Origin of the sequence: Ponticaulis profundi (assembly GCF_042659465.1) — a bacterium.
In the GTDB taxonomy this organism is placed as follows: domain Bacteria; phylum Pseudomonadota; class Alphaproteobacteria; order Caulobacterales; family Hyphomonadaceae; genus Ponticaulis; species Ponticaulis profundi.
This window is the reverse complement of the sequence record NZ_JBHSSW010000003.1, coordinates 56,164-112,779: the sequence shown is the minus strand read 5'-3', so window position 1 is coordinate 112,779 and position 56,616 is coordinate 56,164. Positions and strand designations below refer to the sequence as shown.

The following is a 56,616-nucleotide window of genomic DNA, read 5'->3' as shown; positions in this document are numbered from 1 at the left end:
GCTTTGGCGTCCTTCTTTTGTTGTCGGCTTTTTGGCTTGGTCTTGCCCAACACCACATCCACGATTTCGGTGGCCGGGTGGACGAGGAAAAGGTCGCTGTCAGAGGTGGATATCCATACGGGCAAATCACCCTGACCGAACATGGCGATCAGGTCTTGCGCCAGTTCGGTTTCGAAAGCGGCTTCATCTTCAAACGCCATGGCGCGAATATAGGTCTTGGCGAATGGGTGAGGTGGATCTTCGGGATGCGCCAGTCCGAACAAGATGCCGGATCGGTCCGGGCGGGCTTCGTCCGGCATGGCTCCGATAAAGCGCCAGAGGCAGAACCAGGTTCGGCAGACGGGAAAGCGGTCTTCATAAATAGCGCAGCCAGATCCGGTGCAATGCTCGCAGGTCTTGCCTGCAGGCTTTTTAAGTTCCGGTGTGCTGACCTCAAGTACCGTGCAGCAGACCGCGCAGTCACTACAACTTCGCCCCTCAGCCAGCTCGCCAAACAAGGCACGCGGATTATAATCCGGGCGATAATTCATATCGAAAGTGCGCGAGCCCATTTTGTCCCCTCAAGTTCGCGAATGTGTCCCGCGGCCAGTTTAGCGCGAGGTGAACGGTTTCAAAGGGGGCAGTTTTACAAACAAGCGACACAAATCATGTCAATCGCCGATCCGCGCATGGTGAGGACCAGGCAGCAGGCGATAAAGAAAGCTCGCCGGGGCGACCGGCGAGCTTCGTCTTTGAGACGTGCAACTAAAAGCGAAGACGTACGCCGCCATTCACAATGAAGCCGTCATTTCGGGACCAGATATCGGTCGTCCATTGGCCATGTGCAGCACGCATTGGCAGCAAAAGCGGGTCTTCGCGCGTCTGACGAACATTCAGAATGTTCTCCGCATTGATGAACCAGCTCGCCGGGCCAATGGTGATCTCTCCCAGTATGCCAATATCGAGATAAGGCTCACTGACCGAGCGATAGGGGTTATCTGCGACGCGCTGCTCGCCCGTATAATACATCTCAAGTCCCAGCCGGAATTCGCCATGGCGTTCCCACATCGCCACCATGCCTGCGGTATGTTCCGGCGTGAGTGGCAGGGTTTCCCGGTCTGTCTCTCCCGGCTCGCTTGCGTCGGTGTAGAGATAGCTCCCCGTCAGTTTGAAGTCATTCCAGACATAGCGCGCGACAAGCTCCGTGCCCCGGATCTCGGTCGTCCCTTCCGTGTTGATCAGGCGAACCCGATCGCTGGCCACCGCTTCGAGTTCGGTGACATTGTCAACATCGGACGCAAACAGGGTCGCATTCAGCTCAATCGGGCCTGTACGATATCCAACGTCGAGAGAAGCCGTTTGGGCCGTTTCTTCGGTCAGATCAGACAAAGGCTCCAGACGGGAAAGCCCTGCGGCTTCAATTTCCTCCACGAATGGTGTTGGCGCGAAGAAACCTTCGGCGATGGAGCCGCGAATGGTCCAGTTTCCGGGCCGGTAGAGCACGGAAAACCGGGGGCTGAGCTGCGTTCCGAATTCGGAGTGATCATCCAGACGCGCGCTGAGTGACATGGACAGGTCGCTTGTCACATCATAGTCGACCTGACCGAAAACACCCGGCACATCATAGGTGTAGTCGAACACTGGAAAGGCGTCTGACTGATACTGATCAGATTGCCAGGCAAGGCCCAGCACCCAGTTCATTTTATCGCCATCGCCGGTCAGTGAGGTCTCGAACAGATAACTCTCGTGTTTATCGTCTTCGACAACATCACCAAAGACGTGTTCGTGATCCTGTACCATCGCTGACGCGCGTACCTGACCGGACAGATAAGTGTTGAATTCTTTCCGTCCGATCAGGCCGCCATCGACGCGCGTTGAGTCCTGATCGAGCGGAAAGGCTGTTCCGTCCGGTACGGTTCTGCCATCCCGCGTGCCACCTTCTCTTTGCTCGGTCATGAAGCCGAGTGTGCCGTAAAGGCTGGTCCCATTGCCGTCATCATAGAAAATGCGTGGTCTGGCCGTGAAGCGTTCATAGGCAGGCATATCAATCCAGCCATCCTGATCGAAATCTTCCAGAGACTGACGGTGCGCCCCGAGGGTCAGAGATGTGCTGAGCTGATCGGTGATCGGTGTTTCGCCATACGCGGTCAGGTCCTGGCCATCGCGAGAGGTGACGTTGAAAAGCACCTCGCCATTGGCTTCCCCGCCGGGGCGCCGGGAAATCAGATTGATCACGCCCCCAAGCGCAGATGCGCCATAGAGTGAAGAGGCAGAGCCTTTGATCACTTCGACCCGTCCGAGGTCGGTTGGTGGGATCTGAAGCACGCCGAGCTATTGTCCGCCATAAAGCGGCAAACCATCTGACAGTATCTGCGTATAGCGCCCATAAAGCCCCTGAATGCGCACATTGGCAGCGCCAAGGCCGGGTGATGTCACCTGAACCCGCACACCGCCGGTTTCATTCACAAGGGTCGCGATATTGCCCGGGCGCATGATCGCTTTTTCTTCAATCTCTTCCTGATTGATGATTTCCACCCGCATGGGTTCATCCTGTGCCATTCGGCCGGACCGGGTGGTGGTGACGATGACGCGGTCGAGCGTGGCTTCATCATCGTCATGGTCGTCGTGGTCGTCATGACCATCCTGATCGTCATGTGCGGCATGGTCAGCCGTTTCTGACACGGTTTCCTGCGCATGGGCCGGTGTTGCAGCCAGCATGGAAAGAAGCAGCGCGAGCGCTGTGCCCCGATAAAGTTCGGACATGTATAAATTCCTGAAATGAATGGAAAATCTGACAGCGCAACAGGCGCTGCCGGTTCAGACATTTCAGGTGCGTGGTGGGCGATAGAGGCTTTCCGGCGGACGTGATGCAAGCCGCACAGAGCCGTCCAGGCGAACCAGCTGCGTTGGCCGAGGGACGAGTATTCCGCTCAGCACATCACGTCGGATCATATGGAAATGACAGGTGCCGCACTGATGAGCATGATGGTCATGCCCCTGATGCTCGTCTTCATCATGCAGGTCGGCCGTGTTCGAGATCTCTGTTTCACACAGCTCTGCCGGTGTCGCCTCAGCATGGCTTGCTTCAATGCCCGGCGCGCACACCAGCATGGTGATGGCCATAGCGGCGATCATCAGGCGAAGTGCAGAAAAAACGGATGAAAGTGTCATTCAGGCGATGATGAAACAGGATTAAGAGACGGTCAGGAGGGTATCTCCAAGCGTGACGGCGAGGTCAAGCTTTCTTGCCTGCGACCTCAAGGCCGGATGACAGGTGAACCACCCTGCGTCATGCTCCAGTGAGAAAAAAAGATGTATCGGCCGAGGAGGGCACCCATCATGAAGACGATTGATACCGGAACCCCGGACATTGACCTTGGCATGTCCGAAGACACGCTGGCCGCCATCATTCTGGAAGCGAAGAGCTATGACGCTGTCATGCCGGAATCAGATGAAGATGAAGGCTCCAACGATGCTGATGACCGCGAGGTCTCTGTCCTTGAGGATCAGGATGATAATCCGGCTCTGCAAATCCTGTCCGATACCATTGAGAGCCTGTCCGTCGATCAGCAGGAAGCTCTGATTGCGCTGGTCTGGGTCGGACGCGGTGATTTCGATGCCAGCGAGTGGCAAAAGGCACTCGATCTCGCTGCGGAACGCGACAATGGCAATGTTGCCGAGTATCTGGCGGGCATTCCGCTGTTGGGAGACTTTCTGGAAGCAGGTGCAGACACGATGGGCATCAATGTCGGGGCGAGCGAAACGCGCGCCATGTCCCACTATGAGGAAGAAGACACCGACCGGAGCTAACCGGAGGGATTTGTGATGACAGAACAGGCTCCGATATATGTCTATGACGGCGTTTGCGTTCTGTGTTCAGGCGCCGTGCAATACGTGCTGCGCCATGACCGGTCTGATCCACCGATCCGTTTCGTGGATATTCTATCAGCGGAGGGCAGGGCGCTTTCGGCTACGCATGGTATTGATCCGGAAAATCCCAAATCCTTCATCTATATCGAGGATGGCAAAGCCTACACGCAGAGCGATGCCGTTTTTGCGCTGTTTGATCGTTCTGGCGGCGCTGCACGGTATCTGAAACTCTTCCGGTTTGTGCCGCGCCCCGTTCGAGACTGGGCGTATCGGCTCATTGCCAGGAACCGCTATCGGATCTTCGGGCGTCGTGACCAGTGCTATATTCCTGCACCGGATGAACGAGACCGGTTTTCCTTGTCTGAAGACGTTTCATCTGCGCGCTAAACGCCCAGATAACGGGCAGTTTCCTGATTTTTCGCAGCTGCACAAAAAAGATCAGCCCTTACACCTTGAGACTGAGGGGATGGGGGCCATCTGCCTTGATTAGCCTGTCATAAAGTCATGTTAATCTGCCAATGGAAACGGAGGGGCGCCCGCAATGCGAGTAAAGATCAAGGCCGAGCTCGACTATTATCTGGCGGAGCCCACTGATGTCCTGCTCGCCGTGGAAGCCATTCCGATGTTCGACCAGATCCTGATCAATGATCGGCTGACGGTCGCTGGAGACAGCTCTCGACTGCGCAGTGTGGAAAAGCATGGCACACCAGGACGGCGCCAATGGATGGAAGCGCGCGGTGAAACGCGCATCCGCTATGAAGCTGAAGTCGATGTGGTGCGCGAGCCGATCCGTATTTCAGGATTGCAGGTGCCACCGCGCCGGGAATTGCCATCGGATGTCATCAGCTTTCTGTTCCCGAGCCGCTATTGCGAGTCCGACCGCCTGACGACTTACGCCATGCGCAAATTCGGCTCCAAAACCGGCGGTGATCAGATCCTGATGATGTCGGACTGGATCTATGAGAACTTCTCCTATGTTCCGGGTGCCAGTGATGCCACGACCACGGCGACGGACAGCTTTCTGCAAAGGCAGGGTGTGTGCCGCGACTATGCGCATGTGCTGATCACCTTCGCGCGCGCCATGGGTGTGCCGGCGCGAATGGTGTCAGTCTATGCACCGGAAATTCAACCGCCTGATTTTCATGCGGTCGTGGAAGTCTGGCTGGATGGTGCCTGGCATCTGATAGATCCGACGCGGCTTGCACGTGAGGAAGATCTGGTTCGAATTACCTTCGGGCGAGATGCGACCGACATCAGTTTCATGACCTCATTCGGGTTTGCCCAATTGCAGAACCAGTCTGTTCAGGTCTGGTTCGTCTAAACTTCCGGCTGTGTGCGGGAACTTTTCCAATTGCGCGGCCTTCCTTGTCAGTGACGACGAAGGATGGACCCGATGATTTCTCTACTACTCGATCTCGCCAATATTCTTGGCGGCTTTCTGCTTGCAATTGGCCTTCTGGTGAGGCTGCCGAGCGTCGGTGATGATCTCGCGAAGGGCGCAAAAGCGCTGTCTCAGTTCGGCTGGGTCATCGGCATTGTCGCACTCATCACGGCTGGATATTTCCTGATCGTGCACCTGACCACCGGTCCGCACCTGTTCCACTTCGAGGTGGTTGGTCTGATCACAGGCATTCTTCTGTTGATGGATCGTGTGAAGGCCGGGCGCAATACGGGCGATCCGGTTGGCAAGGGCGCAGACCCTTTCACAACCTTTGTTGCGGTGTTCGGTGTGATTGCCATCATCGTCGGTGTGCAGGGACTTTTCACGCCCAGTTGACCCGCAAAGGGCGGTGGCGCTCCGGCTTTCGTGAACAGAGATTTTCTGAACTTCAGACGCTCCTGTGCATTGTTTTTATGTGAAGCAAACGCAAGGAGACGAACATGAAGACGATTGAAACAGGGCGTAAGACCGAAGACTTTGCCGTCTCAGAAGATGTCCTTGCGACGATTATTCTGGAGGCAAAGTCGTTCGATGCGACCGTGCCGCAAACCGATCCGAATGAAGCATCCAACGATTCAGACGACCGCGAAATCTCGGCGCTTGAAACGCAGAAAGACAATCCGGCTCGTCAGGTGCTTGAGCAGTCGATCAACGGTCTGAATGACCAGCAGAAAGCCAATCTCGTGGCGCTCGCCTGGGTTGGACGCGGCGATTATGACGCTGTCGAATGGCCCGATGCCATGCGCACGGCGAGAGAACGTGATGGCAGTGCAACGTCCTACTACCTTTCCGGCATTCCGCTGCTCGGAAACTATCTCGAAGCGGGCGCCGATGCCCTCGGCATTTCCGTTGCGGCGGCAGAGACAGAGGCACTCAGCCACAATCAGAACCCTGATCCGGTTCGCTCGGTCCGATGAGCTGCGGCGCTATGCGTTGGCGTGTGCGCCCCGGACGAACGACAAACAAGAACAGGAAGGATTCCCTTATGACACTGACAACAAAACATTTTGGTACCGAAATCCCATCTGTCGGCTTCGGTACCTGGCAATTGAAAGGCGACACAGCGCACCATTGTGTGCTGGAGGCGCTTAATGCCGGTTATCGACATATTGATACAGCGCAGGCTTATCAGAATGAGGAATATGTCGGTCGCGGTCTGCGCGATGCCAACGTCCCACGCGATGAGTATTTCCTTACAACGAAGGTCTGGATGAGCCAGTATCGCAATGGCGATCTTCAGGAATCAGCCAAAGCCAGTCTGAAGCGTCTCGGCGTCGATCATGTCGACCTGTTGCTCCTCCACTGGCCGGATGATCAAATTCCGCTATCGGAGACCATCGGTGCGCTCAATGATGCCCGTGATCAGGGCCTGACAAAGCATATCGGTGTGTCGAACTTTACCGCCACACAATTCGACGAGGTGGTGAAGCTGTCTGAAGCGCCGATCATGGTCAATCAGGTCGAATATCACCCATTCCTCGACCAGAGCCTCATGATTGAGACAACCAAGACCCATGGTGCAGCGATGACGGCCTATTGCCCGCTGGCACAGGGTAAGGTGATCGACAATCCGGTAATTGCTGAGATTGCTGCCAAACATAATCGCCATCCGACACAGATCGTGATGCGCTGGTTCGTTCAGCAGCCAGGCGTGATCGCCATTCCGCGGTCCTCGACGCCGGAGCATATCCGCAACAATAACGACATTCATGACTTCGGTCTGGATGCCGACGACATGGCGCGGATCAGCAAGCTGCGTCAGGAAGACACGCGACTGGTAGCGCCGAGCTGGGCGCCGAATTGGGATGAGCCGCTCGCCGCCTAGTTTTCCCTTGATGGGAAATGATAATTCCAAAACCTCCCGTTTGTGCGGGAGGTTTTTGCTGTTTTTGTCGCTCTGACCTGACCTAACGACAATCTTGACCCGGTTTTTCAGCCCTGTACCACAAAGGTCAGACATGAAATTCGGGGAGATAATCTCATGGCAGATGCATATATTGTTGCAGCAAAACGGACCGCGGGCGGCCGTAAGAATGGCGCACTCGCAGAATGGCACCCAGCCAATCTCGGCGCGCAGGTTCTGAACGCCATCGTGAAAGAAACCGGCATTGACCCGGCTGCTGTTGAAGACGTCATCATGGGCTGCGTAACGCAGGCCGGTGAGCAGGCTGGCCAGGTTGGCCGTACGGCTGTCATGGCATCTGATCTGCCAGACTCTGTTCCTGCCGTGACGATTGACCGCCAGTGCGGTTCATCTCAACAGTCTATTCAGTTCGCAGCTCAGGCCGTTATGTCTGGCACACAGGACGTTGTGATTGCCGCTGGTGTTGAGAGCATGTCTCGCGCGCCAATGGGTCTGAACTTTCAGGCTGGCAAGGTCATGGACATCCCGACAGACCCGACACCGAAGAACCTGAAAGAAAAGTACGGCATCCGTGGCTTCAGCCAGTTTGCTGGCGCTGAAATGATTGCCAAAAAGCATGGCCACACCAAGGAAATGCTCGACGAGTTTTCCGTAGAGAGCCACAAGCGCGCTGCGGCTGCGACACAGGCTGGTGCGTTCAAGGACGAGCTTGTCGTGATCGAAGGTCGTGATGGCGAAGGCAATAAAGTCATGCACGATAAGGACGAAGGCATCCGCTATGATGCGTCCATGGAAGGCATGGCGAAGCTGAAAATCCTGATGGAAGACGGCGTCATGACGGCTGCGAATGCCAGCCAGATCTGTGATGGGTCTTCTGCGGTCATGGTTGTTTCCGAGAAAGCTCTGAAAGAGCACGGCCTCACACCACTCGCGCGTATTCACAATCTCACGGTGACGGCTGGTGACCCGGTGATCATGCTGGAAGAGCCACTCTTCGCAACTGATCGTGCGCTTCAGCGTGCTGGAATGAAGATTTCAGAGATTGATCTTTATGAAGTGAACGAAGCTTTTGCTCCGGTTCCACTGGCTTGGCTGAAGCATGTCGGCGCTGATCCATCCAAGATCAACGTCAATGGCGGCGCGATTGCTCTGGGCCACCCACTTGGTGCTTCCGGTACGAAACTGATGGCGACACTGGTTCACGCGCTGCGCGCACGTAACGGCAAATATGGCCTGCAAACCATGTGTGAAGGCGGCGGTGTTGCCAACGTCACCATTATTGAGAACCTCGCATAAGCGAGCGTTCAGCCGACACAAGGAAAAGGTGGGCTCCGGCCCGCCTTTTTTTCGTTTAGAGATCTGCGAATGTATCACAGGCATTCGGATTGCCTGTCTGATATCCGCGACGCAGCCACATCATGCGTTCTTCGGATGTGCCGTGTGTGAAGTTTTCAGGTGTGACCGCGCGTCCCGCATTGCGCTGAAGCGCATCATCGCCAATCGCATTGGCCGTTTTCAGACCTTCTTCGAGATCACCTGCTTCAAGCGCAACGCGACCGCCTGAAACGTCTGCAGCGTTGGCAGCCCAGACACCGGCATAGCAGTCAGCCTGAAGCTCCAGCGCGACCGAATAGCGGTTTGCGTCAGCCTGGGAGCGGGCAGATTGCTGCGCCTGACGCACCTTCTGCGAGGTGCCGGTCAGTGTCTGCAAATGGTGACCGAACTCATGTGCGATGACATAGGCGCGGGCAAAGTCGGCGCCTGAAGCGCCAAGCCGCTGTTCCATGGTCTGCCAGAAGGAGAGATCCAGATAGACGGTCTGGTCAGCCGGGCAGTAGAACGGGCCCATCGCCGCCTGCCCATAGCCACAGCCTGTACTGGTGCCCTGCGTATAGATCACGGTGTTTGGCGGTTTATAGCCAGACATCTGGCGCGACCAGACATCGTTGATATTGGTGCCGATGACATCAACAAAGCGGCCTGCTTCATCTTCAGGCGTGCCGACCTCGCCGGATTGTTCCGACGCGCCTGATCCGGCAAACTGGCTGGCAATCTGCTGCGTCGTGGACGGATCAATATCGAAAACGAAGTAACCGATCAGCGCGATAATGATGACGCCAATACCGCCACCTGCCATTGCGCCTGTCTTTTTGCCGCGTCGGTCTTCCACACCGCCGCCTGCTCGCCCACCTTTCCACCGCATCGCTCACTCCTGCCTTGCAAGTTGGATTACCCAGCGTTTGAATACTCAAGATGATCGAAACCGTCACCATAGAAACGCATGGCCCTGGACTCTATGAGTTCAGCAATGCCGCTGCCCGCTTTGTCAGAGGACGAGGCGATGGGCTGCTCACGCTGTTTTGCCAGCATACTTCAGCCTCGCTCACCATTCAGGAGAACGCCGATCCGGATGTCATTTCCGATCTGCAGGCTTTCTTCGAGCGTCTGGTCCCCGATGCGAATGACCCGAGTATGGGGTTTCTGCGTCACCGGACTGAAGGGCCGGATGATATGCCAGCCCATATCAAGTCCGCTCTGACACAGGTTCACCTTTCCATCCCTGTTCAGGCAGGCCGCCTGATGCTGGGCACCTGGCAGGGGATTTATCTTTTTGAGCACCGAACGCACCCGCATACGCGCCGCGTGGTGCTGCAGTTTCCGGACTAGATAATCAGCCAGCAAATTTGTGAATGCGCCTTCCGCTACTGGTCGTCTTTGACTAAAGTCGCCTGCAAGAAAAGAACACATGGGAGGAATGTATGAGCAAGCTGGTGCGTATCGGTGGGGCAGGGGGATTTTATGGCGACTCATCCGTCGCGCCTCGCCAGCTTCTGGAAGCCGGTGTGGATTATCTCATCATGGATTATCTGGCGGAAGCGACCATGTCTGCACTCGGCCAGATGCGCCGTGCAGCACCGGAAGCCGGCTATGCCACGGATGTGGTCGACTGGATCTGGAAAGAAAACATCAAGCTTTTCAAGGAAACCGGCGCGAAGTTTGTCACCAATGCTGGCGGGCTGAACCCACGCGTCTGCGCTCAGAAAATGCAGGACGTGGCCAGGGAAGCCGGGCACGATTTCAAGATCGCGATTGTTGAAGGTGATGATCTGATCGAGCGGCTCGATACCTTCATCGATGAAGGCGTGACCGAGCTCTATAAAGGCGAGGCCTTCCCGCAAAAAGACAAGGTCCTGACCGCGAATGCCTATCTCGGCGCGCAACCGATCGCGGCGGCGCTGGCCGCTGGCGCGGATGTAGTCATCACAGGACGCGTCGTTGACTCGGCGCTGACGCTCGGTCCGCTCATCCATGAATTTGGCTGGGGCGCGGATGAATATGACAAGCTGTCTGCCGGTTCACTGGCAGGCCATGTCATTGAGTGCGGCGCGCAGGGCTCAGGCGGCCTGTTCACAGACTGGGAAGAGGTCAGCGACTGGGCTCATATCGGCTATCCGATTGTGGAATGCGAAGCAGATGGTGCCTTCACGGTGACAAAGCCTGAAGGCTCGGGTGGCCTTGTCTCAGAAGCGGTTGTCGCAGAACAGATCCTCTATGAAGTCGGTGATCCGCAAGCTTATATGCTGCCCGATGTCGTTTGCGATTTCACGAAGCTGAAACTGGAGCAGACCGGCAAGGACCGGGTGCGTGTCACCCATGCGGTCGGCTATGCGCCCACCGGTCGCTATAAGGTCTCCCTCACGCATGAAGACGGCTATCGATGCATCGCTGTCATGCCTGTGGTTGGACGTCAGGCCGCTCAGAAAGCAGAGCGACAGGCTGAAGCCGTTGTGATCCGAGTTGAGGAAATGCTGCGCAACAAGCAGATCGGACCTTTCCGGGCGCAGCGGACTGAACTTCTGGGGGCTGAAGCCAGTTATGGCGCGAACTCACGGGCTCGCGATGTGCGTGAGGTCGTCTGCAAGCTCGCTGTGGAACATGACGATCCGAAAGCGCTGAATTACTTCATTCGTGAATTTGATAGCCCGACGACGTCCATGTCTGTTGGCACGACAGGCTGGTTTGCCGGTCGTCCTCAGGTGACACCGGTCATGCGTGTCTTTTCATTCACCGTGGACACGGCAGATGTGCCAGCCCGCATGGAAATGAACGGCAAGACGCTGGTGGTGGAAGGACCGAAACCGCCGAAAGCATTCACGGAGGCGATGATTGAACGTCCGGAACCCGGCGATGTAAAAACGCCAAATGGCAGCGCGGTTTCTGTGCCACTCATCGATCTTGCCTGGGCGCGCTCCGGCGACAAGGGAGATGCCTTTAATGTCGGTGTGATTGCCCGCAAGCCGGAATATCTGCCCTTCATTCGGGCCGCATTATCGCATGATGCTGTCATGACGTATTTCGCGCATGAGTTCGAAGGCGCCGAAAACCCGGCGCTCGATATCTATGAGCTACCGGGCCTCAACGCGATCAACTTTCATCTGAAGGAATCGCTGGGCGGCGGTCAGTTCTCAACCTTGCGTCTCGATGCGCTCGCGAAGGGCAAGGCGCAGCAATTGCTGGACTATCCGGTCAGCGTGCCAGCAGAGCTGGTCGCTTAACGCTTAGCGGAAGCAATGATCTTCGGCTGGGGTTTCGTCTTCATCACAGGGACGGGTCCCCCAGTCGGTCAACTCGCGTGGCTGCAATTGTGGTTCGCCGCCAATCTGGGCGGCGAGCGGGTCGAAACCGGCATAATCAGCAGCAAATTGCGGGGCTGCCCGCGAGAGCCCATTGATGAGCGCGATTTCGTTCGGGCTCAGCTTGGGGCGGCGCGTATCGCAGTCGGAATTGTCGAACCGGTCGGCCATCGCGTCATCAGGGAAGCAATAGCCACGATAGTTGAAGACCGAGGCCATGAGGGTCTGGACCGCCATGGGATCAAACTGGCTGAGTTCGCGCATATCGGCAGAAAACGTCAGCAGCAAATGTTTGGGGATGAAGCCTTTCGTGCCGTCATCCAGTCCCGCAAAAACCCAGCCGCCTTGCGTGCCGAATACATCGAACAACTGTCCACTGCGCAACTGACCTGCAGCATCACTTTCCACATTCGGGGAACTATAGACCGGCGTCTGCCAGGTTCCGATCGGCGCATCGCCAATGGCAATCGCCCACGCTCTTGGCGTTTGCGCGTCTGCAGAAAAAGCCAGCCCAAACAGGGATATTAGTGCCAACACAGTGTGTTTCATGAAAGAGCCTCGCAATTGCGAGGCTCTCCTAGCATAATTTTTGGATCTGGCGGTAGATCAGAGGCGCTCAGTTCATCTGAAGCAATCGAAGGGTTTCAGACATTAAAGGACCGATCTCGGTGTTGAGGACGAGATCGGCATATATGTCCTGTTCGGTCGGTTCGCGGTTGACAATGGCAAGCTTTGCGCCTGTCTGCTTGGCAATGATGGGAATGTTTGCCGCTGGAAACACAACAAGTGAGGAGCCCAGCACCAGACAGAGATCTGCAGATTGCGCATACATTTCGGCAAGCTTCATCTCGGCTTCAGGCATCGCTTGTCCAAAGGAAATGGTCGCCGATTTCAGTAGACCGCCACAGGTTTCGCAGGTCAGGTCTTCATCCGCTTCAAATCTGGGACGCAGTGTTTCGTAATCATAGGGCGCGCTGCAATCGAGGCATTTTGCGTAGCTTGCATTGCCGTGTATCTCGATCACGAGATCGTCTGGCATGCCGGAATCCTGATGCAGATTGTCGACATTCTGCGTGACGACCACGCTGACTTTTCCGGCTTCGGCAAGACGTGTGATGGCATAATGACCGGCATTCGGCTTCGCACCGGTCCAGCCGGCGCTTCGGTTGAAAACCCGGTTCCAGGCTTCGCGGCGTTGGTCACGCGACGCGACAAAGTCCTGAAAATAGATGGGGCTCATCTTGCTCCAGACGCCGCCGGGGCTTCTGAAGTCTGGAATACCGCTTTCTGTGGAAATGCCTGCGCCTGTGAAAACCAGAATGTTTTCGGCCCGGGCGATGAGGTCAGCAAGTTGTTCCGCGTCTGTCATATGCGCAGACTAGCCGGGCTCTATCATTTTGTCATGAGGCGGCGCTAGCCAGCAGCGCGATCATCATCATCTGATGATCCAAAATCGATATTCAGCCAGTTGCGCTCATCTGCACTGCCACCTTCGCTGAACGTGAACCAGCCTGCAATTCCGCGTAACAGAATGAAGCCGATCGCCAGAACCCAGAAAAAGGGTGAGGTCAGCATATCGATGAAGGCAGAGACACCTTCATTTCGTGTGAAGGCGAGAACAAGGCCAACACCGCAGCCTATCACCAGCACAATCAGAACGCCTGTCAGAATCCCCGTTAGAAACCGTTTTCGCAAACCGTAACTCGTTTATCAGCAATCTCGTTTGAAACTGGCAGCCTGATCGGTTCTAGACCACCAGAAGCTCATTGCAGATACGCTCTAGCCCGATCTGGTCGATCTCATCGAACGCATCATGCGATGCCGAGTCAACGTCCAGAACCGCGATGAGTTCCCCGTTTTTGTCACGGACAGGGACAACTATTTCAGAATTGGACCGACTATCGCATGCGATATGGCCGGGGAAGGCATGCACATCTGGCACCAGCTGGGTTTCGCCGCTTGCGGCGCAGGCACCGCAGACACCTTTGCCAAACGGAATGCGAAGACAGCCCAGCGTGCCGACATAGGGCCCGACAACCAGCTCATTCGGCTTGAGCGGATCAACGACATAAAAGCCCGTCCAGAAAAAGCGTGGCTGGAAGGCCTCTGCCAGCAGGCAGGACGCCGTTGCAAGGCGCGCTGGCAGATAGGTTTCACCAGACACGACGGACAGGATTTCGTCTTTCAGCTGCGCATACAGCTCTTCGCGTGTCGGTTCGGTCATGATCTTGTCTTTCTCAGCGTTTGGCCCTGTATCGGGCCGCGATGTGCCATTCCTCTGGCATGAGAGCAAGACGCCTCACGATCACAATGGACAGCTATAGCCGTATTTGAACTCCTTGCCGCGCGCGCCCTGAATGTTTTCAGCGAGCGAGAACAGATTGACAGCCGTGCTCATGATTTTGCCTGCACCGCCAAAAATCGCCATGACGGTGGCCTTCTTCACCTCGCACGCCATACCCGCAATTGCTTTACGGACGGCGGGTTTGATGCCGCTTGAATCCAGAAGAATGATCGACATGCTGACGGCTGCGTAGAGCCTTGCCAGTCTCTGGCCATAGGCGGCGACAATGCCGAGCGAGAACGCGCCAACAGCTCCGGCAAAACCGGCCAGACCGCCGGCGACGCCCGCGGCCATCACGAGCAGGTTGAGATAGGCGATCACCTGATCGAGCTCTTTCAGCTGGCGTTCGATGCGCTCTGCGGCGTTTCCGCCTCCGGAGCCATCGGGCAGCAGGCCATAAACTTCACCGGTGGTTCGGCTGATCGACCACACGGCCGGCGTCTGTCCGTCTTCTGCGGTGAAGCTGTAATGGCCCGGATAGGCGAACATGTCCTTGATCTTGCGATTGAGCTTTCGCCAGTCATCGATCTTTTCGTCCTCCAGACCTGCATCTGAAAACTGACCGAGATCAATCCGGGAAAGCGACTTACCGTCCAGCATGCTGTGTGTGCTCTGGTCGAACAGGCCTGTTTCCAGCATGGCAAGGTTCAGCGAATTGGTGAATGAGACATCAATCAGCTTGTCACGGTCCGGCGTCAGCACGCTCGCATAAGACAGAGGCAGAATATCGATCCGCCGCACCACGCGGTCGGTGTTCATCACGGCATGGGTTGAATAGAGAATGGTGCGCAGGCCTTGCTCTGCTGTGGCGAAATCTTCGCCCGACAAATCGCCGCTTCGGACAAGAAACGGATAAAGATCTTCGGGCAGAACCGCGAAGCCCTTGTCCAGCTCATCAATCATGGTTTGCAGGTCTGCATCGTCCTGGCGCGCCAGATCGTCGAGACTTTCCTTGCTGAGGCGGGATGTCAGCAAATCGTCGAGCACGGTCGAAACCGAAGGCGTCGGGCCTTCGAAAGCGAGCATGTGCTGACCGAACATTGCGCCCTGCAGCGCATTCAGATGCTCGTCTGTGACCTCATCAGGGCTTTCTGCGCCGACAAGCGTCCGTGTGATCGAGTGGTCGCCGACCCGCACGGTCAGCTGAAGCCCGGCAAGTTTTCGCCCGCGTGCCAGTGCGCCTTCGACTGTGTAGGTGGCTTCGAACTGGCGACCGCCAAGGGTCAGAACGACCGTGCGCTCGCCTTTGTCGGCGGTGGGGGCGTTATAGCTCAGCTTGTAGGGAGAATTCAGTTCGCCCGATTCAAGCATGCTCTGAATGGCGCTCTCGATATCGGCTGTGCCATTTTCCGCAACGCTGATGGCCGTCCCATTTGTGGCGCGTGCCATCTGGTCGAAAAGGTTTTCCGCTCCGGATCGGGCACGCGTTTCCTCCATGGTCCGATTATTGACGTTCAGTATGATGCCTTTGGGGCCATTTGCGAGCAGTTTGAGGTCGCTGTCGGTGGGTTTCCGGCCGTTCAGATCCCCATCCGTGGCATAGACGATCAGGCTGTAATTCTCAGCCGATGCACGGATCAGATGCGACCAGAGGCTGGAATTGGTGGACCGGATTTTGACCGTGGCGTTCGGATGAACGCTCTCAGCATAGGCCTTCACCTTGTCGTAAAGCTCAACCATTTTCGGTCCGTCTGCACGGTGTTGCCCGCCCCCGCGATATTCCTTCGGCATGGAAAGGGAGTTGTCTGCCAGAAAGAGAATGCGCGGCGCCGTTTCCGAAGACGTTAGGAGGTGCGAAGCGGCTTCTGTCTGGTCAGCAATGGCAAAATCACCGGATGTGAGGCCTTCAACCAATGCGCCATCTGCGTTGCGTGGATAAACCTTCAGGCCCATGGTCGGAAACCGGCTGGCATCCGGCTCAATTTCGACGCTCGCAACCTTGCCCGCAAACCCGGAGGCCTCACGGCTGGCGACTTTGTCACCATTGATGAGCACGCCGCCCTCTTCATCCAGCTCGATCCGGTCACCTTCCAGCGTGACTGTCGTACCAAGTACAATGGATTTCTCCGGTGTCAGCTCTTCGCCGTCCAGAGCCTGAACCTTCAGGACAGGGGTAAAGGAGCGGATATCACCAATGCGCGAAACCAGCGTGGTTTCCGTGTCACCCAGCGGATCAAAGCCGATCTGAACCTGACGTCCGGCAACTTTGTCCGCGTCCCATTCGGCTTTGGCGATCTCGAAGGGCTCGTCCAGAGACTCGTTCGTAATCGCTGTCAGCGTCAGTGTGACAGGCAGTGTGTCTGACGATTGTCTCGCCTTTTTTGCACGCAGGTCTTCGGGCCATGGCATCAAATCCATATCCGGTCTGATCGGGTCAGCCAGCAGATAGCTGCCATCTTCCTGCGTAATGCGCACAACCGTCAGGTCGCCATATGTCTGATTGCGATATTCAGACCGTCCAATACCGTTCTTCTGATCTTCGCTCAGAAGGGATTTCAGCGCCTGCGCGGTCGCTTTGGATTTCGCCTCCAGATCCAGGTCTGCATTGGGGGGCAATTCCGGCATCTCGAGACGGGTCATCCAGTTTTCCACCTGCCCGTCGGGAATGTCCGGTTCGAAGGGCTGAGAAAAGGCGCGATACACATAGCTTTCTGCCTGCTCGCCGGTCGGGCGGAAGATGTCGACCATTTCTGCATTAGCCCCGGCCTGATTGAGCAGGTCAGTGAGAATTTCAGCTTTCTCGCGCGCAGTCCCGGCACCAGCTCTCAGCGCCGCGCGCTTGCCAAACTTCCGATTTGCACCAAACGTGAAGCGAAAGCCTTCAGCAGACACAAGCCGGATCTCGTCGCGAACGAATTTGTGGATGGCATCCAGGTCGCCTGCGGACACGAGCGCTCTTGCGCGGGACAGCGTATGATCCGGGCTTGTGCGCAAAAGGCTCTGCATTTCACGCCAGATATCGAATTTGTCTCCGCCAGCCGGTAGCTCCGGCGACTTCTGACATGCGCCCAGAAGAGGCGAAAAGCTTCCCAGCACAACGCCGCTAATGCCCAGTTTCAGCGAGCTGGCGAGCAAGCCTCGTCTTGAAATTGTCGTGTCCATTGCAGGATCCCCCGAACCGCCTGATTTGAGTGTCATACTCTTTCAACGCATTTAGCGGCCGACAAGGGACATGGAGAAATATTTCAGAAGAATCTGATTGGTAGCGTGTCCGAATTTTGCTGAAAATGATGACGCAGGCGTCAGGTCGCTTGTCAGCTGCACCAAAACCGCCGACACTCCTCTGACACATAGATCGGCAAAAGTCCGGCATATTTCAGGAGGAGGATTCAATGAAGATCAGCAGACGCAACACGCTGCGAAGCGCGGGGGCGCTGGCGGCCTTTTTGCCACTCGCATCAGCCTGTGCCACGGGCCAGTCCAGAACCGCAGACCCGACTTCAGGTGATTTTGTTGACGGTGTGCGTACGGCAGAAATGATCGCCAATGGCGATGTCAGTGCCACAGAAGTCGTGAACGCTGCAATCGATCGGACCGAGCAGGTCAATCCTCAACTGAATGCACTGGCTTTCAAAGCTTTCGATCAGGCACGCGAACGCGCCGCAGCAGGTGTGGATGGGCGTCTGGCTGGCGTGCCGACCTTCATCAAGGATCTCAACAACTGGAACGGCATGGAGACCAAATACGGTAGCCGCGCCTTTGTCGGATACATGCCGGAAAAAGATGATCCGATCTCTGCGGCGTGGCGCAAGGCCGGCCTGATTCCGCTGGGCAAGACGACCTCGCCGGAGATTGGTCTGACCGCAACCACAGAACCGCTGGTGACGGGCGCTTCGCGCAATCCCTGGAATATCGATTATTCAACAGGTGGGTCGTCAGGTGGGGCTGGCGCCATGGTGGCCGCGCGAGTGGTCCCGTTTGCTCATGCCTCTGATGGGGGCGGTTCCATTCGCATTCCTGCGAGCTGCAATGGCGTGTTCGGTCTGAAACCCTCTCGCGGCCGTCTCTATCACCAGCCAAGTGCGCCGCCGGTAGAGATTTCTGTTTCGCATGCCGAGACGATCAGCGTGCGTGACAGCGTCGCGGTTTTCCGCATCAATCAGACAACCGACTATGCCGATATCGGTGCGATATCTGGACCTTCGACGAAGCGCCTGAAGGTTGGCGTGGCGCTGTCCACACCGACTGGCGTTCCGATCGATCCGGAAGTTCTGGCAGCGACCGAGGCAACAGCAGAGCTGTGCCGTGAACTTGGCCATGAGGTGTTCGAATACAAATTCGACTTCAGCGGAGCGGAATTTATCGACAAATTCACGCTCTACTGGGCTGCAGGGGCTGCCGAGTTCGTGCAGCAGGCCAGTGCGTTTGCGGGTAAGACGCCAGGTCCGGACCTTGTTGAAGGGCTGACACTGTACCTCGCTGGACGGGCACAGCAGCGAGAGGCCGAGGTGCCTGAAGCCATTGCATATCTCAAAGGCTTTGAAGCGCTGTATGACAGCTGGTTCGAAAACATGGATGTCCTGTTGTCACCGACTTTGCCGCGGCTGCCATTTGCCATTGGTGAGATCGGCCCGGATGTGCCGCCAGATGAGCATTTCGCGAAGGTCAGTGATTATGCAGCCCTGACACCCTTGATGAATGTCTCGGGCGCAGCCTCCATGTCGGTTCCGCTTGCATGGAGCCAGTCCGGCCTGCCGATTGGCATGATGTTTTCCGGTAAGCGCGGCGATGATGGCATGCTGTTCGAACTCGCCTACGAGCTGGAAGCGGCCCGTCCGTGGGCTGGCAAAGTGCCGCCGGTTCACGCCTGAGCAGCTGCGCATTTGAGTGAGAGGCGATTTTCCGGTATGAGCGGCGCTTTGCTATAACCAAGACGCCATGACCCCGATCGATTATCGCTTCTCTGTTGCGCCCATGATGGACTGGACGGACCGGCATTGCCGTGCCTTCCACCGCGAACTGTCTGCGCATGCGCTGCTCTTCACCGAAATGGTGACGGCCGATGCCGTAATCCATGGCGAGCGCGAGCGGCTGATTGGTTTTTCCGATGTCGAGCACCCGCTCGCCATCCAGCTCGGCGGGAATGAGCCATCAAAGCTCGCTGAGGCCAGCCGGATTGCCGAAGACTTTGGTTATGATGAGGTCAATCTGAATTGTGGCTGTCCGTCCGACCGTGTGCAGTCGGGTGCCTTTGGTGCCTGCCTGATGCGCGATCCCGAACTGGTGGCTGAGTGCCTGTCAGCCATGCAGGCGGCGGTCAGTATTCCTGTCACGGTGAAGCATCGAATTGGCGTGGATGATGATGAGCCACGCGATCGGCTGTTCGGTTTTGTCGAGACGGTCTCTCGCAACTCACCTTGCACGGTCTTTACCGTTCATGCTCGTAAAGCCTGGCTGAAAGGGTTAAGCCCGAAAGAAAACCGGGATATTCCGCCGCTTGATTACCCGCTCGTTCACGAGCTGAAAGCCGCTTATCCGCAGCTGACCATTCTTCTGAATGGCGGACTGGCGACGATGGAAGATTGCCTGCCGCATATGCCGGTGCTGGATGGTGTGATGCTGGGGCGTGCGCCATATCAGAATCCATCCATTCTGCTGGACGTAGATGAAACACTGTTCGGTGGTGTCCGCCGACATCCTGACATGGTATCGGCGCTGTCGGCCTATCGTCCTTATCTGGTGCGTCAGCTGGAGCAGGGGACACCATTGCATGCGATGACGCGTCATATCCTCGGCGCGTTCAATGGCTTGCCGGGAGCACGCCAGTGGCGCCGGCACCTGTCTGAAAATGCACCGCGCCAGGGCGCTGATATTTCTGTCTTTGATGAGGCACTTTCCAAGGTGACGCGTCTGTCCGTCTCCGCAGCGTGAAGCCCTGACACTATTTGCTTGCTGTTCTCGGCCCGGCCTGCAACACAGCGAAGATGATCGAAACGCTCACACCTTATCTTCCGATGCTGGCTGCGCTGATCGCAGCGGGCCTGTTCGCCGGTCTTGTCGCGGGTCTGTTTGGCATTGGCGGCGGCGTGGTGATTGTTCCGACGCTCGCCTTTGTCTTTGCACAGCTCGGGTATGAAGACGTTGCCATGCACATGGCTGTCGGCTGCTCGCTCGCGACCATTGTGGCGACATCCATCCGCTCCGCCATGTCGCATCATAAACGCGGGGCCGTCGATCTGGATGTTGTCAAAGGTTGGGTCCCCTTCATCATGGTCGGTGCTATTCTGGGGGCATTGATCGCAGGTGCCATGCCATCCGAAGGCATGCGCGCTGTCTTCGGCACCATCCTTATTCTGGTGGCGCTTCAGTTCATTCTTGGTCGTCCGACCTGGAAACTGGCAGACGATCTGCCGGGCGGTGTCACGCGGATTGGTCTGGCGTCCGGCCTTGGCGCGCTCTCTGGCATTATGGGGATTGGCGGCGGCGTCTTCGGTGTAACGCTGATGACGCTTTGCGGGCGATCCGTGCACAAGGCCGTCGGAACCGCGGCGGCATTTGGTGCAGCTATTGGTTTTCCGGCAGCCATCGGGTTTGCCATTACCGGCTGGGCCGTTGCAGACCGTCCGCCATTTTCGCTCGGCTACCTCAATGTGCCTGCCATTGTGATCATTGCGTTGATGACGACAAGCATTGCGCCGGTCGGAGCAATGCTGGCACACCGCATGAATGCGGTGATGCTGCGCCGCGTGTTCGGCATCGTGATGCTACTGATTTCCGCAAACATGCTACGTGTGGCGTTCTTTTCGTAATCTGATCTGTGCGAGCATATCCGGGAGGGAGGACATGACACATGTCAGACTTTTCACGAAAAGCGCTGCTGCGCATTGATGATGTACGCACTGGCTTGCTGAGCCAGGGGCAGACCATCAAAATTCAGACGCAGTCCGTCTCACAGTCACTCGACTTCGAAATCGGTTCACAACTCATCCGCGTTGATGGTGTGTGCGCGCAATATGAGGGCCAGTGCTATTTCCTCTGTGCGCATCCGTCCGAGATGATCAATTTCGATGGTACGACCTCGGTTGCTATCCTTCCCGTTGATCGCGCCGATATGTCGACACTCACACCTTGGCAGACGGCGCAGCTGGATACGGTCGGACAGGGCCAGCTCGAATTTTTGTAAGAGGTCAGCCAACAAAAACGGCTTGGCGTTTCTATTCGCGAATGATCATTGAGGATTTGCGTACTTCATAGGAATGAAGCTCGCCGAGAAAGCTCATGCCGAGCAGGGATTGTTTCAGCTCTGACTCGATCACAAGCGCCTCAACCTTCTCGACCGATACATTCCCGATCTTGATTTCATCTAGCAGAATGAAGGCACCGCGCGTCTCTCCGCCTGCCGTGTTCACCTTGTACTGGAAATCGAGGTCCTCGTTTCCATAGCCAAGGCGCAGGGCATCTTCACGGGTCAGGGCAACGCTGGTCGCACCTGTGTCGACCATGAAGCGGACGCGCGCCTTGTTGACCATGGCATCGGCCCAGAAGTGATTGTCTGGTCCTTTCTTCAGCACGGCGGCTTTCGGGCCGGGCGCCTCAGGACGAAACTTGTCATAGGATTTCGGTTTCTTTTCCTCTGCGACTTCGGCTTCTGATTCGAAGTAGGATTCATTCGCCTTGATGGCGATCCCAAGTCCCGCGACGACGATCAGAAAAATAGGCAGAAGAAACTTGTTCATGTGTCAGGCCGATCAGAGTTTTCCCATGTCGCGCAGCGTATCGAGGCGCGATTTACAGGCATCGATAACATCATCTCGTTGCTGATCGGTGTATTTGGTCCATTGACTTATCTCTTTCAGAGATCGGCCGCAGCCAAGGCACCAGCCTGTTTTTCCGTCGACAGCGCACACCTTGATACAGGGGGAGGTGATAGGTTGTTTCATCATGCCTCCATTGTGCGTGATAGATGATTGATCGCGCAAGTCGCCCGAAGAAACATAGTTTTGTTACATTCGGGGTTTAAGCGCCTTCTTGACGATAAGAGCTTGATTTTTTGTGCATGCACGTGAAGTAGGTCGCGGCCATAGGGAAATTTGAATGACGGACTTGTCTGACTCACCACTCGATGATGTGCGCGATCTGGTTGCGCGCATGCCTGCTTTTGATCTGCCTCGGGAGATCAACCCGGATGGCAGTCTGCGCCACTCCCGGATGGGACGTCTGGAGCGTATGGGCGACTGGGTCGCTGCAAGTCAGCGCCAGGACGTGCCGCAGATCGAGAAAACCACGCTTGCGCTTTTTGCCGGGTCTCACGGTCTTGCCAAATACGGCGTCTCTGTTTCTGCGCCTGGCGCGACTGAGAGCCGGATCGCCAAACTCCGTGACGGCAAGCTGCCAACCAATGGTGTGGCGGCGGATGTCCGCGCGACGGTGAAAGTGTTTGAACTGGGACTGGAAGTTCCAACCAAGGACATTTCGGTTGAGCCCGCCATGTCAGAAAAGGAATGTGCGGCAACCATCGCATTCGGCATGGAAGCGGTTGCGGACAATCCTGATTGCCTGGCGCTCGGCGTTCTGGGCATTGGTGGCGGTACGGCTGCGGCTGCTGTCGCGGCTGGTCTTTATGGCGGCGACGCGCGCTATTGGGTGCGCGCAGGCTATGGCACGCCTGAAGAAATCAATTTGGCACGAACCGGTGTGGTCAATCGCGCGATTGAGTGCCATCGCGGTCATCTGGGTGATCCGTTGCAGGTGCTGCGGCGCATGGGCGGGCGCGAACTGGCAGCTTGCGTGGGCGCGATCATCGCAGCGCGCCATCAGGGCGTCCCGGTTCTTCTGGATGGATTTGCAACGACCGTTGCGGCTGGTGTTGTCCATGCGCTCGACCCGAACGGGCTCGATCACGTCATGGCCGGTCAGGTATCAGACCGGCCGGCACACAAGGCGATTCTGGAGCGTGTGAGCCTCGATCCGATCCTGGATCTGGAGCTCCAGCAGGGCGAAGGATTCGGCTCGGTCATGTCGGTCAGCCTGGTGCGCGCGGCATGTATTTCCCGGCGCATGCTAAACGAAAGCGGAAATTGAGCTATATGTAGTTCTCGTGACGACGGCGTGTCGCACCAGAATTCGATATTTCTTTTGTGACACTGGCGTCATTTGGCTTGAAGATAGCGGACTATATCCTATTATCCGCGCCATAGCGTCATGGGAGAAATATAATGAATCTTGAGTTCTCGCCGGAGGAAATCGCATTTCGTGACGAAGTGCGTACATTTATCGAAGAAAATTACCCAAAAGAGCTGAAAGGCAAAGGCAGTCGCGAAGACCTTTCCAAGGAAGAATTTCTGGCATGGCACCAGATCCTTGGTGAAAAGGGCTGGTCGGTTCCTTCCTGGCCGGTTGAGTATGGTGGCACAGGCTGGACGCCGACACAGAAATACATCTGGTCGGAAGAAAACGCCCGCGCAGACACCATCATGCCGCTGCCATTCGGTGTCGCGATGGTCGGACCGGTCATCTACACGTTTGGCAATGAGGAACAGAAGGCCAAGCACCTGCCAGGTATCCGCAATGGTACGGTCTGGTGGTCACAAGGGTATTCAGAGCCAGGCGCCGGTTCTGACCTTGCAGGCCTGAAGACGACTGCCGTTCGCGATGGAGATCACTATGTGATCAACGGCCAGAAAACCTGGACGACGCTCGCTCAGCATGGCGACTGGGGCTTCTTCCTCTGCCGCACCGATCCGACGGCAAAGAAAAAGCAGGAAGGCATTTCCTTCATCCTCGTGGACATGAATTCACCTGGCCTCGAAGTGAAGCCAATCATCACGGTTGATGGCGGCCATGAAGTGAACGAAGTCTGGCTGACAGACGTACGCGTTCCGGTCGAGAACCTCATCGGTGAGGAAAACAAGGGCTGGACCTACGCGAAATTCCTTCTCCAGCACGAACGGTCCGGTATTGCGGGTGTTGCACGTTCCAAGCGCGGAATTGAGCGCCTGCGTGAGATCGCTGCGAACCAGCTCGACAATGGCAAGCCACTGCTCGAGAACAAGGATTTCGCGGACAAGATTTCTCAGCTGGAAATCGATCTGACAGCGCTCGAATTTACCGAACTTCGCTCACTCGCTGGCGAAAGCGCGGGCAAAGGTCCGGGCCTCGAAAGCTCACTGCTGAAGATCAAGGGCACGGAAATTCAGCAACGTCTGACAGAACTCGTTCTGGAAGCGGCAGGCAATTACGCTTCGCCTTACTTCCGCGGTTTCCCGGAAGAGGGTGGCAATACCTTCCCGATCGGGCCGGAGTTCGCTCATCAGGCTGCGCCGACATATTTCAATATGCGTAAGACCTCCATCTATGGCGGTTCGAACGAAATTCAGCGCAATATCATCGCGAAAGCGGTGCTCGGGCTTTAATGACCTTGGGGCAGGGCGTGTACCCGGTCTTCCGAGCTCGCCTTCTGCCCATGGTTCTCACCAAAAGAGACAACCTAGCGATACGCATAGCTCTTCAAGCAGGAAGTTCGTGCTAACAACGCGCTAAAGACATACAAAGGGGAGATCTGACGTGGATTTCAACTTCACAGAAGAACAGAATATGATCCGGGACAGCCTGTCTCGTCTGATCCGTGAACAATATGATTTTGAGACACGCCGTTCGGTCGTGAATTCCGAATCGGGCTGGCGCCCGGAAATGTGGGCTCAGTTTGCTGAGCTCGGCCTGCTGGCTGCACCTTTCTCTGAAGAAGACGGTGGCCTGGGTGGCAATGCTGTCGACGCCATGGTCGTCATGGAAGAGTTTGGCCGCGGTCTCGTCGTTGAACCGTTCGTGCCGAGCGTCGTTTGCGGCGGTGGTTTCCTGAAGCATGGCGGATCTGCTGCGCAGAAGGAAGAATTCCTGTCCGGCATCATCTCTGGCGAGATGACGTTCGCCTTCGCTTATGCTGAACCACAAGGCCGCTTCAACCTGGCTGATCTGACAACAACGGCAAAAGCCAAGGGCTCATCCTATGTCCTGAACGGCCACAAAGCGGTTGTCGTCGGTGCACCTTGGGCGACCCATCTGGTCGTGACAGCGCGCACATCGGGCGATCAGCGCGATGGATCTGGCGTTTCTGTCTTCATCGTACCAAAAGACGCAGCTGGCGTGACAACACGTGACTATCCAACGGTTGATGGCTTCCGTGCGTCAGAAGTCTATTTCGAGAATGTTGAAGTCTCTGGCGACAACATGATCGGTTCTGAAGGCGACGCGCTTCCGCTCGTTGAAAAAGTGGTCGATGAAGCGATCGCTGCGACATGTTCAGAAGCGTGCGGCGCGATGGAAGCGCTCCACAAAACGACGGTCGAGTATTCCAAGAACCGCAAGCAGTTCGGCGTTCCGATCGGTTCATTCCAGGTTCTTCAGCACGCTATGGTCGACATGTTCGTCGAGCACCAGCAGTCACTTTCCATGACGCTCATGGTGACACTGCGCCTCGGTGAAGACGAGATCACACGCAAGAAGGCGGCATCGGCTGCGAAAGTTCAGATCGGCAATTCCGGTCGTTTCGTCGGCCAGAATGCTGTTCAGATTCACGGCGGTATGGGCGTGACGGACGAGCTGGATGTCAGCCACTACTTCAAGCGTCTGACCATTATCGACAATCAGTTCGGCAATGTGGACCACCACCTTGCGCGCTACACAGCACTCTCTGAGGACGGTGTTGCGGTCGCTGCTGAGTAAGCCAAGCCGACTTGCTTCATTTCGAGAGCCCATCCTGTCTGACAGGGTGGGCTTTTTCTTTGCGGCGCAGTTGGCGCATTGATGGCGGTGATCGCCCGGTTTATAGCGTGAGGCTTGGTCCTGAAGGAGTTTGCCGGGTGTCAGTACAGCGTTTGAACCAATCTCAGAACTGGGCTGTGTGCCTGCTTGGTCTCATCCTGTTGATGGTCTTTGCAGGATTGCGGGCTCAGGCGCATCCACGCAAGGAAGCCGAGATTGAGATCACCTTCAATGCGAACACCAAAAAGACGGAAATCGTCCATCGATATCGGGTGGCAGACGCCGAACAGGCTTTGCAGAAAGCGAAAGGCGCAGGTCTGTCGATCATGACGGACCCTGAGGCTCAGGCCCTCTTCGGAGACTATGTCGAAGCCCGTATTTCGCTGAAACATAACGGTAAAACGGTGCCGCTGACCCTCGTTGGCGGGGAGATCGCCGATGGCTGGCTCTGGATCTATCAGGAAGCTGATCCGCTGCCGGAAGAGGGGCTTTATGTCTTCCGGCACAGCGCCCTGATGGATCGCTATGGCGAGCAGGTCTCAATCATCAATGTTCGCCTTTACGATCAGGTGCAAAGTTTCATCCTGTCGCGAACCGCGCCATGGGCGACCTTCCGTCTGGACGGCAAGGATACTTACGCGGACTGAACAACGCCTTCCGCCAGATCCGCCAGCTCGCTTGCCGCGTTGAAACGGCCAACTGAAGCCGCAGCCTGAGCGCGGTTCTGAAGACCTTCTGCATCCGACAGGCGCTCCTCCAGAATGGCGGCGGTCCGTTCCGGGGTGAAATCCGCTTCGGAAATGACGTCCGCGCCGCCAGCAGCCTTGAGCGTTTCCGCATTGCCGGTCTGGTGATCATCCATGGCAATCGCAAGCGGGATCAGCAGCGATGGTCGACCGACAACCGCAAGCTCTGTGACGCTGGATGCGCCTGATCTCGCAATGACGAAATGCGCGTTGGCGAGCCGCTCTGCCATGTTGGAGAAGAAGGGCGACAGCTCTGCGTGGACGCCAGCGGCTTCATAATGGGCCTGCACATCTGTGAGCTGTTCTTCGCGCACTTGCTGGACGACATGAAGTCGTTTGCGCAGCGTTTCCGGCAATTGCGCGATGGCGCTTGGGATTACTTCACCAAACAGACGTGCGCCCTGGCTGCCGCCCGTCACGAGCAGATTCATCGGCGTTTGTTCGGAAAGGTCTGGATAAGGCAGATTACGTACAGCGAGGATCGGTTCGCGCACCGGGTTGCCGACAACGTGTTTGCGCGCCTGGGCGGAGGCGGGCAGGTGATCCAGCCGTTCAAATCCGCAGGCGACAATTCTGGCGCGTGAGGCGAAGACCCGGTTCACCCTGCCCAGAACCGCATTCTGGTCATGGATGATGATCGGAATGCCGGCGCGTTTGGCCGCGGCGAGCGCCGGAAAGGCAGGATATCCTCCGAACCCGGCAACCAGCATAGTCTGCTCCGCCTTCAGCTTTTTCTTGGCCGCTCCAATGCCGGACAGGATTTTCAGGCCCGCAGCGATGACTTTGTCAGGGCGCTTGCTGGCAAAGGTTGCGGCTTTCACATTCATGATCCAGTCAGCAGGAAAGCCATCGGTATACTTGCGTCCGCGCTCATCGGTCATGAGCCCCACGCGCCAGCCACGCTTCTTCATCTCAGCAGCAAAGGCAGAGGCCGGGAACATGTGGCCGCCCGTGCCACCTGCGCCAATCACAACGAGGGGTGCTTTGCTCATATGACAAATCTCTCAAATGGTTCTGAGATGAGCCTTACTTGATACCGGGGTGAAATTCAGCCCGCTTTCGGGTCAAAGCAAGGCCAAGGCCCAGAGTGAAAGCTGAGGCGATCATCGAAGAGCCGCCATAAGAAATAAAGGGCAGAGTCATCCCCTTTGTCGGCAGTATGCCGACATTTACGCCGATATTGATAAAGGCCTGAAAGCCCAGCAGGAAAAACAGGCCGGTTCCGGCTGCGCGCAGATACGGGTCCGCCCGTCGGCTTGCGCCCAGAACACCGCGCAGGCAGATAAATGCGAAGATCAGGATCAGACCAAGGCAGGCGACATAGCCGAGTTCTTCCCCGGCGACCGAATAGATGAAGTCTGTATGCGGGTCCGGCAGGGCATCTTTTACACTGCCTTCGCCAGGTCCAACGCCCAGAAGCCCGCCGCGAGCAATCGCCTCATGGGCGCGGTCGAGCTGATAGGAGCCGACATCGGAATTGAAATAAGACAGAATGCGCATGCGAACATGCGAGAAGGTAAAGAAGATCAGCACGCTGGTCGCGACGCTTCCGGCGGCGAACATGGCGGCCCAGGCAAACGGCAGGCCGGATACGAAGAACGCGACCACGAAAGCGGCAGACAGGAGCACAGTCTGGCCGACATCGGGTTGTAACAGAAGCAGGCCGACAGTTGGAGCGAACAGGGCAAAGGTGATGACGCCCCAGGGGACGCGCGGGAAGGTCTGGCGCTGTGCCAGCAGCCAGGCGGCGATCACCACGAGAGAAGGCTTTACGAATTCAGATGGCTGCAAAGAGAAGCCCGCAACCCGGATCCAGCGCTGACTGCCGCCCGCTGTGTGTCCGAAGACAAGCACAAAGGCCATCAGCAGGAAGGAGATTAGAAACACCACAAAGGCAAGCCTGCGTGCCCACGCTTCAGACAAGGTCGAGGTGGTGATCAGCACCAGCGCAGCGGCGACCACGAAGATCGCGTGGCGCTGGACATAGTGAAATGTGGTGTAGCCGTGATCGGCTGCTGCAACGGGGCCTGCGGCCAGTGAGAGCAGCATACCAATGCAGAACAAGGCCGCGACCCCGGCGATAATGCCGTGATCCACGGTTCGCCACCATTCGGCGAACCATGATTTATCTGAGCGTGCCATTGCCGTCATGCCGTTGCATGAAGCCTTTCATTCTCGTCCATCATGCTCCAGACGATCTGCCGGAAGGCTTCGCCGCGAGCTTCGAAATCCTTGAACTGATCAAAGCTGGCACAGGCCGGTGAGAGCAGTACGATCGGGTCTTCCTCATCGGAGGCATTTGCGTCGTGCAGGGCTTCAACAACTGCGCGCTTTAACGTTCCGCAAAGCATATGCGGAACGGTGTTACCGAGTTCTTTCGAAAACTGTTTCTGCGCCTCACCTATCAGATACGCCTTTTCGATGTGGCCGAAAAACGGCTGAACATCTTCCAGACCATCCGACTTGGCGACGCCGCCGCCAATCCAGAACACTTTCGGATAGGATTTGAGGGCCTGAACGGCGGCCTGGCCATTGGTGGCTTTGGAATCGTTGATAAAGGTCGTGCGGCCAATCTTGCCGATGACTTCCTGGCGGTGTGCGAGACCTGGAAAGCTGCGCATCGCCTCCATGATCATGTTTGGCTGCAGGCCGAGCGCGCGGCAGGCGGCATAGGCCGCTGCTGCGTTCTGGTGGTTATGCTTGCCTGGCAGAGTTTCGATGTCGCGCAGATCGCCAATCTGAATGGCGCGCCCATTCTGGCTGTCGAACAGACGGCCTTCGACAACAGAGATACCGCGACCGAGCGCATACTGGGATGATACGCCGACGCAGGTCTGCTTGCCGGTCGCGCTGAGCTTCATCATCATCGCCTGGGTTGGCGTCGTGTCCATGCCGATGACCGCCGTGTCGCGTTCGGTCTGATTGCGGAAGATCCGGCGCTTTGCTGCGATATAGCCAGACATGCCGCCATGGCGTTCCAGATGGTCCGGTGTGATGTTCGTCAGCACGGCGACATCGCACTTCAGGCTCTCAATCAGGTCCAGCTGATAGGAAGACAGCTCAAGCACATAGACGGCGTTCGCATGAAGCGGCGCCATATCCAGAACGCCGACGCCGATATTGCCACCGACGCGGACATCCTTGCCGGACTTCATCAGAATATGACCGATCAGGGATGTGGTGGTGGATTTGCCATTCGTCCCGGTCACACCGACAATGCGCGGACGGGCATGTTCCGGCAGATCGTTCACGGCGCGGGCGAACAGCTCCATGTCTCCAATAATCTCCACGCCAACCATTTTGGCGAGCTTCACGACGCGGTGCGGCTCTGGATGGAGGTAGGGAATGCCGGGCGATAAGATCAGCGCGGAATAGATCTGCCAGTCGCGCTTATTGATGTCGACGAGTTCGAAACCCTGTTCAATCGCACGCTCGCGCGCCGATTCATTGTCATCCCAGGCATGGACTTTCGCACCGCCAGCCTGAAGCGCGCGCACGGTTGCCAGGCCGGTACGGCCCAGTCCGAACACGGCCACATGCTGACCTGCAAATTCCTTGATCGGGATCACGTTGGTTCTACCTCAGCTTCAGTGTGGCAAGCCCGATCAGGGCGAGGACGACAGCAATGATCCAGAAACGGATCACAACCGTGGACTCAGCCCATCCGAGCTTTTCGTAATGGTGGTGAATGGGCGCCATTTTGAAGACGCGCTTGCCCGTCAGCTTGAAGCTCGCAACCTGTACAATGACAGAGAGCGCTTCGAGGACGAACAGGCCGCCGACAATGGCGAGGACGATTTCATGCTTGGTGCACACCGCGACGGAGCCGACAGTGCCGCCAAGCGCGAGCGAACCGGTATCGCCCATGAAGACCTTTGCAGGCGGGGCGTTGTACCAGAGGAAGCCCAGGCCTGAGCCAAACAGAGCGCCAAACAGAACGGTGAGTTCTGTCGTGCCTGGTGTGTTGATCAGGTAGAGATATTCGGCATAGCGCGGCGTGCCGCAGATATAGGCGATGATGGCGAATGTGCCGCCGGCAATCATGACCGGCACAATGGCCAGGCCATCAAGCCCATCGGTCAGGTTGACCGAGTTTGCCGCACCGACAATCACCAGCGAGCCAAACATGGCAAAGCCGTAAATCGTCAGATTGATCAGGACATCCTTGAAGAATGGGAAGGTGAGCGAGGTCTCGAACCCTTCCGGGATTGGCACAGGCAGCAGCCCCGCAGACTCGCGCAGCAAAGCAGATTCCGTTGCCGCGATCGGCGCATAGCGCGTGACCCAGACCACGGCGACAATCGCAATGACGAATTCAGCGCCGAGCCGAGCTTTACCAGACAAGCCACCGGCATGGCCTTTCGTGACCTTTGTGAAGTCATCAAGAAAGCCGATCAGGCCATAGCCGACCGTGACGAACAGGACGATCCAGACATACTCATTGCTGAGGTCCGCCCAGAGCAGGGTGCCAATAGAAATGCCAATCAGAATGAGGAAGCCACCCATTGTGGGCGTGCCCTTTTTCGTCAGCAAATGGCTTTCCGGACCATCCTCACGAATAGGCTGGCCTTTCTTCTGGCGCTTGCGCAGCCAGTTGATCATTGGAGCGCCAATCAGAAGGCAGAGCACGAACGCGGTCGCAAACGCGAGTCCGGCGCGGAACGTGACATAATTCATCACGTTCAGTGCGGTGTACTTCTCTGCAAGACTGGACAGGATCTCGTAAAGCATCAGCGGTCCTTGCTATCCATTTCTGGCAAGGTCTGCGCTTTGCTCCAGGTCCGTAGCGCATCTGCCAATGTACGCATACCGGAAGCATTCGACCCTTTGATCAAGAGCGCATCGCCATCTGTTAACAATTTATTTACCATTTGCTGCAAACCGGCGGCATTCGGCGCCCATTCGGTCTTGACCTTGCCTTCAAGTGCTTCGGCGAGCGGCTTAATGCCGTCCCCTGCAAGGAAAACAATCGCAGGATTACAGGCGATTATCTGGGGGGCGAGGTCTGCGTGCAGCTTGTCCGCGTCAGGGCCCAGCTCTTTCATTTCGCCGAGTGCAATCAGGTGACGATTCGCTGGGCGTTGTGCGAATCCCGCAAGCGCGGCGCGCATGCTTTCCGGATTCGCGTTATAGGCGTCGTCGACAAGCAGGGCTTTTCCGTCTTCAGGGAGTGCAAGCCATTCTGCCTGGCCGCGGCCTTCTGGTGGTGTGTAGCCGGAAAGCGCCTCTGCCGCGTCTTCAGCGGAAATACCTGAGCACGTGGCAAGCAACATGGCGGCAGCGATATTCTGTCCCCAGTGTTCGCCAACGGCGTCAACTGTCACGGAAACCGTTTCGCCCTGAACGGAGAGATCAAAGCGCGTCGAAACGCCATCGCACTCTGAAGCTGTGACGAAAGCATCGGAGCGATAGTCGCCAAAGGTCAGTAGCTTTGCCTTGGGGGCATAGTCACGCGCCCGCTGAGACAGGAGATCAAAAAAGCGATCATTCGAAGGAAGCAGGATGAAACCGTCAGACTCCAGTCCGGCAAAGATCGCAGACTTCTCAATCGCAACAGCGTCTTCAGAGCCCATGCCTTCGAGGTGAGCCGGCGCAATCTTGGTGATCAGCGCCGCGTGCGGCTGGACCATCAGCGAGCGTGGCTCGATCTCGCCTGGCGTGTTCATGCCAATCTCGAAGACAGCGCGTGTGGTTTCTTCCGGCATGCGGGCCAGCGTCAGCGGAACGCCCCAGTGATTGTTGAAGGATTTGACGGACCAGTGCGCATGTCCCTGTGAGCGGAAGATGCGGGCCACCATTTCCTTGACGCTGGTTTTTCCGACCGAGCCCGTAATCGCGCAGCAAAAAGCGTCAGTGCGAGCGCGCGCCGCGCGCCCCATGTCTTCAAGCGCCGTCAGAGTGTCGTCGACCTGAAGCGCAGGTACGTCATCAATCTGTCGAGAGACGAGACATGCGCCAGCACCGGTCTTGTAAGCGTTCGGGACGAAATCATGCCCGTCGCGCGTGTCTTTCAGCGCAACGAAGAGCTCGCCTGGCTGAAGCGTGCGCGTGTCGATCGAAATGCCGGTGACAGACCAGTCACCGACAACGCGTCCGCCCGTTGCGGCCGCGGCTTCAGAGGCTGTCCAGAGCGGTCTTAGCATAGCTCGGCCTCCATGGCGTCGCGTGCCGTATCCTGATCAGAGAAAGGAATGATTTCAGAGCCGACGATCTGGCCAGTTTCATGACCTTTGCCTGCAATGAGAAGCGTGTCGCCATGCTCAAGCCCGGCAATGGCGGTCCTGATCGCTTCTGCGCGGTCTCCGATTTCAATCGCGTTCGGGCAGGCGGCCAGAATAGCATTGCGGATGCTGGCCGGGTCTTCCGAGCGTGGATTGTCGTCTGTCACAATGGCTTCGTCTGCCAGACGCGCAGCGACTTCACCCATCATCGGACGTTTGTACGGATCGCGGTCACCGCCGCAGCCGAAAATCACTTTCAGCTTGCCAGCTGTGTGTGGACGAGCGGCGCGCAGCAGCACATCAAGCCCGTCAGGCGTGTGTGCATAGTCGACGAAAACAGCCGCGCCCTTGGCGGTCTCTCCGACGAACTCGAGACGGCCTTTAACCGTGGTGAGCGTCTCCAGGGCGGCGAAAACCTGCTCTGCCTCTGCGCCTAGGCCAATCGCGAGCCCTGCCGCAGCAAGCGCGTTCAATGCCTGAAATTCACCAATCAGGGGCAGGGTGATATCATAAGCCTTGCCTTGATAGAGTGTGTCCATCACCTGGCCGGTTGCGCGCGGGGAAAGCTCGCGGATCTTCAAGTCTGCGCCGCGCCAGCCCACGGAGAATACGTTGAGACCAGCAGCGTTGGCTGCATCTTCAAAGCTTGCTGTTTCATCACTGTCCGCACTGATAACGGCAAGAGCGCCTTTCGGACTTACCTCTGTAAACAGGCGGCGCTTCGCTTCGCGATACTCAGCGAAATCTGCGTGATAATCGAGGTGGTCCTGCGTCAGGTTGGTGAACGCGGCCGCAGACAGTTTCACACCATCAAGACGAAATTGCGCGAGGCCATGCGATGACGCTTCCATGGCGACATGGCTCACCTTGTTCGCGGAAAGCTCAGCGAGCGTGCGATGAATGGCGACTGGGTCAGGCGTTGTATGGCCGAGATCAAGCTTGCCGTCTGGGCCGATGGCGCCAAGCGTGCCCATGCTGGCGGCGCGCAGGCCAAGTGTGGTCCAGATCTGGCGTAGAAAGTCGACTGTAGAGCTTTTGCCATTCGTGCCCGTAACGGCGACGATGGTTTCGGGCTGCTGTGCGTAAAAGCGTGCTGCGGCTTTTGCGAGGGCAAGGCGAGGCTCTTCGCTCTCAACCTGAATGGCCTTGCCGACATCTGCCGCGCCTTTGTCGGTCAGAATAGCGACGGCTCCGGCTTCGATCGCCATGTCGATGAAGTCCCGACCGTCATGTGCCACACCTTTCAGCGCGGCGAACAGAAAGCCCGGCTTCACCAGCCGTGAATCGGCTGTCATGCCTGTAATTTCGATGTCCTGCGGCAGCGATTGCTCCGCAAACAATTGGCTCAGTTTCACAGTGACCTCCTGTCGGCGACGGTCCGCACAGGTGGTCCCGCCGTCTGCAAATCCTCAAAGTTCGGCATGACATCGAGGATTGTCGCAATCCGGTCAATCACGCGACCGACAGCAGGAGCCGCATTAAACGCAGCTGTTTGTGGGCGCCCGTTCGCGTCGGTTGGCTCATCAAGCACAATCAACACGGCATATTTCGGGTCATCGGCAGGAAAGACTGCGGCGAAGGAGTTCAGGTTCTTGTTTGGATCATAGCGGCCATTAATGGCTTTCTCGGCCGTGCCGGTTTTCCCGGCCACGCGATAGCCCGGCACGTCAGCCTTCCGGCCTGTGCCGCTTTCGACTGCGACGCGCATCATCTCAACAACAACAGCCGCCGTTGGTGTCGACATGACGCGGCGTGGCTCGCGCTCTTCAGCGAGCGGACCGTGGTCGAGCAGTACGGTTGGCGGAATATATGTGCCTTCATTGGCGAAGCTTGCAAAAGCAGCGGTAAAGGCGATCGGGGTCACGTTGATGCCGTGTCCGAAGCTGACGGTTGCGGTTGTCAGGTCGCTCCAGCTTGGCGGAAGCAGCGGATTGGCGCTGCTCGCGAGTTCGATTGGCGCGCGCTCCATCAGGCCGAGGGAATCCAGAAAGCGCTGCTGGCGCTCTTCGCCGAGGCGCAGGCCGATCTGAACCGTACCGATATTGGACGAATGCGCGATGATGTTCGTCACGCTGGCCGCATGCGCGCCGTCCAGCGGGTGATCATCATGAATGGTCTGGCCATTCACGGTCACAGGCTGTGACACGTTGAATGTTTCTGTCGGGCTGAGTAGGCCATGGTCCAGGCCAGCAGCGACGGTGAGCGGTTTGAAAACCGAGCCCAGTTCGAACACAGAACTCGTTGCGCGGTCTTTCAGCTCGTTCGAGGTAAAGTCCTGACGACGGTTCGGGTCAAAGAAAGGCCAGGATGCCATGGCGAGGACTTCGCCCGTGCGCGCATCCATGACGACGCCTGCACCGCCCTTGGCGCCGGACTGGCTGGCCATGCTGCCAAGCTCTGCTTCGAGACTGTACTGAACCCCCAGATCAATGGTCAGGCGGACTGGTTCCATGGAAGTGGTAAGGCGTTCATCCAGAGCGTACTCCATGCCGGAAAGACCTTTACCATCAATGTCAGTAAAGCCGATCAGATGGGCAGCAACCGTCTTCTGCGGATAGAAGCGACGGTTTTCTTCGAGAAAACCAATGCCTTCCAGGCCGAGATCGTAGACGTCCTGACGTTGAAGCGGTGTCAGTTCGCGTTTGATCCAGACAAATTTGCGTTCCGGATCAGACAGGCGTTCCTGCAGAACGCCCTGATCAACGCCTGGCAGGATCTCTGCCAGTTTCGCCGCATGGTCTGCCGGATCCCAGACAGCGCTTGGGTCTGCATAGAGCGAATAAACCGGAATGGAGGTCGCCAGCCGCTCACCATTGCGATCCAGAATGTCTGCGCGAATGGCCTGTGCCTTGTCGTTCTGCACGGTCGAGCTGGCATACACCTCTTTCGGCCCTGTCAGCGAGACGATTGCGCCCTGAACGGCGACGCCCACAAACGCGATCCCCATTGCGGCTGCAACAATCCGTGCGCGCAAAGGTGAGTGGGATTCAGATTCGAGAATGCGGCGCCGGCTCATTGGTCGTCCTCGTATTCAATGAGGGGACCGAAGGCTTCTGCAGCACGGTCAACTTCAATCATCTGATAGGAGCGGGCCGGGGCCATGCCGAGGCGCTCAGATGCAAGCGTTGCAATTCGTTCCCGGCTGGCGAGGTGTGCGTGCTCGGTGCGAAGGATGGAAATATCCTTCTGAATGGCAGCAATATTTGCTTCCAGTTTCGCGATTTCCGCTTTGGATTTGCTGGCGCCGGACTTTGCCTGAAACATGCCGAGGGCGAGAAAACCTGCGAGCACAAAGCCGAAGAAATAAAGATACTTGTTCATGCGACCACCTCATCAAGAGTGGGCAGGCGGGTCGGCAATTCGACCGGCTTGTCCCAGGCTGGTGCGGATGTGCGAATAGCAGAGCGCAGGCGCGAAGAGCGCGCGCGGACATTGGCTTCAATTTCAGCGGTGTCCGGCGCTGAAATCTTGCGGACATGCTCAAAGCTGGGGGCAGGGCCTGTATTGGCCGCTTCCGGCATGAAGCGCGACTGGCCTTCGGTCTTGCCCGAACGTTCTGCGAGGAAGGATTTCACCATGCGATCTTCCAGCGAGTGGAAGGTCACGATCACAAGACGTCCGCCCGGCTTGAGGGCGCGTTCAGCGGCTTCCAGCGCGCGTGCCAGCTCGCCGAGTTCGTCATTGACGAACATGCGGAACGCCTGAAACGCACGGGTTGCTGGATGTGCGCGCTTGCCCTTGCGCCCACCGAGGGCTTTTTCGATCAGCTCAGCCAGCTGGAGTGTGGTTTCGAAAGGCTCGGTTTTGCGCGCTTCTACGATACGGTGTGCAATGCGGCGGGACTGACGCTCTTCGCCAAGCTGGAACATGATGTCGGCCAGCACGCGCTCGTCGGCCTGATTGACGAGATCTGCAGCGGATGGGCCGGACTGGGCCATTCGCATATCCAGCGGCCCGTCACGCATGAAGGAAAAGCCGCGCTCATCTTCATCGAGCTGGAAGGATGAAACGCCAAGATCGAGCACAACCGCGTCCAGCCCCTGGAAACCCGCTTCCGCAGAAAGTTCATCCAGATCGCCGAAACAGCCGGCCAGCATAGTAAAGCGGCTCTGGTAATCTGCTGCGATCGCTGTTGCGCGCTGAAGCGCATCCGGGTCGCGGTCGACACCGATGACATGGCATTCTGAGGCGGCAAGAATAGCACGAGTATAGCCGCCGCCGCCGAAGGTGCCGTCCAGAACAATCTCGCCGGGCTGAGGCGCAATGTGTTCGACGACATGGTCGAGCATGACAGGGATATGGCTCATGACTGGCCTCCTGTCCGGAACTGCTGGAAGGGCTGGGCGAGCGCGTCCTGATTGGCTGCGGCATGCTCGCTCATTTCATTCTCATAGGCAGCAAAGCGTTCCGGGTTCCAGATCTGGAACCGGTCCATTGCGCCGACAAAGACGAGTTCTTTTTCAATGCCTGCGACACTCAGAAGATTGGCGGGCAGGTTCGCACGTCCAGCCTGATCCATGCTGACCTCGGCACCTTTCGAGAAGATGGACGTGATAAAGGCTCGGCGATCACGGTCGTGTGGCGACATGTTTTTCAGAATGGCGAGATACTCGTCCATCAAGGGCTGACCGCCGCCTTCGAGATATCCGCCGCGATCAATCGACGGGAACAGGTAAAATTTTGAAGCGCCTTCCAGGGCCGTGCGGAAGCTGGACGGGACGAGAACTCGCCCGCGCGCATCAATGCTTGCTTCCACCGTTGAAAAAAACATTTGCAGCCCACAGCCATGACCCATACCCATTATTGGGCAGGAAACGCTAAAGATTGGGATAACATGGGCAGATATGGGCAACAATGGGCACGGCTGCGTCAGTTCTCAGCCTTGTTTGCACAGAAGTAGAATAAAGAGCGAACATAAAGTGAATTCAGGGTGGCTGGAGGGTGCTGCTCAGTGCGTTTCGGAAACGAAACAAAATCTACATCTAGTGCCGCCCCAGTTTTGCCCATCCATATCTCGATCAATGGCTGCGGGTGCTGAGTTTTTCCCCAGATGGTTAAGGAAAAATGTAGGAATTCAGTCTCGTTTGATCGATCCGCATGCGAAACGAACGATTATTGGGCAAATCGGATCAGATGGCCTGTAAGCCGGGTTCTGTTCACCACTAAGTGGATTGGCGACCATTCCTCTGGGATGATGATTGCTCACCACCTCGCGCGACCGACCCGGAAAGCGATGCGAAGACACACCAGAATGCTTTCCCTATTTGGTCTTGCTCCGGACGGGGTTTACCCTGCCAGTCCTGTTGCCAGGACCGCGGTGCGCTCTTACCGCACCCTTTCACCCTTACTCTGACACATCAGAGCGGTTTGCTTTCTGTGGCACTTTCCCTCGGTTCACACCGGGCGGGCGTTACCCGCCGTCCTGTCTTCATGGAGCCCGGACTTTCCTCCAGCGCCGCAAAACGACGCCAGCGGCCGCCCGGCCATCTGATCCGGTGGCTCTCTTAACGGAAAAAATCCTCAAATGCTATCTGTCTTGTCGGATGAGGGGGGATGGGCCTATGTATCAGGGATGAGCACTGACCGATCATCCTATCTGAATGTCGGAAAACGTTGCATCGCTGTCCGCACAGCGATGACGGCGCGTGCGATCAGCCGTCATTATGACAATGCATTACGTGAGGCCGGACTGACCGGTACGCAGTTCAGTCTGCTTGTTGCCATCGGCTCGGGCGATTTTCCGTCCATGTCGGCCCTGGGCGAGCGCCTGTCGATTGATCGCTCCACCCTGTCTCGCAATTTCAAGCCATTGCTTGAAAATGGCTGGGTGGTGAAGGAGCCCGGGCAGGGCGGACGGGCGATCCCGCTGCGTTTGTCTGATGCGGGCGCTGAAAAGCTCAACGCGGCGCTGCCGAAATGGGAAGCGGCGCAGGACAAGCTTGAAGAAATGTTGTCGGAAGACGAGCTGCAGGACGGAAAACGGTTTCTGCGCGCACTCCGTCAGGCCGCTGAGGCTGACTAGCCGCCCATATACTGAGCGAGCATTGGCAGACCGACTGCCAGAACCACTGATACGAACAGACCGAACAGAGCCTTGGCGCCGTCCATGGCGACGATTTTCGTGGTTTCGCCGACCGTGCGGATCTTGTCGATTGTGGCAATGGCGTACTCGCGACCTGCGATCAGGCCCAGGAATACCCAGGTCGTCGACATCGGAACTTTTGAAATGCCGAGGATTTCCAGATTGCCCGAGAAGATGAAGAGCAGGGTCGCGAAAATGAAGTCGATGATCGTGGCAGAACGGATGTCTGTCACGGCCGTCTTGGACTCAAGAATTTTCTGAACTGGGCCGCCGCGGTTGGCGAACGTGAAGGCGAGCATCAGAACGATCACGCCCATGGCCGCAAAAGATTGCGTCACAGACAGTTCGCGCGGCAGGAAGACGAAGATATTGGCGAAGTCCTGGATCAGCCAGACGCTCCACAGATAGGCGGTCGTGACCCACTGAAGGACCACCCAGATCGGATTGTGCTGGGAATCCTTGGTGCGCAGGAAATAGCGTTCAATGGTCGGCGCCAGCAGGGCGTAACCGATCAGGCCCGTAAGAAAGGCTGCAATATAGCCAATGCCGGATTTGATCAGCATGGATTGCATGCCGCTCAGGCTGGCGAAAATGGAGAGCACCAGAAAGCTGGTCGAAACCGGCAGACCAAAGCGGGTCAGGATCAAAAGCGCGAGCGGTGGAATGGCGTGGTACCATTCGACCTCGAAGACAGGATACTTTTTGGTGTTATCGAGTTTGCCGTAAGACGGGTCGCCACCATTCGTGATCCAGCCATAGGTGAAAACGGCGATCAGAATAAATGCGGCAAATGCAAACAGGATTGACCAGTGCAGGCGTCGGTTCGAATTGATGAAGGTACCGAGCGTCTGGAGCGCATCGTTTCCGACAACGGCGTAAGCAGCAAATACAAATCCCACAAATGCGAAGAACTCGATTCCGAGGATGGAGAACATGCCGTTTTTCCCAATCTTTTAGCGCCGCTTGTGGGGGCCTAACGTATCTATGTGACGGTTTTGCTACAGAGCGTCGGATTGCGGTGGGTTTTCGGGTGATTTCCTCAGTACTGTGGTTTTTCGGAAAAGATTTATCATCAAACTCACAGCCTCAAGATGTCTAAAGCCAGTAAAGCGGATCAAATGCGCAAACATTTCGTTTCGGCTGATTGCCAAAGCGTTTCCAGCTTGCACACAAATCACCGCTATGTATCCCGCACCGGTTAACCCCGTTCTGATAAATGGAAAAGGACAAGTCGAAAGAAAAAGCGGGAGAAATTTACGCCCGCCAGACAGCAATAATCAGTGTGGGGACGAATTATGTGCGCGAAGTTTCTAATTTCTCTGGGGTTTTCGGGTCTCATGACGTTGCCATTGGCCGGATTGAGCGCGCATGCCGAAATTATACTTGTGAAACAAAAAGTTCCGAGCGCGCTCTATTTTGCGGCGACGGAGCGTGAGACTTCGCGTTTTGATGCCTATTCGGCGGATCGCCCTTCGCGTCTGCCTGCGCCAACATCGCTTGGCCCGATCAAGTCGGAAACCTTGCCTCCGGTAGAAACGAAGCTGGTTCAGAGCACATCATACGATCAGGAGCTGCTCGGGGCAGAACGCGCCGATCGTTCGGCATTTGTCATCCAGGCGGGTGCTTTTTCAAACATTGAGAATGCTCAGCGTCTGGAGCAAGAATTGCAGCGTTTCGGAGAAACGCGCATCGAACAAGCACGGTCTTCTGGCCGGTCGGTCTATCGCGTTTTTCTCGGAGATTATCACAGCCGGGAAGATGCGCAGCTCGTTCTGGAGCTGATTGGTTCTTACGGGTTCGACGGGTTTGTTTCCAGCGACACGTGATTGATTATAATGCGACACGCATAGGAAAAGCCCTCCGAGCGCGAACTCGGAGGGCTTTGTCATTTTGATCTGGAACTCGCTCGCTTACATGCCGCAAGTCGTGGTCAGGAAGCGTTCCATTTGCTCCAGAATGTCAGCCGTGTGCTCTGGCAGCCATTTCGCTGATTGGTGACCCATCTGCTTGTAAACAATGAGCTCACTTTGTGGGCTGCGTGACTTGATCGCGTTGTAGAAGTCGCGGCTGTGGAACAGCGGCACGCGAACGTCATAATCACCATGATAGAGGAGGATCGGAATGTTCACCTTGTCGGTGTTCTGCATCGGATCCATGCCCGTCACTGTGTCGCCTTGAACGATACGCTGAATGCGGTTGTCGCCCCACTCATTGCCCAGCTTGGCAAGGTTGGATACGCCGGCACCCGCAATTGCACACTGGTAAGGGCTGTTCGGACGGACAGACGCTGCAATCGCTGCAAAGCCACCGTAGGAATAGCCGTGAATGGCGATCTTGTCGGCATCGACAATGCCCTGATCGACCAGCCAGGCAGCGCCGTCATCCTTGTCGTCCTGCATGGCGAGGCCCCACTGTTTGTCGCCTGCCAGCCAGAGCTCGCGGCCCCAGCCATCACTGCCTCGGTATTGCGGCTGCAGAACAGCGTAGCCACGGCTTGCAAAATACTGAATCCAGCCGAAGCCGTCGAAATAGGCTGAATCTCGTGCCCATGGTCCACCATGCGGGTGGATAATGGCGCCGCGAACTTTCTGGCCTTCTTCATAACCTGGTGGAAGTGTTAGAAGCGCTGGAATTTCGAGACCATCGCGCGCTGTGTAGTAAACCAGCTTGGTTTCGCCGAGGGAATCTGTGTCGATCCATGGACGCGACGAACCGATCGCAGCCACTTTTTGCTTATCAAGCAGCAGGAAGTAAGCCGGTGGCATGGTTGAAGAGCTGACAGAGAACAGAATACGGTTCCGGTCGTCTGTGTAATCCATCAGATTGATGCTCTGGCCCGGATAGGCTGCTTCAAGACCTTTCTGGATCGAGGACATTTCAGCGTCGAGCCAGTATGTCTTCGAGATTTCAGCCTGATAGGTGAAGCCCAGTGGCTGGCCCCAGTCTTCTGCGCGACGGGAGAAGATGATGCTGCCGACATTGAAATCCGGGTGTGCCAGAACAGGCTCGTCAGAGAACGTATCTGTTGTGACGTCATAAAGGTATACGGCCACTTTATCGGAGAAACGGTCCGTTGCGATAAAGTAGTTGTTCGTGCCTTGTTGAGGACCAAGAACGCGCTGTTCATAGCGCTCTTTGATCATCATTGTCAGAGGCGCTTCTTCAGTCACTTCGCCCTTGGTTGGGTCCAGAAGGCCGTAGAACTGGCGCCATTCACCATCAACGTATTCAAGACGGTTTGTTGCGTAAGGCTCAGCTGTTTTCGGATCAAGTTGAACCGATTCAACGTCACTGGCCTTGTAGAGAAATTTCTCTTTGCCGGTTTTCAGGTTGTGACGGTAATAGGTTGTGCCGTCTTTCGTTGAAGCGCGGGCAATAACAATGTCGGTCGGGTCCAGAGGGAGCGTTGTCGCAACACTCGTGTCACCTTCCAGTTCGAAACAGCGTTGCTGCATCTTGTCTGCGCCGAGTTCCGTACGGCCAGATGGGAGGTCATCAATTTTCTTGATGTTCTCATTACCCATATAGACTTTCTGGATGTATTTTTTGGTCGAGCCGGTAGTTTTGCCTTCACCGCAACCCATCAGCGCGCCCGTATAAGGCTGGACCGTGTACCAGAAAGATTTTTTCTGTTTCAGGGCTGAAGCACTGTAGAATTTTGATTTACCGCTGGTCGGCGTGATGTAATCCGGTGCGAGCAAGCCATCCGTGCTGATGTTTCCGCTCAGATCCCAGTAAGCGGCAGCGCGTTGCTCGCCGTCTGTGCCTGGCTCTGTGATAACGGCGACCATCATATCACCCTCAGGTGAGAGCGATGGGCTGCTGATAAGTGGGTATTTTCTAAAATCTTCGATGGAAAGCGGTTCTGCTGCCGCACTACCGATACCCAGAATAGCAAATGCTGCTGTCGCAACCTTGGCTATAGGTAAATATTGTCTCATGTGTAAGGACTCCCGAGAACAAACTGTCTCTACGGATGTTACATTGTTAGGCTGGGGGTCAAGTTATGGCGTGCAAAGATTTGTTTGTCACCTGCCCATTACAGGTCAGTCTGTTCCCTATTCGTGGCGAAAAAGACACACACTGTGCCCCAATGCAGGGCTGGTCTTACAAAAACGTCATATTTTCTTGCGCGGGAAAATTCACCGTGCATTCTGTCGCGCAAGCTCGACGAGAGTCGACGCGAATATTCAGTCTTCCTCCAATATATTTCGTGAGGCGGATTTTTGATTAAGGGGCAGTAATCAATGAAACGATCGAATTGGCGCCAGTCCGTTTACGGCGGCGTAGCACTGAGTTCGCTTCTCATGGCTGGTGGTGCGTTCGCTCAGGACGCAGCTACAGAAGAGCCAATCGTCATCGAAGAGCAAGTCGATGAAACCGAAGCGCGCCAGGAAAAAATCGTCGTAACCGGTTCTCTTCTCGCACGTGACGAGTTTTCGTCTGCATCACCAGTTCAGGTGATCACGGCAGAAGTTGCGACCATTGAGGGTCTGGTCGACACGGCTTCTCTTCTCCAGGGTTCTTCGCTGGCTTCCGGTTCTACACAGCTGAACAACACCTTCCAGAACTACGTCACCAACGGTGGTGTCGGTACGCAAACCATCGACCTTCGTGGTTGCGGTGACACACGTACACTGGTTCTGATCGACGGTAAGCGCCCAGGTGCTTCAGGTACACGCGGTGCGGTTGCTGCACTCGACCTGAACGTTGTTCCACAATCGATCATTTCTCGCGTTGAGATCCTGAAAGACGGCGCGTCGACCATTTACGGTTCTGACGCTGTCTGTGGTGTTGTGAACATCATCACACGTGACTCCGTTGACGATTTCGAACTCAACTTCTCTGGCTCGCTCCCAGAAGAATCCGGCGGCGAAAGCTTCCGTCTGAGCTCTGCTTGGGGCTTTGACTGGGGTGACAACGCGAACTTCACGATCTCTGCTGAGTACCGCCTGAACCAGGAACTCGACACGAGCGACCGTAGCTACCTCGAGTGTTCTGAAGACTATGTTCGCGATCCGCTCACAGGCCGTCGTGCAGACCGTCTGAACTATGGTGCCAACGGTGGCCCACGTGACTGGTGTTCGAACCTCTACTTCAACACTGCGATCGACCGTTTCTCGGGCGAGCGCCTGATCCAGTCTCCGGACGGTTCGACTGTTCCGACGATCTACGGTGGTTCTATCCCGGGTTACCGTCCACGCGTCGGTACAGGCATGGACGAAAACGGCAATCTTTACTTCGAAGATACGCTGGACGCGCCATTCCTCGACAACACAGACTTCCGTCCGAAGAACGAAAACCTTTCGATCTTCCTGACGTCTGACGTTGATCTGCCAGCGGGCATCACTTGGGACTCTGAGTTCCTCTACTCCAAGCGTGAAACCGAAGTTGAAGGCTGGCGTCAGTTCTTCCCGAACATTGGTTCGGCGAACAACCCAGCTGGTAACCCACTTTATGGTTACATCGGTGCGCCGAACTACTCGAACGACATGAACAGCCTGGTTCAGGTTGTCATGCCTTTCCCAACGTTCGACAAAGTGTCTGTTGACTATTACAGCGTCAGCACGTCGTTCTCAGGTGGTTATGGTGACCTTGGCTTCCTGTCTGATTGGTCGTGGAAAGTTGACGGCACCTTCTCTCGTGGTGAAGGTACCTACGAAGGCAACGAAATCCTGAACTCGAAGTCTTCTGACTGGAGTATCGATGGTGTTGCTGACTGGACGGGCGACGGCGTTCCTGACCTCGTAACGGCTCCAACGATCAACTTCCTCGATCCTGCAGTGCTTTCTGGCCAGCGTACAGCTGACCTCGTTGCAGCGATCGGTGGTTACCAGTCTGGTGACACTGTCTACGAACAAACCACATTCACAGCGACGACAGCTGGTGATCTGTTCGAACTTCCAGCAGGTGATGTTGGTCTGGCGCTCGGCGTTGAATACCGTGAGTTCAGCATTGACGACCAACCAGGCGCTCTGACGCAAATCGGCGATATCTGGGGATCTTCAACGGCTGGCCCAACGCAGGGTGAAAACTCTGTGACAGAAGTCTTTGCCGAAACACGTATCCCACTGCTCAAAGGCCAGTTCCTGGCTGAGGACGTCGAACTCGAAGCGTCTGTTCGTGCATTCGATTATGAAATCGGTGGTTCTGACTCGATCTATAAAGTCGGTCTGAACTGGCAGCTGAACCCAGTCTTCCGCGTTCGTTCAAGCTACGGCACGTCTTACCGTGCGCCAGCTCTGTTCGAGCTCTTCCTGCAAGAACAGACAGGCTTCCAGAACCAGACGGCCGTCGACCCATGTATCGACTGGGGCAACAGCTCGAACCCGAACATTCAGGCGAACTGTGCGGCTGCAGGCATCCCATCTGACTACATCGGTGGTAGTTCTTCTGCTCTGATCATCGAATCTGGCGGTGGCGACCTCCTCGAGTCAGAATCTGGTAACACGTTCACGGCTGGTATCGTCTTCACACCAACCTTCGCACCTCTGAACATTGCGCTCGATTACTATGAAATCGAGATCAACGATCAGATCACGAGCCTCTCTGGTGCACAGGTTGTTGGTGGCTGCTACGCGGCTGCGACATACCCGAACGACTTCTGTAACCTGTTCGATCGTGCAACCGGTGGTGTGGACGGCAACGACTTCTCAGTCGACAACGTTCAGGCTCCAACGCTCAACGTTGATAGCCAGCAACAGCGCGGTATCGACCTTGAAGTTCGCTATGAGCATGACTTCAACTTCGGTACGCTGACGATTGACGGTTCTGTCAACTGGGCGCTCGAGCGTTACATCAACGTGTTTGGTTCTGACTTCGTTTCCGGCGTCAGCGACAATGACTTCAACGGTACCGTCGGTTACCCGAGCGTCGTTGGCGACATGCTGGTCACGCTGGAACGTGGCGACTGGACTTACTCGTTCTTCTCTGACTTTGTTGGCCGTCAGGATGACAACCGTTACTACACGGCTGATCTGAACACGCCACAACAGTATGTCGGTGCTTTCCCGAACGAAGTCATGTACAAAGCGTACACGGAAGCTCAGTTCGTACACGGCGCGTCTATCCGTTGGGAAGGCGACACCTGGACCTTCGCTGGCGGCGTTCGCAACATCTTTGATGAGCACCCACCAGCGGTCTCTCCAGACGTTGTGACGACAAGTGCTGGTAACGTTCCACTGAACGCAACAGCTTACGATGTTCTTGGTCGTACGTTCTTCACAACGATCTCCAAGCGCTTCTAAGCGACTGGAAAATCTATTCAGGAAAGGCCGCCCACTGGGCGGCCTTTTTTGTTTCCGGCAGGACGTATAAGAAAAATCACCTCAGTTTTGCCAAAGTTATTGCAATCTTGCCTGTAAAACGCTGGTTTAGCGGTGAGGGGATTGTGGATGGACGAGTCGCAGGAACAACTGGAGGGCGTACACGCGAAACTGCGCGATGATTCCTCTTTTCAGTTTGATCTGCCTGAGGCGCCACCACCGCCGCCTGACATCGATTTCAGCTGGCTGAATGGTTTTTTCCAGTTCCTGGCACAGATCATCAAGGTGCTGGGGCCGATCGTTTTCTGGCTGTTTGTCGCCGCTATTGTCGTGTTGGTTTTGTACGTTTTCTTCAGCATTGCGCGGTCGGCCTATGAAAACTGGCAGGAACGCTCAGGCAAAAAGAAGAAAGAGACCGGCGGTCTGGAGAGCGTCGATGTGCGCCCCGACGAAGCTTTCGCAAGAGATCTCATCTCTGAGGCAGACGCGCTGGCCCGGACCGGACAGTATGCCGCCGCCGTGCGCCTGCTTTTGCACTCATCGATCCGCAATATGCAGGAAAAGGTCCGCCAGCGTATCGGTATCTCCATGACAGCGCGGGAGGTCGGAGAGCTCGGGCGGATGCCCGATGAATCCCGATCGGCTCTGCGCCGGATCATTCATTGCGTCGAAATCAGCCTGTTTGGTGAGGCTGCCGTATCCGAAACCGAATATCACACAGCGCGACAGGATTATGAGCTCTTTGCATTCGGTGAGCGTGCGCAATGAGCAAGACACCATCCAGACATTCCGGGCTCTTCTCTTTCAAGGCTGCGTTATTGGCGGTCGTGATCGGCGCTGTCAGTTTCGCCGCGCTGGTCGTGCTCACAGCATTTGCGCCTGAGCTGGAAGATAAGGATCAGGCTGGACTTCACGCGTATTCGAGGTCAGCGCTTGGCTATAACCTGGCTGTCGAACTCCTGCGTCGTTCCGGGCATGCGCCGGAAATCAGTCGGAATTCAGCCCTGTTGGCTAATGGAGACGCATTTGGTGTTCTGGTTCTGACACCGGCTGGCGCGCGCGATCTGGAAGACCTGAAAGCGGTTGAATTTGACCGGTATGATCCGACGCTGATCATTTTGCCGAAACGCTGGGGGATGCCGGATTTCAATCGACCGACGCGATACCGGCGGGTGGGTGAGCTTGATCTGAATGATGTCTCGTCGCTGTTGCAGCCGTTTGCGGACAGCTTTGGCCTGCGTCGAACCAACACTGCGAGTGAACTCGTCTGGGGCGGCAACACCTTTCCGGCCACGTTCACAGACCGAACACAGGTGATTTCATCGGGGCCGATAGACCCGATCCTGACGAGCTCAGAGGGAACGCTGTTCGGCCGCATTGAAGGGACGAACACCTACATTGTGTCTGATCCCGAGCTTCTGAACACTCATGGTCTGAAGTCGATTGAAAATGCCCGCCTTATGCTTCGTATTTTCGATCAGGTGTCCGGCTATGATGTTGAGCGTCCCATTGTTTTTGACACCACGCTGCATGGATTTGAACGAAACAAGAGCCTGTTGCGCGCTCTGTTCGAGCCTCCCATGCTGGGCGCGACCCTGTTTGCGTTCGCAGCTGCCATCCTGCTGGGCTGGGCAGCCTTCGTTCGTTTCGGCAAAGCGCCTTCGCCGCTGCCGCCTTTTGCGACCGGGCGGGCATCGCTGATCGACAGCACAGCTGGATTGTTTTCGCAGACAAGACGTGAGGCGACATTGGCAGCGGGCTATGGCGAACTCAGCCGCAGGCTCGCTTTACTGCAGCTTGGCCATAATGACGACCTGTCGATGGCACAGGCAGAAGCACTTCTGAAATCGCGTGAAGAACGGCTCAGCCAGGATGGCGTCAACATGACGGAGCGCCCGAAGGATGATGATGTGAAAACCGCTCATCAGCTGGTTCACTATGCGCAAAACTACTACCGTTGGAAAAAGGATGTGAGTGATGGACGTAACTGACGTTCAGGCGATGGGCGCCCGCGTGCGGGATGAAATTGCCCGCGGCCTGGTTGGGCAACATGATGCGGTCGAGCTTATGCTCATTGCGCTTTTTTCCAAAGGACATGTTCTGTTGGAAGGACCGCCCGGAACCGCAAAAACCTTTCTGGCGCAATGCTTTGCGGCATGTCTCGATCTCGATTTCGGCCGGATCCAGTTTACGCCGGATCTGATGCCCGGAGATGTGATCGGTACCAATCTGTTCAATTTCCAGACGAATACGTTTTCGCTCACACGGGGGCCGATATTTACTGATCTTCTGCTCGCAGACGAGATCAACCGCACACCTCCGAAAACGCAGGCTGCTTTGCTGGAGGCCATGCAGGAGCGCCGCGTCACGATTGATGGCGAAACCTACCAGCTGGATGCGAATTTCATGGTGGTCGCGACCCAGAACCCGATTGAGCAGCAGGGCACATATCCGCTGCCTGAAGCGCAGCTCGACCGTTTTCTGTTCAAGCATCTGATGGCGTATCCATCCGAGGAAGATGAATTCAGGATCGTTGAGGCCCATGCGAAAGGCGTCGGCATGCCAAGCGTCAAGGACCTGGGAATTGAGGCTATTCTGACCACTGAGCAATTGGCCGAAGCGACAGAAACCGTCTTGAAGGTCACATTGACCGAAGAGGTCATTCGCTATGTGACGCGTCTTGTTCGGGCCACGCGTGACACACCATCTCTGACGGTGGGTGTCAGTCCACGCGCCGGGGTCAATCTGGCAATTGCAGCGCGCTCCCGCGCGGCTTTGAATGGACGCGATTATGTCATTCCGGATGATGTGAAAGCGCTCGCCCTGCCGGCCATGCGTCACCGCGTCGTGCTTTCGGCGTCAGCCGAAATCGAAGGCCGCGCGCCGGAGGACATCATTCAGTCCATCATCGAGCAAACCGAAGCGCCGAGATAGCGTCGAACTTATGCCGATTATCGTTCCGTCCAGACTTGCCATTCTTCTCATGGCCCTTGGTGTGCCACTGGGCCTGCTGATTGCGGCGATTTTTCCGCAAGCCTGGACGTTCAGTTTCGCCGGGATTGCAGGTCTTGGCGCGGCAATTGCGCTGGATGCTCTGATGACGCGGTCATCACGGCGTCTGTCCGTTGAGGTCGACTGTCCAACAATTTTATTCGTTGGACCCAACAATGAGGCTCAACTGCGCATTCAGGCAGAGAATGACGAGGCCCTGCCGTCGCACATGTTGGCAAAACTGGACCTTGGCGCGCGACTGGATGCCATTCCGCCCGCAGACGTGCCCGCATCCGGAGAGTTGACGTTTCAGCTTCAGGCTAGGCAGCGCGGCCTGACGGAAATCGAAGCTGTCTGGCTCAAATGGCGCGGGCCGATGGGGCTATGCTGGAAACAGGTGCGCAAATCGCTGGAGCTCGAGCGCGCCATCAATCCAGACATTCGCACCATGCAGGCCGATGCGATCCGGCTGATCAACCGCGAAGCCGAATTCGGCATGAAAACGCAACGCGACCGTGGCGATGGATCAGAGTTTGACGCGCTGCGGGAGTTCGTCACTGGCATGGACCGGCGCTCGCTCGACTGGAAAGCATCTGCGCGACATCGCACGCTGATGGCGAAGGAATATCAGACCGAACGCAATCACAATGTGGTGCTGGCTTTCGATACGGGTCGGCTCATGTGTGAGCCGATCAATGGCATGACGCGGCTCGATCACGCGGTCCATGCGGGCATGTTGCTTGCCTATGCCTCGCTGCGGGGCGGCGACCGTGTCGGCGTTTACGGCTTTGATGCGCGCCCACAAATCATGACGGGGCTGGTGAGAGGGCAATCCGGCTTTGGCAAGCTCCAGTCGGAACTCGCAAAGCTGGAATATTCGACCTTTGATGCAAACTACACGCTCGGGCTGACACGGTTGTCGGCTGGCCTGAACCGGCGTTCGCTCATCATTCTCTTCACCGATTTCGTTGACACCATTCAGGCCGAATTGATGGTGGAAAACGCTGCGCGACTGGCAAAGCGGCATCTGGTGGTGTTCGCTGTCTTTCAGGATGAAGACCTGAACCGCATCATCACCAGAGAACCGGAGACGGCGGACGATGTGACCCGCGCCGTTATTGCCGAAGGCTTGTTGCAGGAACGGCGCATGGTTCAGAAGCGGCTTCAGAGACTGGGCGTAGAAGTTCTCGAAGCCCCCGCTGAAAGCTTTTCTAGCGATCTTTTGAGCCGCTATCTGCAGCTGACGCGGGAGGAACGGATCTAGTCATGTCCTATGAAGCTGAACTGAAATCCTATCGTTTCCGCTCTGAACGTGAACGCGAATGGCTTGAACTCGAGCGTTTGCTGGGTGTGATCCAGCGTCGCGGCGTGAAGGGGCTGGAGTCAGATGAACTTCTGCAACTGCCAAAGCTGTATCGCTCGGCCGTCTCGTCATTGTCTACGGCGCGGGCAGTGTCGCTCGACCGCAATCTGATTGATTATCTGGAGACGCTCTGCACGCAGGCTTATCTCTTTATCTATGGTCCACGCACTACATTCTGGCGTCGTGTGCAGCAATTCTTTGCGCATGACTGGCCTATGGCGGTCCGCAAGGCCGGTTGGGCGACCCTTTTGTCGGCGCTCTGTCTGTTCGGCGGCGCGTTGATTGCCTTCCTGCTCGTGATGAATGACATGGACTGGTTCTATGCCTTCCAGATGGGGGCGGGGGATTCGCGCAATCCGGACGCGACCACCGAGGCGCTGCGTGCGACGCTCTATTCCGAGGACTATGAACTCGATGACTCCCTCTCTGTGTTCGCGAGCTTTCTCTTTACGAACAACACGATGGTGAGCCTTCTGGCTTTCGCGCTGGGATTTGCGCTCGGCATTCCGACCGTTCTGCTGATCGTCTATAATGGCTTTATTCTTGGCGCGTTTGTCGGCTTGTTTGTCAGCCGCGGGCTTGGCTTTGAGGTGATTGGCTGGCTGGCGATTCACGGCGTGACAGAGCTGTTTGCGATCGTCCTCGCGGGCGCTGCCGGTTTCCTGCTGGGCGGTACGCTCGCTTTTCCCGGAGATCGCAGGCGGATCGATGCGATGGCAGAGGCTGGAAAACAGGCAGGCACGATCGGCATGGGCGTGGTCGTCATGCTGGTTCTGGCGGCGCTGCTGGAAGGCTTCGGCCGCCAGCTCATAAACTCTGACATCATTCGTTATACGATTGCCGGAACAACCCTGCTGTTCTGGCTCGGCTATTTCTATCTCTTCAATCGCAGGAGCGCCCCTTGAGCAGCACAGCGGCGCAATCGCGATCAACAGCCGGCATGTCGAACCATGAGGCGCGCATGTGGCGCGAAGTCGTCACACCGGAAGGCGCAACCATTCGCCTGCGTCTGGCAGATGCCAGCGAGCGGGCAGGCGCCTTGTTCATTGATGCCGCGATCATGCTGCTGGCTCTCATCATTGGTAGTTTCGCAATTCTGATATTGGGTGTTGGCGGCGGCAATTCGAGCTGGATGAACGTTGCTGGCGCGATCTGGTACCTCTTCTTCTTTGTGCTCCGGGCCTTCTATTTCACTATTTTCGAGATGGGGCGTCGCGCTGCAACGCCCGGCAAGCGGATCATGAAACTGCGCGTGGTGGCGCGGGAGGGTCGCCAGCTGACGGCAAATGCGGTTTTCGCTCGAAATGTGATGCGGGAACTGGAAGTCTTTCTGCCCTTCAATGTGCTCATGGCGGGGCCGGGTAGTGACGGGTTGTCGGCGGTCATGACCATCTGTCTTGTGCTTTGGCTCGGCGTTTTCGTGCTCTTGCCATTCTTCAACAAGGACAAGCTGCGAGCCGGTGACATCGTCGCCGGTACCTGGGTTGTGAAGGACCCGAAACTGGAGTTGGGCGCCGACATTTCGCAAAAGGGCAAGGGGCAGAGCAACCGCTTTCCGTTTACCGAAGGGCAACTTGCCACCTATGGCGAACACGAATTACAGGTGTTGGAAGAGGTGCTTCGCAGAAGCACGCACGAAATTCGAGAAGCAGTCGCTGAGCGGATCCGAAATCGGATCGGCTGGGACAAAGCGCCGGACGAAACTGACCAGGAATTTCTGGAAGCGTTTTACCGGGCTTTGCGCCAGACGCTTGAAACGCGGATGCTTTTCGGAAATCGCAAAAAAGACAAACATGACAAAAGCTAGAATTGTCGTGCACTGAGCGAAGAAGTCACCTATCGGATCGCGAGGAGGGGCTGGCGCTCCTGAGCCGACGGGGAGACACAGCTTGGCGATACGCGATTTCGGACTTTTCTGCCTGATCTGTATGGTTTGGGGCATGAATATGATCGTGTCGCGATGGGTGTTCATCGCAACCGATATTGAACCGCTTTTTTATGCCGGCATGCGCTTTGGCATGATCGCCCTGGTTCTGTTCCCGCTGTTTTTCCGCCGCTGGCCGAGCGATCTGTTCAAGCTGTTTCTGATCTCCCTGTGTATCGGATCAGCGCATTTCGGCTTGCTGTTTATCGGGCTCGCGAATGCCAGTGCCAGCTCGGCTGCCGTTGTGGGGCAGCTGGCGGTTCCGTTCACAACGCTGCTGTCGATCCTGTTTCTCAATGAGAAAGTGGGATGGCGACGCGGGCTTGGTATCGTCATGGCCTTCCTTGGTGTGATCATTATCTCGGTCAATCCGAGTGAGTTTTCTGTGTCGACGGGACTGCTCTTTGTGGTTGGTTCCGCCTTTTGCGCATCGATCGGATCGATCCTGATGAAGCAGATCACGCGCATGCCAGGCGTCCATATGCAGGCCTGGGTGGGCGTGATGTCCTTCCTGCCCCTGTTTGTGGTGTCTGCTTTTCTGGAAGGCGGCGAGGCAGGTCTCGGCGGTCAGTTCATGGCCTTTGCGCAGGGCGGCTGGCTGTTATGGCTGGCGACCGCCTTTGCGGTTCTGGGGGTCTCGATCTTTGGTCATGGCAGCTTCTATGTACTGATCACCAAATATGATGTTTCGCTTCTCTCTCCGCTGACCCTGATGGTGCCGGTCTGGGGCGTGATTTTCGGTGTCATGCTGCTTGGCGAGCCATTCACTGTTCAGTTCCTGATCGGCGGCGTGGTTTCTCTGGCTGGCGTACTGATCATTGCCTTGCGCCCTAACACGAAACTGCCCTTTGCTGTTCTGGCAAAGAAAATGGTGGGCAGTTCCTAATGCAGATCATCCAGGCACCTTCGCCGAACTTCAACGACCGACGCTTCCCGCTGGACATGCTCGTTCTGCATTATACCGGGATGGGCACGTCCGAGAGTGCGTTGAAGCGTATGTGTGATGAAGATGCGCAGGTGTCGGCACATTATATGGTCGATGAGTATGGCCGGATTTTCCAACTGGTCGCCGAGGACAAGCGTGCCTGGCACGCAGGTGTCTCTGTCTGGCAGGGTGATGAGGATCTGAACTCGCGCTCCATCGGCATCGAGATCGCCAATGGCGGACACAATGTGCCAACGCCGGATGGCGGCTTGCCACCCTATCCGCCACAACAGATCGAAGCGGTGATCACGCTGTGCCAGGCCATACTGGAGCGGCATGATATCCCGCAGACACGCGTGGTTGGCCATTCCGATATTGCACCAGATCGCAAGGACGATCCGGGCGAGCATTTCCCCTGGCAGCTTTTGTCCGACGCCGGGGTTGGTCTGTGGCCCGATGCCGTCGATCCAGCTTCTGTGGAAGGTGAGGGGCTTTCGCCGGGGGCGACAGGGCCGATGGTCTCCCGCCTGCAGCAAAGCCTGACGATCATCGGGTATGGGATAGACGACACCGGCACATATGATGATCGCACGGAAGCCGTTGTGCGCGCATTTCAGCGGCGCTGGAACCAGCGCCATGTCACCGGAGAGGCTGATCTCCTCACCATGGCGCTGATTGACCGAGTGGCACTCCTGGCCGCCAATCTTGCCATCGCTTTCGAGTGACAGGATAAGCGGCCGGTCGGCGTAAATTATTCGCCCTTGAAGACAGGCTTGCGCTTTTCGAGCAGGGCTGTGACGCCTTCCATATGATCTTCAGTGTGGTGCAAGAGCGCCTGCTTGGCAGCTGAAAGCTCCATGATCTGATCATAGGTTGCCGATTGTCCCTGACGCAGCAAGGCCTTGGCAGCTTTCAACGCGCGCGGTGGCTGCGCTGCGATCTTGCCGGCCATTTCCAGTGCAGAATCAAGCACAGCATCATCAGCCACTTTGCGGGATGCAAATCCCCATTCAACCGCTGTGTCTGCATCATAAAGGTCACCTGTGAAGACCATCTCGGATGCTCGTGAGAACCCGACAATACGTGGCAGCAGCCAGGCACCGCCATCACCCGGAATCAGACCGATGCGCAGGAAGGGCATGCCAAAGCGCGCGCTTTCAGAGATGATACGCACGTCAGCCATACAGGCGACATCACAGCCGAGCCCGACAGCCGGACCGTTTACGGCAGCAACGACAGGCAGCTCAAAGTTCCAGAGTGAGTTGACGATCTTGTGGATGTTCTTGGTGTAGCCTTCGCGAACCTGCGCAGGTGTGCCGCCAAAAGCGCCAGAGCGTTCCTGCATGGCTTTCAGGTCGCCACCGGCAGAAAAGGCGCGGCCAGCACCCGTCAGCACTACGCAGCGAATGTCCTTGTCGGCTACAAGTTCTGCAGTGACTTCTGCAAATGCATCACCATCGCCAGCCTTGCCCAGCGGGTTCAACTGGTCCGGACGGTTGATGGTCATGATGGCAATGGCGCCGTCTTTTTCGACTTTCAGCAGATCTTGCATGTAATCCTCCCGCGATACTGTTGAACTGGTTCTGCCTATCTGGCCCAAAAAAGCAATGGGGGCGTCTCATCGAGACGCCCCCATCTGATCTTTCAATGTGTCGAAAGCCTATTCACTTGCTGATGGCTCGACCGCTGGAATTTCAGCTTCTGCAGCTGTTTCCGGGATATCGTCGCCCGCTTCGGCGTCGCCTTCTGCGGTCTCTTCTTCCTCGTCTGTGTCCAGCTCGGTCTTGATATCCTGCATGATATCGCGGCGCTTGAAGCTGAAAGACGGGTTCGATTTGTAGGCTTCAACGCGAGACGCAATGAACTGACGCGGGAAGGCATTGTTGTCGATATCGGCGTCACCGGTTTCCCAGTTCGGGTCGACAACGACCTGTTTCAGTTCTTTCTCTTTGTCATAGACAAGCAGTTTGCGAACATTGTGCGCGTTACGACGCCAGATCTCGGCTGGAATATAAACGCGCTCGGTTGAGCCATCTGTGAACTCCAGACCCAGAATGATCGGCATGACGAGACCGCCAATATTGGAGAATTCGAGAACATAATAGTTCTTGTCTTCCTCAACAGCGCGTTCAAACGCGGTGCGCTCCCAGTCTTCCAGGTCATCGAGGAAGGATTTGAACTTGTTACGCTCTTTGTTCGTCACCGTGTAGATATCGTTCTCGTCGTAGAAATCCGTGATTTCAGGGAAACGATCGACCCATGGCTCAATGCCTTGCTGTTCGTTCAGCATGACACCGATTTTCTGCGGCTTGTCGGCATCTTCCTGACGACGGCGTTCGAAATCGATATCCGGATCTTCCGTATCGAGACGCAGCTTGTAGACGCGATCAAGCGAGATATCGACATGGTCGGTTGTGTAGAACCAGCCACGCCAGAACCAGTCGAGGTCCACACCGGAAGCTTCTTCCATTGTACGGAAGAAGTCTGCAGGTGTCGGGCGTTTGAACTTCCAGCGCTGAGCGTATTCCTTGAACGCGAAGTCGAACAGCTCACGGCCGAGGATCGTGTCGCGCAGCAGGTGCAAGGCAGCCGATGGCTTGCCATAAGCGTTTGGTCCGAGGTTCAGAACGGAATCCGACTGCGTCATGATCGGCACCTGATTGGATGACGTCATATAGCTGATGAGGTCACGCGGCAGCGACCGGTTCCAGTGAATGTCCGGATCCCATTCATAGCCCGCAACACTGTCGAGGAAGCTGTTCAGACCTTCATCCATCCAGGTCCACTGACGCTCATCGGAGTTGACGGTCATCGGGAAGTAGATGTGGCCGATTTCGTGAATGACGACACCGATCAGAAATTCCTTCTCAGAGAAGGTGTAAGTGCGTGTGCCATCATCCTGCAGGTCTGTGCGCGGCCCGTTGAAGGTGATCATCGGGTATTCCATGCCGCCAACCGGGCCATTTACGGACTGGGCGGTCGGATATGGATAATCGAATGAGAAGCGCGAATAGACCTTCATGGTGTGAACGACGGAAGCCGTGGAGTATTTCTCCCAGAGCTCGCCGCCTTCCTTTGGCCAGAAGGACATGGCCATCACGGTTTCATTCTCAGCGCCGGGCTGGTGGTGGCCTTGCGCATCCCACATGAATTTGCGCGAAGACGCCCAGGCAAAATCGCGCACATTCTCGGCCTTGAAGCGCCATGTCTTCATGCCGGATGGATCGCCGGACTCGGCTGCGAGCGCCTCTTCCGGCGTCACGACAT

52 protein-coding genes, 1 other RNA gene and 1 pseudogene (2 of these 54 cut by a window edge) are annotated in these 56,616 nt (G+C 56.6%); 28 read left to right on the top strand and 26 right to left on the bottom strand.

Translation table 11 applies throughout. The features are described from left to right. The 3 genes and pseudogenes from ACFQDM_RS02120 to ACFQDM_RS02110 all read right to left on the bottom strand — a co-directional run. Positions 1 to 551, bottom strand: partial view of a YkgJ family cysteine cluster protein gene (locus ACFQDM_RS02120; RefSeq protein WP_377374814.1) — the 5' portion only. It extends 31 nt beyond the left edge of the window; the window shows 551 of its 582 coding nt (coding positions 1–551); its start codon is at positions 549 to 551; its stop codon lies off the left edge, out of view. 193 nt (positions 552 to 744) lie between these two features. Continuing rightward, positions 745 to 2,697 (bottom strand): annotated as a pseudogene (locus tag ACFQDM_RS02115) (TonB-dependent receptor plug domain-containing protein). Positions 2,698 to 2,805: 108 nt separating this feature from the next. Beyond that, positions 2,806 to 3,150, bottom strand: a complete 345-nt coding sequence (locus ACFQDM_RS02110) for a DUF2946 family protein (RefSeq protein ID WP_377374812.1) — start codon at positions 3,148 to 3,150, stop codon at positions 2,806 to 2,808. Between the two features lie 168 nt (positions 3,151 to 3,318). Between ACFQDM_RS02110 and ACFQDM_RS02105 the strand changes: the two genes are divergently transcribed. The 7 genes from ACFQDM_RS02105 (at position 3,319) to ACFQDM_RS02075 (ending at position 8,450) form a co-directional block, all read left to right on the top strand. Further along, positions 3,319 to 3,789, top strand: coding sequence for a DUF3775 domain-containing protein (locus ACFQDM_RS02105; protein WP_377374809.1), 471 nt, complete (start codon positions 3,319 to 3,321; stop codon positions 3,787 to 3,789). A 15-nt stretch (positions 3,790 to 3,804) separates the two neighbouring features. Then, positions 3,805 to 4,236 (top strand): thiol-disulfide oxidoreductase DCC family protein, encoded by a 432-nt coding sequence (locus ACFQDM_RS02100; protein ID WP_377374806.1) that lies wholly within the window; start codon positions 3,805 to 3,807, stop codon positions 4,234 to 4,236. A gap of 154 nt (positions 4,237 to 4,390) precedes the next feature. Then, positions 4,391 to 5,170, top strand: coding sequence for a transglutaminase-like domain-containing protein (locus ACFQDM_RS02095; RefSeq protein ID WP_377374804.1), 780 nt, complete (start codon positions 4,391 to 4,393; stop codon positions 5,168 to 5,170). A gap of 72 nt (positions 5,171 to 5,242) precedes the next feature. After that, positions 5,243 to 5,626 (top strand): hypothetical protein, encoded by a 384-nt coding sequence (locus tag ACFQDM_RS02090; RefSeq protein WP_377374801.1) that lies wholly within the window; start codon positions 5,243 to 5,245, stop codon positions 5,624 to 5,626. A gap of 104 nt (positions 5,627 to 5,730) precedes the next feature. Then, complete coding sequence (locus tag ACFQDM_RS02085) at positions 5,731 to 6,207, top strand: DUF3775 domain-containing protein (protein WP_377374798.1); 477 nt, start codon at positions 5,731 to 5,733, stop codon at positions 6,205 to 6,207. A 68-nt stretch (positions 6,208 to 6,275) separates the two neighbouring features. After that, a complete protein-coding gene (locus ACFQDM_RS02080) occupies positions 6,276 to 7,115 on the top strand; it encodes an aldo/keto reductase (RefSeq protein ID WP_377374796.1) in 840 nt (279 codons plus the stop codon). Positions 7,116 to 7,271: 156 nt separating this feature from the next. After that, positions 7,272 to 8,450 carry an acetyl-CoA C-acetyltransferase gene (locus tag ACFQDM_RS02075; RefSeq protein ID WP_377374794.1) on the top strand — a complete coding sequence of 393 codons (1,179 nt, stop codon included), beginning with the start codon at positions 7,272 to 7,274 and terminating at the stop codon, positions 8,448 to 8,450. Positions 8,451 to 8,505: 55 nt separating this feature from the next. On the opposite strand, the gene ypfJ is transcribed toward ACFQDM_RS02075, so the two are convergent. After that, positions 8,506 to 9,357, bottom strand: coding sequence for a KPN_02809 family neutral zinc metallopeptidase (gene ypfJ, locus ACFQDM_RS02070; protein WP_377374792.1), 852 nt, complete (start codon positions 9,355 to 9,357; stop codon positions 8,506 to 8,508). Between the two features lie 50 nt (positions 9,358 to 9,407). Here ypfJ and ACFQDM_RS02065 point away from each other — a divergent pair, with 50 nt between their 5' ends. Both ACFQDM_RS02065 and ACFQDM_RS02060 read left to right on the top strand, forming a co-directional pair. Further along, the gene (locus ACFQDM_RS02065) at positions 9,408 to 9,821 is read left to right on the top strand and encodes a secondary thiamine-phosphate synthase enzyme YjbQ (protein WP_377374789.1); all 414 of its coding nucleotides are present in this window, start codon (positions 9,408 to 9,410) and stop codon (positions 9,819 to 9,821) included. A 92-nt stretch (positions 9,822 to 9,913) separates the two neighbouring features. Then, positions 9,914 to 11,710 carry an acyclic terpene utilization AtuA family protein gene (locus ACFQDM_RS02060; protein WP_377374786.1) on the top strand — a complete coding sequence of 599 codons (1,797 nt, stop codon included), beginning with the start codon at positions 9,914 to 9,916 and terminating at the stop codon, positions 11,708 to 11,710. 3 nt (positions 11,711 to 11,713) lie between these two features. Here ACFQDM_RS02060 and ACFQDM_RS02055 read toward each other — a convergent pair whose 3' ends face one another. From ACFQDM_RS02055 to ACFQDM_RS02035, 5 genes are all read right to left on the bottom strand, one after another. Continuing rightward, on the bottom strand, positions 11,714 to 12,337 hold the full coding sequence (locus ACFQDM_RS02055; protein WP_377374784.1) for a hypothetical protein: 624 nt from the start codon (positions 12,335 to 12,337) through the stop codon (positions 11,714 to 11,716). A 67-nt stretch (positions 12,338 to 12,404) separates the two neighbouring features. Beyond that, positions 12,405 to 13,157 carry an SIR2 family NAD-dependent protein deacylase gene (locus ACFQDM_RS02050; RefSeq protein WP_377374782.1) on the bottom strand — a complete coding sequence of 251 codons (753 nt, stop codon included), beginning with the start codon at positions 13,155 to 13,157 and terminating at the stop codon, positions 12,405 to 12,407. A gap of 44 nt (positions 13,158 to 13,201) precedes the next feature. Beyond that, a complete protein-coding gene (locus ACFQDM_RS02045) occupies positions 13,202 to 13,483 on the bottom strand; it encodes a hypothetical protein (RefSeq protein WP_377374780.1) in 282 nt (93 codons plus the stop codon). Between the two features lie 52 nt (positions 13,484 to 13,535). Next, entirely contained in the window at positions 13,536 to 14,012 is a 477-nt protein-coding gene (locus ACFQDM_RS02040; protein WP_377374778.1) for a GAF domain-containing protein, read from the bottom strand. An 81-nt stretch (positions 14,013 to 14,093) separates the two neighbouring features. After that, entirely contained in the window at positions 14,094 to 17,234 is a 3,141-nt protein-coding gene (locus ACFQDM_RS02035; RefSeq protein ID WP_377374775.1) for a hypothetical protein, read from the bottom strand. A gap of 230 nt (positions 17,235 to 17,464) precedes the next feature. Between ACFQDM_RS02035 and ACFQDM_RS02030 the strand changes: the two genes are divergently transcribed. From ACFQDM_RS02030 to ACFQDM_RS02015, 4 genes are all read left to right on the top strand, one after another. Next, on the top strand, positions 17,465 to 18,943 hold the full coding sequence (locus tag ACFQDM_RS02030) for an amidase (RefSeq protein ID WP_377374772.1): 1,479 nt from the start codon (positions 17,465 to 17,467) through the stop codon (positions 18,941 to 18,943). A gap of 67 nt (positions 18,944 to 19,010) precedes the next feature. Further along, positions 19,011 to 20,003 (top strand): tRNA dihydrouridine(20/20a) synthase DusA, encoded by a 993-nt coding sequence (gene dusA / locus ACFQDM_RS02025; RefSeq protein ID WP_377374770.1) that lies wholly within the window; start codon positions 19,011 to 19,013, stop codon positions 20,001 to 20,003. 53 nt (positions 20,004 to 20,056) lie between these two features. Then, positions 20,057 to 20,881 (top strand): sulfite exporter TauE/SafE family protein, encoded by an 825-nt coding sequence (locus ACFQDM_RS02020; protein ID WP_377374767.1) that lies wholly within the window; start codon positions 20,057 to 20,059, stop codon positions 20,879 to 20,881. 41 nt (positions 20,882 to 20,922) lie between these two features. Beyond that, positions 20,923 to 21,255, top strand: a complete 333-nt coding sequence (locus tag ACFQDM_RS02015) for a hypothetical protein (RefSeq protein ID WP_377374764.1) — start codon at positions 20,923 to 20,925, stop codon at positions 21,253 to 21,255. A gap of 31 nt (positions 21,256 to 21,286) precedes the next feature. Here ACFQDM_RS02015 and ACFQDM_RS02010 read toward each other — a convergent pair whose 3' ends face one another. Further along, entirely contained in the window at positions 21,287 to 21,808 is a 522-nt protein-coding gene (locus ACFQDM_RS02010) for a TIGR02281 family clan AA aspartic protease (protein ID WP_377374761.1), read from the bottom strand. 12 nt (positions 21,809 to 21,820) lie between these two features. Beyond that, positions 21,821 to 22,015 (bottom strand): DUF1289 domain-containing protein, encoded by a 195-nt coding sequence (locus ACFQDM_RS02005; RefSeq protein ID WP_377374759.1) that lies wholly within the window; start codon positions 22,013 to 22,015, stop codon positions 21,821 to 21,823. 151 nt (positions 22,016 to 22,166) lie between these two features. On the opposite strand from ACFQDM_RS02005, the gene ACFQDM_RS02000 reads away from it, so the two are divergent. The 4 genes from ACFQDM_RS02000 (at position 22,167) to ACFQDM_RS01985 (ending at position 26,479) form a co-directional block, all read left to right on the top strand. After that, positions 22,167 to 23,153, top strand: coding sequence for a nicotinate-nucleotide--dimethylbenzimidazole phosphoribosyltransferase (locus ACFQDM_RS02000; RefSeq protein ID WP_377374756.1), 987 nt, complete (start codon positions 22,167 to 22,169; stop codon positions 23,151 to 23,153). A gap of 134 nt (positions 23,154 to 23,287) precedes the next feature. Further along, on the top strand, positions 23,288 to 24,484 hold the full coding sequence (locus ACFQDM_RS01995) for an acyl-CoA dehydrogenase family protein (protein WP_377374753.1): 1,197 nt from the start codon (positions 23,288 to 23,290) through the stop codon (positions 24,482 to 24,484). A gap of 151 nt (positions 24,485 to 24,635) precedes the next feature. Further along, positions 24,636 to 25,793, top strand: coding sequence for an acyl-CoA dehydrogenase family protein (locus tag ACFQDM_RS01990; protein WP_377374750.1), 1,158 nt, complete (start codon positions 24,636 to 24,638; stop codon positions 25,791 to 25,793). A gap of 137 nt (positions 25,794 to 25,930) precedes the next feature. Further along, a complete protein-coding gene (locus ACFQDM_RS01985; RefSeq protein ID WP_377374747.1) occupies positions 25,931 to 26,479 on the top strand; it encodes a DUF6702 family protein in 549 nt (182 codons plus the stop codon). On the opposite strand, the gene murG is transcribed toward ACFQDM_RS01985, so the two are convergent. The 11 genes from murG to rnpB form a co-directional block, all read right to left on the bottom strand. After that, a complete protein-coding gene (gene murG, locus ACFQDM_RS01980) occupies positions 26,467 to 27,570 on the bottom strand; it encodes an undecaprenyldiphospho-muramoylpentapeptide beta-N-acetylglucosaminyltransferase (RefSeq protein ID WP_377374744.1) in 1,104 nt (367 codons plus the stop codon). The two genes, ACFQDM_RS01985 and murG, sit on opposite strands and share 13 nt — an antisense overlap. Before the next feature lie 34 nt (positions 27,571 to 27,604). Then, entirely contained in the window at positions 27,605 to 28,720 is a 1,116-nt protein-coding gene (locus tag ACFQDM_RS01975; protein ID WP_377374741.1) for an FtsW/RodA/SpoVE family cell cycle protein, read from the bottom strand. Positions 28,721 to 28,725: 5 nt separating this feature from the next. Beyond that, a complete protein-coding gene (gene murD, locus ACFQDM_RS01970; RefSeq protein ID WP_377374738.1) occupies positions 28,726 to 30,147 on the bottom strand; it encodes a UDP-N-acetylmuramoyl-L-alanine--D-glutamate ligase in 1,422 nt (473 codons plus the stop codon). A 7-nt stretch (positions 30,148 to 30,154) separates the two neighbouring features. After that, positions 30,155 to 31,309, bottom strand: a complete 1,155-nt coding sequence (mraY, locus tag ACFQDM_RS01965) for a phospho-N-acetylmuramoyl-pentapeptide-transferase (RefSeq protein WP_377374736.1) — start codon at positions 31,307 to 31,309, stop codon at positions 30,155 to 30,157. Beyond that, positions 31,309 to 32,721 (bottom strand): UDP-N-acetylmuramoyl-tripeptide--D-alanyl-D-alanine ligase, encoded by a 1,413-nt coding sequence (locus ACFQDM_RS01960; RefSeq protein WP_377374733.1) that lies wholly within the window; start codon positions 32,719 to 32,721, stop codon positions 31,309 to 31,311. Before ACFQDM_RS01960 ends, mraY begins: the two co-directional genes overlap by 1 nt. Continuing rightward, positions 32,715 to 34,154 (bottom strand): UDP-N-acetylmuramoyl-L-alanyl-D-glutamate--2,6-diaminopimelate ligase, encoded by a 1,440-nt coding sequence (locus tag ACFQDM_RS01955; RefSeq protein ID WP_377374730.1) that lies wholly within the window; start codon positions 34,152 to 34,154, stop codon positions 32,715 to 32,717. Before ACFQDM_RS01955 ends, ACFQDM_RS01960 begins: the two co-directional genes overlap by 7 nt. Continuing rightward, the gene (locus tag ACFQDM_RS01950; RefSeq protein WP_377374727.1) at positions 34,151 to 35,815 is read right to left on the bottom strand and encodes a peptidoglycan D,D-transpeptidase FtsI family protein; all 1,665 of its coding nucleotides are present in this window, start codon (positions 35,813 to 35,815) and stop codon (positions 34,151 to 34,153) included. Before ACFQDM_RS01950 ends, ACFQDM_RS01955 begins: the two co-directional genes overlap by 4 nt. Next, entirely contained in the window at positions 35,812 to 36,120 is a 309-nt protein-coding gene (gene ftsL / locus ACFQDM_RS01945) for a cell division protein FtsL (RefSeq protein WP_377374725.1), read from the bottom strand. Before ftsL ends, ACFQDM_RS01950 begins: the two co-directional genes overlap by 4 nt. Continuing rightward, positions 36,117 to 37,106 carry a 16S rRNA (cytosine(1402)-N(4))-methyltransferase RsmH gene (gene rsmH / locus ACFQDM_RS01940; RefSeq protein ID WP_377374723.1) on the bottom strand — a complete coding sequence of 330 codons (990 nt, stop codon included), beginning with the start codon at positions 37,104 to 37,106 and terminating at the stop codon, positions 36,117 to 36,119. Before rsmH ends, ftsL begins: the two co-directional genes overlap by 4 nt. Continuing rightward, a complete protein-coding gene (locus ACFQDM_RS01935; protein WP_377374721.1) occupies positions 37,103 to 37,570 on the bottom strand; it encodes a division/cell wall cluster transcriptional repressor MraZ in 468 nt (155 codons plus the stop codon). The genes rsmH and ACFQDM_RS01935 overlap by 4 nt, the downstream gene beginning before the upstream one ends. Positions 37,571 to 37,924: 354 nt before the next feature. Continuing rightward, an RNA gene (rnpB, locus tag ACFQDM_RS01930) (RNase P RNA component class A) lies at positions 37,925 to 38,290 on the bottom strand. A gap of 33 nt (positions 38,291 to 38,323) precedes the next feature. Between rnpB and ACFQDM_RS01925 the strand changes: the two genes are divergently transcribed. Beyond that, positions 38,324 to 38,821, top strand: a complete 498-nt coding sequence (locus tag ACFQDM_RS01925) for a MarR family winged helix-turn-helix transcriptional regulator (protein WP_377374719.1) — start codon at positions 38,324 to 38,326, stop codon at positions 38,819 to 38,821. Here ACFQDM_RS01925 and ACFQDM_RS01920 read toward each other — a convergent pair. Next, positions 38,818 to 39,816, bottom strand: coding sequence for a hypothetical protein (locus ACFQDM_RS01920; protein WP_377374718.1), 999 nt, complete (start codon positions 39,814 to 39,816; stop codon positions 38,818 to 38,820). The two genes, ACFQDM_RS01925 and ACFQDM_RS01920, sit on opposite strands and share 4 nt — an antisense overlap. Positions 39,817 to 40,218: 402 nt before the next feature. Here ACFQDM_RS01920 and ACFQDM_RS01915 point away from each other — a divergent pair, with 402 nt between their 5' ends. Continuing rightward, entirely contained in the window at positions 40,219 to 40,707 is a 489-nt protein-coding gene (locus tag ACFQDM_RS01915) for an SPOR domain-containing protein (RefSeq protein ID WP_377374717.1), read from the top strand. An 84-nt stretch (positions 40,708 to 40,791) separates the two neighbouring features. Here ACFQDM_RS01915 and ACFQDM_RS01910 read toward each other — a convergent pair whose 3' ends face one another. Further along, positions 40,792 to 42,822, bottom strand: a complete 2,031-nt coding sequence (locus tag ACFQDM_RS01910; RefSeq protein ID WP_377374715.1) for an alpha/beta hydrolase family protein — start codon at positions 42,820 to 42,822, stop codon at positions 40,792 to 40,794. 306 nt (positions 42,823 to 43,128) lie between these two features. Between ACFQDM_RS01910 and ACFQDM_RS01905 the strand changes: the two genes are divergently transcribed. The 9 genes from ACFQDM_RS01905 (at position 43,129) to ACFQDM_RS01865 (ending at position 54,074) form a co-directional block, all read left to right on the top strand. Then, positions 43,129 to 46,128 (top strand): TonB-dependent receptor plug domain-containing protein, encoded by a 3,000-nt coding sequence (locus tag ACFQDM_RS01905; RefSeq protein WP_377374713.1) that lies wholly within the window; start codon positions 43,129 to 43,131, stop codon positions 46,126 to 46,128. Between the two features lie 147 nt (positions 46,129 to 46,275). Beyond that, positions 46,276 to 46,914, top strand: a complete 639-nt coding sequence (locus ACFQDM_RS01900) for a hypothetical protein (RefSeq protein WP_377374711.1) — start codon at positions 46,276 to 46,278, stop codon at positions 46,912 to 46,914. Further along, positions 46,911 to 48,137: a hypothetical protein gene (locus ACFQDM_RS01895; protein WP_377374709.1), complete on the top strand. Its 1,227-nt coding sequence runs from the start codon at positions 46,911 to 46,913 to the stop codon at positions 48,135 to 48,137. The genes ACFQDM_RS01900 and ACFQDM_RS01895 overlap by 4 nt, the downstream gene beginning before the upstream one ends. Further along, positions 48,124 to 49,080 (top strand): AAA family ATPase, encoded by a 957-nt coding sequence (locus tag ACFQDM_RS01890; RefSeq protein ID WP_377374707.1) that lies wholly within the window; start codon positions 48,124 to 48,126, stop codon positions 49,078 to 49,080. The genes ACFQDM_RS01895 and ACFQDM_RS01890 overlap by 14 nt, the downstream gene beginning before the upstream one ends. Positions 49,081 to 49,090: 10 nt before the next feature. After that, positions 49,091 to 50,401, top strand: coding sequence for a DUF58 domain-containing protein (locus ACFQDM_RS01885; protein ID WP_377374705.1), 1,311 nt, complete (start codon positions 49,091 to 49,093; stop codon positions 50,399 to 50,401). A 2-nt stretch (positions 50,402 to 50,403) separates the two neighbouring features. Next, a complete protein-coding gene (locus ACFQDM_RS01880) occupies positions 50,404 to 51,405 on the top strand; it encodes a stage II sporulation protein M (RefSeq protein ID WP_377374703.1) in 1,002 nt (333 codons plus the stop codon). Continuing rightward, positions 51,402 to 52,307, top strand: a complete 906-nt coding sequence (locus ACFQDM_RS01875) for an RDD family protein (RefSeq protein ID WP_377374701.1) — start codon at positions 51,402 to 51,404, stop codon at positions 52,305 to 52,307. The genes ACFQDM_RS01880 and ACFQDM_RS01875 overlap by 4 nt, the downstream gene beginning before the upstream one ends. An 82-nt stretch (positions 52,308 to 52,389) precedes the next feature. Then, positions 52,390 to 53,310 (top strand): DMT family transporter, encoded by a 921-nt coding sequence (locus ACFQDM_RS01870; RefSeq protein ID WP_377374699.1) that lies wholly within the window; start codon positions 52,390 to 52,392, stop codon positions 53,308 to 53,310. Next, the gene (locus ACFQDM_RS01865; protein WP_377374698.1) at positions 53,310 to 54,074 is read left to right on the top strand and encodes a peptidoglycan recognition protein family protein; all 765 of its coding nucleotides are present in this window, start codon (positions 53,310 to 53,312) and stop codon (positions 54,072 to 54,074) included. The genes ACFQDM_RS01870 and ACFQDM_RS01865 overlap by 1 nt, the downstream gene beginning before the upstream one ends. Positions 54,075 to 54,100: 26 nt before the next feature. Here the strand turns inward: ACFQDM_RS01865 and ACFQDM_RS01860 are convergent, their stop codons facing one another. Continuing rightward, positions 54,101 to 54,901: a crotonase/enoyl-CoA hydratase family protein gene (locus tag ACFQDM_RS01860; protein WP_377374695.1), complete on the bottom strand. Its 801-nt coding sequence runs from the start codon at positions 54,899 to 54,901 to the stop codon at positions 54,101 to 54,103. A 108-nt stretch (positions 54,902 to 55,009) separates the two neighbouring features. Beyond that, positions 55,010 to 56,616: the 3' portion of a M1 family metallopeptidase gene (locus tag ACFQDM_RS01855; protein WP_377374693.1), read on the bottom strand. It continues 928 nt past the right edge of the window; the window shows 1,607 of its 2,535 coding nt (coding positions 929–2,535); its start codon lies off the right edge, out of view; it ends in the stop codon at positions 55,010 to 55,012.

What these genes read in the sequence shown, in the direction of transcription:
- ypfJ (WP_377374792.1), bottom strand. Translation starts at nt 9,357, where the DNA reads ATGCGGTGGAAAGGTGGGCGAGCAGGCGGCGGTGTGGAAGACCGACGC.
- ACFQDM_RS01860 (WP_377374695.1), bottom strand. Translation starts at nt 54,901, where the DNA reads ATGCAAGATCTGCTGAAAGTCGAAAAAGACGGCGCCATTGCCATCATG.
- ACFQDM_RS02000 (WP_377374756.1), top strand. Translation starts at nt 22,167, where the DNA reads ATGACGGACTTGTCTGACTCACCACTCGATGATGTGCGCGATCTGGTT.
- ACFQDM_RS01995 (WP_377374753.1), top strand. Translation starts at nt 23,288, where the DNA reads ATGAATCTTGAGTTCTCGCCGGAGGAAATCGCATTTCGTGACGAAGTG.
- ACFQDM_RS01880 (WP_377374703.1), top strand. Translation starts at nt 50,404, where the DNA reads ATGTCCTATGAAGCTGAACTGAAATCCTATCGTTTCCGCTCTGAACGT.
- ACFQDM_RS02020 (WP_377374767.1), top strand. Translation starts at nt 20,057, where the DNA reads ATGATCGAAACGCTCACACCTTATCTTCCGATGCTGGCTGCGCTGATC.
- ACFQDM_RS02040 (WP_377374778.1), bottom strand. Translation starts at nt 14,012, where the DNA reads ATGACCGAACCGACACGCGAAGAGCTGTATGCGCAGCTGAAAGACGAA.
- ACFQDM_RS01910 (WP_377374715.1), bottom strand. Translation starts at nt 42,822, where the DNA reads ATGAGACAATATTTACCTATAGCCAAGGTTGCGACAGCAGCATTTGCT.
- ACFQDM_RS01895 (WP_377374709.1), top strand. Translation starts at nt 46,911, where the DNA reads ATGAGCAAGACACCATCCAGACATTCCGGGCTCTTCTCTTTCAAGGCT.
- ACFQDM_RS01960 (WP_377374733.1), bottom strand. Translation starts at nt 32,721, where the DNA reads ATGCTAAGACCGCTCTGGACAGCCTCTGAAGCCGCGGCCGCAACGGGC.
- ACFQDM_RS01975 (WP_377374741.1), bottom strand. Translation starts at nt 28,720, where the DNA reads ATGGCACGCTCAGATAAATCATGGTTCGCCGAATGGTGGCGAACCGTG.
- ACFQDM_RS02050 (WP_377374782.1), bottom strand. Translation starts at nt 13,157, where the DNA reads ATGACAGACGCGGAACAACTTGCTGACCTCATCGCCCGGGCCGAAAAC.
- ACFQDM_RS01920 (WP_377374718.1), bottom strand. Translation starts at nt 39,816, where the DNA reads ATGTTCTCCATCCTCGGAATCGAGTTCTTCGCATTTGTGGGATTTGTA.
- ACFQDM_RS01915 (WP_377374717.1), top strand. Translation starts at nt 40,219, where the DNA reads ATGACGTTGCCATTGGCCGGATTGAGCGCGCATGCCGAAATTATACTT.
- murG (WP_377374744.1), bottom strand. Translation starts at nt 27,570, where the DNA reads ATGAGCAAAGCACCCCTCGTTGTGATTGGCGCAGGTGGCACGGGCGGC.
- ACFQDM_RS01890 (WP_377374707.1), top strand. Translation starts at nt 48,124, where the DNA reads ATGGACGTAACTGACGTTCAGGCGATGGGCGCCCGCGTGCGGGATGAA.
- ACFQDM_RS01935 (WP_377374721.1), bottom strand. Translation starts at nt 37,570, where the DNA reads ATGTTTTTTTCAACGGTGGAAGCAAGCATTGATGCGCGCGGGCGAGTT.
- ACFQDM_RS02100 (WP_377374806.1), top strand. Translation starts at nt 3,805, where the DNA reads ATGACAGAACAGGCTCCGATATATGTCTATGACGGCGTTTGCGTTCTG.
- ACFQDM_RS02095 (WP_377374804.1), top strand. Translation starts at nt 4,391, where the DNA reads ATGCGAGTAAAGATCAAGGCCGAGCTCGACTATTATCTGGCGGAGCCC.
- ACFQDM_RS01885 (WP_377374705.1), top strand. Translation starts at nt 49,091, where the DNA reads ATGCCGATTATCGTTCCGTCCAGACTTGCCATTCTTCTCATGGCCCTT.
- ACFQDM_RS01905 (WP_377374713.1), top strand. Translation starts at nt 43,129, where the DNA reads ATGAAACGATCGAATTGGCGCCAGTCCGTTTACGGCGGCGTAGCACTG.
- ACFQDM_RS02080 (WP_377374796.1), top strand. Translation starts at nt 6,276, where the DNA reads ATGACACTGACAACAAAACATTTTGGTACCGAAATCCCATCTGTCGGC.
- ACFQDM_RS01900 (WP_377374711.1), top strand. Translation starts at nt 46,276, where the DNA reads ATGGACGAGTCGCAGGAACAACTGGAGGGCGTACACGCGAAACTGCGC.
- ACFQDM_RS02110 (WP_377374812.1), bottom strand. Translation starts at nt 3,150, where the DNA reads ATGACACTTTCATCCGTTTTTTCTGCACTTCGCCTGATGATCGCCGCT.
- ACFQDM_RS02060 (WP_377374786.1), top strand. Translation starts at nt 9,914, where the DNA reads ATGAGCAAGCTGGTGCGTATCGGTGGGGCAGGGGGATTTTATGGCGAC.
- dusA (WP_377374770.1), top strand. Translation starts at nt 19,011, where the DNA reads ATGACCCCGATCGATTATCGCTTCTCTGTTGCGCCCATGATGGACTGG.
- ACFQDM_RS01865 (WP_377374698.1), top strand. Translation starts at nt 53,310, where the DNA reads ATGCAGATCATCCAGGCACCTTCGCCGAACTTCAACGACCGACGCTTC.
- ACFQDM_RS02105 (WP_377374809.1), top strand. Translation starts at nt 3,319, where the DNA reads ATGAAGACGATTGATACCGGAACCCCGGACATTGACCTTGGCATGTCC.
- ACFQDM_RS02035 (WP_377374775.1), bottom strand. Translation starts at nt 17,234, where the DNA reads ATGGACACGACAATTTCAAGACGAGGCTTGCTCGCCAGCTCGCTGAAA.
- ACFQDM_RS02015 (WP_377374764.1), top strand. Translation starts at nt 20,923, where the DNA reads ATGTCAGACTTTTCACGAAAAGCGCTGCTGCGCATTGATGATGTACGC.
- ACFQDM_RS02030 (WP_377374772.1), top strand. Translation starts at nt 17,465, where the DNA reads ATGAAGATCAGCAGACGCAACACGCTGCGAAGCGCGGGGGCGCTGGCG.
- rsmH (WP_377374723.1), bottom strand. Translation starts at nt 37,106, where the DNA reads ATGAGCCATATCCCTGTCATGCTCGACCATGTCGTCGAACACATTGCG.
- ACFQDM_RS02055 (WP_377374784.1), bottom strand. Translation starts at nt 12,337, where the DNA reads ATGAAACACACTGTGTTGGCACTAATATCCCTGTTTGGGCTGGCTTTT.
- ACFQDM_RS02075 (WP_377374794.1), top strand. Translation starts at nt 7,272, where the DNA reads ATGGCAGATGCATATATTGTTGCAGCAAAACGGACCGCGGGCGGCCGT.
- ACFQDM_RS02010 (WP_377374761.1), bottom strand. Translation starts at nt 21,808, where the DNA reads ATGAACAAGTTTCTTCTGCCTATTTTTCTGATCGTCGTCGCGGGACTT.
- mraY (WP_377374736.1), bottom strand. Translation starts at nt 31,309, where the DNA reads ATGCTTTACGAGATCCTGTCCAGTCTTGCAGAGAAGTACACCGCACTG.
- ACFQDM_RS01925 (WP_377374719.1), top strand. Translation starts at nt 38,324, where the DNA reads ATGCTATCTGTCTTGTCGGATGAGGGGGGATGGGCCTATGTATCAGGG.
- ACFQDM_RS02090 (WP_377374801.1), top strand. Translation starts at nt 5,243, where the DNA reads ATGATTTCTCTACTACTCGATCTCGCCAATATTCTTGGCGGCTTTCTG.
- ftsL (WP_377374725.1), bottom strand. Translation starts at nt 36,120, where the DNA reads ATGAACAAGTATCTTTATTTCTTCGGCTTTGTGCTCGCAGGTTTTCTC.
- ACFQDM_RS02005 (WP_377374759.1), bottom strand. Translation starts at nt 22,015, where the DNA reads ATGATGAAACAACCTATCACCTCCCCCTGTATCAAGGTGTGCGCTGTC.
- ACFQDM_RS02085 (WP_377374798.1), top strand. Translation starts at nt 5,731, where the DNA reads ATGAAGACGATTGAAACAGGGCGTAAGACCGAAGACTTTGCCGTCTCA.
- ACFQDM_RS02065 (WP_377374789.1), top strand. Translation starts at nt 9,408, where the DNA reads ATGATCGAAACCGTCACCATAGAAACGCATGGCCCTGGACTCTATGAG.
- ACFQDM_RS01950 (WP_377374727.1), bottom strand. Translation starts at nt 35,815, where the DNA reads ATGAGCCGGCGCCGCATTCTCGAATCTGAATCCCACTCACCTTTGCGC.